This is a genomic window from Bacteroides sp., from assembly GCF_052357945.1.
In the GTDB taxonomy this organism is placed as follows: domain Bacteria; phylum Bacteroidota; class Bacteroidia; order Bacteroidales; family Bacteroidaceae; genus Bacteroides.
The window spans coordinates 1-50,995 of record NZ_DAWCXD010000019.1 but is presented as its reverse complement, the minus strand read 5'-3'; the positions used below and the strand labels follow the sequence as shown (position 1 = coordinate 50,995).

The window sequence follows — 50,995 nt, the reverse complement described above, 5'->3', positions numbered from 1 at the left end:
GATAGGAGACTGCCAACTGATAGACTTTCAAATTAAATCAAAACAGTTTCTTAGCGTATTTAAAATAAATATCCCAATGTTTGTTTCAACTATCAGGAAGAAAAATAAATGCTATGAACATACTGCATTTAGCTATAAGCATATTCCGATTTGCTATAATGAAATAGGGGAGTGAACTCTTGGTGAAGGGCTGTCCTTCACCCGCAAACACCGATGAACAGGGAAAGGTGAAGGGGTGAAGGGATAAATGGCTTTTGCTTCATATCTCTATTTATTCTTTATGCACTTTTGGTTTGTTAACTGAAAATATAAACAACAATTCCGGTAATCGTCACATACACTAACGCATAAGGAATGGCCGCTTTCAGTATTTCACCTTCTTTTCCCTGTTGGTTTCCCGCAGAAGTAGCAATGGCAATACTTTGTGGAGAGATAATCTTACCACCTGTGGCGCCTACCGTATTTGCAGCGGACAACCAATCCGGACTAACATGAATTTGCCCTGCAACGCTTGCTTGCAACTTTCCGAAAAGGATATTGGAAGAGGTGTCGCTTCCGGTGATAAACGTTCCCAGACAACCGATGACCGGAGCAAACAGTGGATACAAACTTCCCGTAGCCGTAGCCAGTGCGGTGGCAATCACAGCAATCATTCCGGCACTATCCATGATTGTGGATAATCCCACAAGGCAGATCACTGTGATGAATGTTTTCTTTAATTGCTTCACTGTATTCCAAAGAACGATGAACAGGTCTTTGACTTTAGCCCCTTGAATCAATCCACCGATAAAAGTTCCGATGAAAAGCAATACTCCGGCATGAGTCAGCCAGGAAATGGTATAATTGACGGTGGAAGCACTGATGGGCAAACTGATTCGGGTTATCCAGTTATTCTCTAATGTATGACGCAATCCCGGGAAGAGGGGACTGGTCAGGATGATTAAAAATAGAATCAGTAAATAGATACTCCATGCATTCAGTATATCTTTCGTTTTCAGATGACTTTTTCGTGCTTTCTCTTCTTTGGATGCAGTAAGTTTTCCATAAACAACGATTACGATAATCGAAAGAATACTGCCGATAATGGCCGGAGATTCAGCACCCATATACTTGGCAGCCAGATATTGGCTGACTAAAGAGACTCCGCCTGCTAATAAGGCAAGAAATATATTTTTGGGAAGCGATTTAAGTTTGGAGTCAGTAAGGAAAAGCAAAACCAGCGGAATCAAGAACATCAAAACAGATAACTGCAATACGACATTCGTGCTAAGATGCAATACATCCAAATTCGTTTCTTTGGCTAGTACCAATACCGGAGTTCCGATCGCTCCGAAAGCGGTGGCTACACTATTGGCAATCAAACTTACGGTTGCCGAAAAGATAGGCTTAAATCCCAGACTGATAAGAATGGCTGCCGGAATGGCAACTGCTGTCCCGAAGCCGGCCATTGCTTCCAGTAGTCCCCCGAATCCCCAAGTCAGTAATAACACCTGAATACTTTTATCGGTAGAAATAGAAGCGAATTGCTGTTTAATAATCTCCATCTTTTCAGTTTTCAGCAATACATTATAACTGAAAATAGCCATCAAAATAATGATTAAGATAGGAGAAACAGCTTTTAATGCTCCATATAAAAAGGAGTAAAACAGATTGTCTACCGAGAAAGCGAAGCCGAAAAGAGCAATCAGCATCGTCACAATCAGAGAAATGATACTACTTTTATCACCTGACATTTTAAAAAATGCCATTAGTATAATCAACAGTAACACCGGAATAACAGCAAGGATCAAGGTCATAATTATCAGATTTAAAAAGTGGAACGTTGTTTATTATTGATATAACAAACAAACGTCCCACTTTGGTTGGTTGCACAAAGAGATTTTTCTGTTTATTTCATCTTTACGCTAAGAATTTGTTGTAATTGTTTTAAGTTGGCCAGCGCAGCTTCGTTACCTAGCCTTGCTGCTTGCTCAAATGCAGCCATGGCACGGTTAATGTCCCCGTTAAGGAAATTGTAGACTCCGGTATTGTTGATGAACTCGGCAGTATTGTGGTCGGCTTTTTCCATAAACTTCACTGCTGCATTCAAATCTTTTTGTGATAAGACGACAGCTCCTGCGTTCAGATTGGCTACGGCATCAGTCGGATACATACGTACGGCAATATCGAATACATTAACGAAATCCTTACTTCCTTTCGGATAGCTGTTGGCTACCTGATACATTTCGTTCAGACTAAGGTATTTCGGATTTTCCCGGATAATGATGCGGCCTTGTTCAACATCGAGATTGACAACCGTATAGTCAATTTTGCAGTTCACTTTACGCAGTCCCGGATAAATCTCCTTCAGCATGGTACGGTAAGGAACTCCACCACCTACACGCATAATTTCCTGTTTACGTTTGGCGTCGTCAGTCGTATTCTTGATAATGTCCAGGAACGTTTCTTTATCCTTCATTGAAGAAGACTGAAGCGCTTTCACCAATCCATCCCAGTTCTCACCACCGAAAGTCACTTTATATAGTTTGGAAGATACTTTTTCATTCTTGACCAAATAATCTTTCAAAGCCTCCGCACGTTTTTTAGAAAGTTGCTCATTGAAAGCAAGAGGTCCTTCCGGTGAGGCGAAACCTTCGATACTGATACCTTTCACGGTCAGGTTCCGGTCATTCTGTATTTTGTCAAACATGGCATGGATATTCACCAATTCAGCATGATTGTTTATGAAATCGGTAAGAATCACCGATTTGTTGACCGGGAAATCCAGATGAGCTTCATATTGTTCGCTACGGTTCTTAACCACTTCTACGGTTGGCTGGATATAAGCAATGATAGGAGACATGGCGCTTAAACGCTTGGCTTCGGTAGATACATCATTGGTAATCAGTTCCTGTGCGTTCATTTCCTGATAATTGCCGCATCCGCATAGATTTTCTACCAGTTGCAAACTGGCATTAGCCATCCAGGGTTTGTAAGGAATCACCTGGGTATAATTGAAAGTTTCCCTTTTATTATAAGGAACGATGATAGCAGTTGGTTCTTGTTTGGTGATTGCTAACCCGCGGATATATGCTTTTTCGCGTCTTTTGCCATTGACGATGATTTCCTGAAGAGGAATGTTATGTTGCCCATCTGTCAGTAGTGGGATCAGGCTTAAGCTTCGTGCGGAACCTATCGTCAGGTTCTTCATATCGAAAGTCATACCCACATAGAGAGAGTTACCTTGTTGCCATAAAGATACGTTCGAGAGAGTGAGCGCATCGTTCAGGAATTTTTGTGCATGAGCCGGTAAGATGGCGGCTGCGAAGGCTATAAATAGATAAATAAGTTTTCTTTTCATCATTGTAAGTTTTAGAGAGTTCGATTATTTGATGACATAAATGAAGCTAAGACCGATTTTAGTCGGACCAAAATAATTGCGGGTGTTATGTCCCAGCTTTTCACATTTACAATCACGAGCATATTTATCGTATTCCAAGCGGGCATATCCCACTCCGATGGTAGCTTCCATACTCCAGCGTCTGCTTATGAGCCATTGGTAACCGTAGGAAATACCTGCTCCGTACAGATTACCATCGTAACGGTCGTGTCCCATTCCGAATATATTCAGATTGCTGACATTCATTTCTCCGTAATGTCCGTGCAAACCGAAGAAACTTCCGTTGAAACGCTCGCAGAGCCAATAGCGCAATTCCGGCTGGATGAGTCAGTGTTTGATTTGACGGTCATCACCGAACTTCCATGGATTGTAGTTACCGGATATGTCGAGCGTCAGTTTCTTTGCCAGTCCAACTTCTATTCCTAAGTTAGGAGTGGAAGTTGCCCAATAGAGAGCATTGGTCTTGATGGTAAATTTGGGTAGATAGGTTTCATTCCGTTGTACCTGTGCATGGATGCTTGTACCGAACACGAGCAGGAAACCGGCTGCTAATAAGATTTTAATTGTTCTCATTTTGTTAGGGTATAGGTTTTATTAAAAATGATAAGCGATAAACAGAAAAGCATGGAAGTTTGTTGTCGCAACCTGCAAAAAAAGCTCCCTAAATAAATGGATAAAGATGTTTTAAGGCATAAATGCTAACAGTTTCCACGCATGATGCGTTCATTATATAAAAGTACCTTTGTGTAATCAATATGACAATGATTTCATTTCGTGGGATATTACTAATCTTCAGAATATTGAGCAGGAACTAATCAAGGCAAGGATTAAAGCGGAGCAATCCGGCAGATTGAAAAGTGCTTTTCTTGCTAACATGAGCCATGAGATCCGGACTCCGTTGAATGCTATTGTAGGATTCTCCCAATTATTGCCTTCTGCCGAAACTGCTGAAGAGAAAAAGCTCTATTCGGGTATTATCAATCAGAATTCGGATATCTTGTTGCAATTGATTAATGATATTCTGGATTTATCGAAGATAGAGGCCGGAACACTCGAATATATCAAACGTCCAATGAATCTGGGAGAGGTTTGCCGGACAATTTATACTGTTCATAAAGAACGTGTGAAAGAAGGGGTAACTCTTGTTTTGGACAATGAAGAGGAGGATTTGCTCATTGAGGGAGATCAGAACCGCATCATGCAGGTGATAACGAATTTCCTGACTAATGCGAGTAAGTTTACCTATGAGGGGGAAATTCGATTTGGCTTTGAACGGATGGATAAAGCTATTCGTGTGTATGTGAAAGATACAGGAATAGAACCGGAAAAGGTGGATCGTATCTTCGAACGTTTTGTCAAACTGAACTCTTTTGCGCAAGGGACAGGATTAGGGCTCTCTATCTGTCAAATGATTATCGAAAAGATTGGTGGAGAAATCGGGGTGACTTCCGAACTGGGTAAAGGCTCTACCTTCTACTTCACAATTCCTTATGAAGAAACCGGAGAACTCGGTAAATTCTTCAAAGAGACAAAGGTGGAATCTAAAGAAAATACTGTCAATCGTGTACAACAGATTAAGAAGATTCTGGTAGCAGAAGATGTAGAGAGCAATTTTATCCTGCTGAAGAATCTGATTGGCAGGGAATATACCTTGCTTTGGGCTAAAGACGGAGTGGAAGCTATCGAAATGTATAAGCAGTACCAACCGGACTTAATCCTGATGGATGTAAAAATGCCGCGTATGGATGGACTGGAAGCAACCCATATTATCCGTTCTTATTCTAAAGAAATTCCGATCATTGCTTTGACGGCTTATGCTTTTGAGGCGGATAAAGAATTGGCTTTGGAGATGGGTTGTAATGACTTTGTGACCAAACCGATTTCGGAAAGAACATTGAGAAAGGCTTTAGATAAATATTCGACTACTGTTTAAAAAAAGGATTATGGCTATATGTATCCGGTGAAAGTTACTTATGATAGCCATAATCCACACAAGAGTACGATTGTTGTTGAGTGAAAGTAGTCGGTGATTACTTTTCTATAGATTCTTTTTTATTTCCGGAACCAGTATAAACTTCGTTTCCGGAAAATACTTTTTCAGCCAGGTTCGGATAAATTCCATTGTATCATTCTGAATCGTCTTGTCTTCTACGGTAGGATATAAATTATATAATACGGTATCTAGTACAATGCCGCGTTTTTGTATTGCTTCGAGACTAAGCAGGGTATGATTGATACTCCCCAGTTTGCCCGAAGTAACAAAGATAAGCGGATATTTTTCTTGGACGATGTAGTCAATGGTTAACAGTTCAGTTGTCAGAGGAACCATAAGGCCGCCTGCTCCTTCGAGTAAAACAGAGTCATACCGTTCACTCAATTCTTCGGTTGCACGTTTTATTTTATTAAAGTCGATGGGACGGTTATCCAGCTGGGAAGCAAGATGCGGAGAGGCGGGATAAGAAAAAATCTCCGGCATGGTTAGCCCCTCTTGGTCTTCTTTGGTGAAAGGGATTCCCATGATTTGCCGGTGTAGGTCAATATCTTCGGAATGACCTACATTTCCCGTTTGAATAAATTTCTGGGTGATGGTGCGATGACCGTTCTTGTTCCATTCACGGGCTAGAAAGCCGGTGGCATAGCTCTTTCCGGCATCCGTATCGATGCCGCTTACGAAATATACATTCTGTTTCATACTTTTTTCTTTTTTGCGATGATATAAATAGGGTGATATGTTAAGGACACAGAAGTGCCCAGAGTAAATTCCTGCGTGTAACGTTCACAGAAGAGTTGCAAGTCACGACGAGTCCACTGCTGTTGGGGAAGATTGTTCTTAGAATTATTTTTTGAATTGTCGTCTGATGAACACAAATCGTTCTCTTGTTTTCCGGCAGGAGAGGATTGTGTTGATAAACCATTGACTCCGGTTTGCTTCAAATGATATAGCACTTTTATCGGGTCCTCGAACGAAAGCGGGATAAGCTCTTCTTCTGAATATAGTATGTCAAAATGGGGTGACAAAGCTACTTCAAGCTCTTCCCGTGAACGATAAGGAAGTCCGTTGCCGGTAAGTTCACGTATTTCTTTCATGTTTTCTTTTCCAAAAGTGCTAAAAGCGAAATAACCCTGATTATCGAGCAGGGTATTACACCTTTCGAAGAAGTTTTCCGGTGACTCGAACCATTGCAGGGCGGAGCAGGAAGTAATCAGTGTGCTTTCGGCGGGGAAAGAGACTGTCTCGGCATCTCCCGGAAGAAAAGAAACTTGCTTCTTCTTTAATAAGTCTTCGCAGCAATATTTCATATCGGGGCAAAGGTCATTGAGTAATAACTCTTCCGGACGGAGGGTTTGGAGCAGCATACGGGAGTAAATACCGGTTCCGCAACCAAATTCAATCACTTTCGAGCAGGGAGAAGATATATGTTTCGCAAGCAGATGAATCATTTTATCTGCTATTTGCCGTTGCACGTTTGCTTCCCTCGGATAGGTAGTGATAGCTTTTGAAAAACGTTCTGCGATTAGTCGTTTATTCATAATCAATCTTTATTTAATATGCTGATATACTGATGGTATGATAATTACTTTATTCTAAAATAATGGATGCATCAGTATCCGGCTACATGAGTATTGTATTAAAAAGCTCCTGTTGGTAATGTGCCGCTTCCACTTGTTCAAGAGAGTCCACTTGGTTTTCCCATGCCAAATATTGGTTATCCGGGAGGAAAATGCGGTCGCCTTTTCCTATGATAGCTTTTTGCCATTTAAAATCAGAGGGAGGCAATGATAAATATTGTTGTTGTATGGCGGCAAGTTCTTCTTTAAGTTCTTCAACCGGACGTTGGGGGGATACGGTTTGAAAAGCTTTATAGTCAGCTATTGAACCACACATTCTTCTTTGAAATTTCTGCAAGGTTTGTTCGTTCAATCCTTGGAGTGTACCATCGAAAATAGAGGGAGCAATACCTTTGGTTTCATGTATGGGATAGAGGGTACCGTTGATGGCGATACTTTGGGAAACAGGCAGATGTGGATACTGCCTTATGAGTTGAGAAGCTGCCCAGACTCCCATCGACCAGGCGATGAGTGTAATCTGGGAATAGGTTTCCAATAAACTGGCATCAAATGTTAATGAACGGTAGTCATAGCAAATCATCCAGTCCTTATTAGCAGGATGAATGGTCAGGAAAGGAGTTGCATCCATTCCCCAACCGGCGAAGAAAAGCAATAGATGCTTCTGATTATTCTTTATGATAAAATGCTGCTTCATTCGTTTATCAGTTTGATGAGTTGGTCAATTTCATGTTCTGTGATGTCCGCTGTCAGTGAGAAGCGGATGCGTGAAGTTCCGTCGGGTACGGTAGGCGGACGGACGGGCAACGCATAGAATCCTTTGCGTTGGAGTTCTTCTGCTTTTAATATGGTATCTTCACTGGCTCCTATAATCATAGGTACAATATGGCTCACCGATGGGCAATTATATCCTTTGTCTGTAAGGGTTACCTTTAGCTTTTCACTGATTTGTAGCAGGTGAGTTCTCTTATGTTGTAAAGCTGAAAGGTGTTCTAACACCCATGAAGTCCACTGGATATTGATAGGAGGAAGGGCAGTGGTGAATATAAACGTACGCATTTTATTGATAAGATATTCCCGAATGAGTTGTCGGCAGACGATATAAGCTCCTGCCGAAGCAATGGCTTTTCCAAATGTTCCTACCAGAAAGTCTATATCATTGATACAGTCCTGTTCTTCAGCACATCCTAATCCCTTTTCTCCCCGTACACCAAAAGCATGAGCCTCATCTACATAAAGAAGAACATGGGAATAACTCTTTTTGAGTTGAATGAGAGCGGGAAGATCAGCTTCATCGCCATCCATGCTGAAGATACTTTCGGTAACAATAATAAGCTGCTCATAAGCGTTATGATTTTCAGCAATCAGTCGTTGCAACTGGGAAATATCATTGTGACGATACCGAATACATTTAGCTGATGATAATTTAATTCCGTCTATCAGGCTTGCATGCACTAGCTTGTCGGCAAGAATCAGTGTGTGAGTATTGCAAATGGCAGGAAGTATTCCTGTATTGGCATGATAACCACTATTGAATATAAGTGCACTTTCCGTTCCGAACATCGTGGCTAGCTGTTGCTCCAACTTCTGATAGTCACTAAAATTGCCGGTCAGTAACCGGGAAGAGGAGGAAGTAGGCAGGAATGTTTCAGGGGTGAGTGTTTTTAAGAATTCCTTCCTCAATGAAATGTCATTGGACAGCCCGAGATAATCATTAGAAGATAGGTTCAACATTCGTTGTCCGTTCAGCAGAACATCTCGTCCTTCGTGAATAAGCGGTGGGAGAGAACGGTAGTTCTTTTTCTCTTTCAAGGTCTGGAGTTCCTGGTTTATATGTTCTAATGTCATGAATTATTGTTTTAAGTAATAAGTATTCGATATATGGATGGTTGAAAGCGTAATCAGTTGTCTATAAGATGTTTATTGTCTAAAGAAGTATCCCGAAAGTTTCTCACCGACCAAGGCATCCTTCCTCGGTGAGGAAAGGCCCGTTCCTCACCGAGGAACACCCTTTTGCTCACCGAGGAACAGATTCTTGGGTGAAAATCTGGTAATATTCTTCTTATCTGTCATCTTTTTTGAATAACTTTAAGTAAGCCGGAAGTCAGTTCGCTTAATTGTTCCGAAGTGATGATGAAAGGCGGCATCAGATATACCAGCTTGCCAAAGGGACGTACCCAGATTCTTTCTTCCACAAATCTTCGTTGCATATAGGCCATATTTACCGGACGTTTCATCTCAATGACTCCGATGGCTCCGAGTATTCGTACATCAGCCACTTCCGGAAATTCCTGTGCAGGAGCCAGTTCTTCTTTCAGTTGAGTTTCGATTCGCTTCACATTCTCTTGCCAACCGGATTCGAGCAGCAGGCGAACGGAAGCGCAAGCCACTGCACACGCAAGTGGATTCCCCATAAATGTAGGTCCGTGCATAAAAGCTCCCGGTGCGTGGTTAGAGATTGTATCTGCTATCCGGTTGCTGGTCAATACAGCAGAAAGTGTCATATATCCTCCGGTCAGTGCTTTACCGATACACATTATATCCGGTTCTACTCCGGCATGTTCCCAAGCAAAAAGTTTACCGGTTCGTCCGAATCCTGTTGCTATTTCGTCGAAGATAAGAAGAACATCGTGCTTCCGGCAAAGCTTTTCAGCTTCACGCAGGTACTGCGGATGATAGAACCACATTCCGCCTGCTCCCTGTACCACCGGTTCCAGGATAAGCGCCGCCAACTCTTTTGAATGTTTTTCAATCATCTCTTGTAGAGGTAGTATATCTTCCGGATTCCATTCTCCGTCGAACCGGGAAGTGGGGGACGGGACAAAATAACGTACAGGCAATGCCGAACCGAAAAGACTGTGCATACCCGTCACCGGATCACATACAGACATGGCATTCCACGTATCACCGTGATAGCCGGAACGGATAGTCACAAAATTGTTCTTTTCCGGTTTTCCTGCTGCATACCAATATTGTACAGCCATTTTCAGTGCCACTTCTACGGCTACCGAACCGGAATCTGCATAGAATATTTTCTGCATGGAGGAAGGAACCAAAGGCAATAACAATTTCCCCAATTCAATGGCCGGATCATGCGTCAGTCCCCCGAACATGACATGAGACATTTTATCTAATTGTTCTTTTGCCGCCTGATTCAATACCGGATGATTATATCCATGCACTGCACACCACCAGGAAGACATTCCGTCAATGAGCGTTTGTCCGTCTTCGAGGGTAATGGTAGCGCCGTCTGCCCGTTTCACTTTATATACAGGAAGCGGATCGGTAGTCGAAGTGTACGGATGCCAGATGTGCTCGCGATCAAATTGGGAATCGGCGAAATGATAGCCTTCTTCCTGAATCATCTTTTTGTCTTCCGATACTTTGGAGCCGAGTGTTGTCAATAGGTCGCCTACGATAGCCGAGTTAATTCCGATATATAATGCCTTGTGCATCGCTTCGGAAGAAAGTTGTGAACGTCCTCCGGCAAAACGCAGAAAAGCGGTCGGATTGATAAAACGAAAGAGTGCGATGGTTTTAAGTATTTCTTCTTCGCTTAGAGGCTGCTCGTTTTCCAGTGGAGTTCCCGGAATCGGACTAAGCAGGTTGATAGGTATGGATTGAACATTCAGTTCTGCCAATGTGAAAGCAAATTCAATCCGTTGTTCCATCGTTTCTCCCATGCCGATGATACCTCCGCAACAGATATCCATGCCTACGCGACGGGCTGCATCGAGAGTAGCCAGTTTCTGTTCTTGCGTATGCGTAGAGCAGAGTTTGGAAAAATAGGACGGGGCAGTTTCCAGATTACAGTGATAACGGGTGATTCCCGCTTCATGCAGGGAACGCAATTCTTCTTCATTGAGCAGTCCCAGAGAAGCACAAAGTTGAATCGACGAATGTCGACGCATATAGTGGACTGTATCGCAAAGTTGAGTAATCTGTTTGGGAGATGGTTTTCGTCCGCTGGTAACGAGGGAGAATCGGTTGACGTCCTGGGCTTCGTTGTATTGGGCCTGTCGAAGACATTCTTCAGCGGGAAGGAGATCGTAAATCTCGGCTTTAGTCTGGTAGTGGGAGGATTGTGCACACCATTTGCAGTTTTCCGGACATCGGCCGGACTTGGCGTTGATGATGGAACACATGTCGAACTCGTGCGAAGCACGCGCGACGGTAATCTCATGCGCGGCGGCATAAAGCGCCTCGCTGTCAGCCATGTTGGCTAGCCAAGCAGCTTGGTCGGGTGATATGTCGATACCCGCCAACACTTGGTCTTTGATTTCCTGAAGTGTCATAAATGTATGATAAGGGATAGTTTGTGCAGCATTCTGCTTACGAAGAGCAACGTCCACAACATTGATATGCAGATGACCGATTTGGAATTCACGTCCCATACTTGCAAAGGCAGCATAGTTCTTTCTTCCCCAGTAGCGAAAGCGGGAAAGAAGAGTGCGTGTGGTCTGTATGTGGCGTTGTTGCTTCATTGATTTTTTTACTTTTGTTCGTTAGAACGTGGCAAATGTACAAAGATTCTTTGGATAAGCAAGCAAGTTGATGATTTCTAGTTTCTGTGGAATTATTTCTTTTTCCTGTATTCTTTGCGGGTGTTGAAGTTGAATCCGGCATATATTTGGAGAGTACCGAATCCATTGTCGACAGAGAAATTGTTGCGATGATAATTGTAGTTTTTTCCAACAAAAGAAGTACCTACGTAATACTTGCCAGTGTTGTAGACAATCCCTGCCCGAACCAGAAAATCCAGATTGAATTTACCGTACCATGCTTTTGCTTCATTCGTTTCTGCGTCCACATCGGAAGCTTTGTAGGCAATGGCAGGGGTGAGAGACAGGCATGCCAGACAGTTGCGGGCAAAGACCCAGTTGTAGGCGTAGCCGAAACTGATGTTGGCATTGGTGTATTTAATATTCTTGACTTTCATGGCAGGATTCATCGCCTCCTGGATAAATCCCGGAAGTGCTGTATAGTCGAAGTCGAGATGATGCTTTGAAATGGAAAAACCTGCAATAAATGTACCTGCATTGCGTCGTTGATTGGTGGACTGACTAAATGCGGCAGGGTAAGAGAATTTACGGTTATTGAAGATATAATATAGATTCAGTCCTTTGATATCTACCTTTATTCCGCTGAAATCTTCGGAATAGTTGGAGGGGATATCGTCTGAAAATCCTCTGATTTTATGTATTTTGTAATCATTACCGGTGCGGCGATAGAAGATATCCACCCCCAGTTTGGAACTGTATAGGCTAAGATCGAATTCTGTTCCTCTGTTCTTTCGGTTGCCTTTTTTGAAAATATCGTTTACATCTACAGACCATCCCAGGAAAATCCATCGCCAGCCGAAATACAATCCTATCTTGTTGTGCGGGTTGGGAGAAAAACTAAGTTTCTGTGGCTGCGGCAATTCACTGGTGATAGAATAATACTCAAAGTTGCTGAAATGAGTAACCATCAGCGCATAGTTATAACGGTTGGGACTGATATAGAGCGTATCGAAATCACTGAAGTTCATAAACTTCTTGATCGCTCTTTTAAAAGCACTTGGCTTGGCGGTTGCTGTGGAATCTACTTCTGTACTATCGTTGCCTAAAGAGACTTTCTCTTCAGTCTGTGCCTGTAAGGACAGTGAAAATAACAGAAAAAGATATAGAATAACCCGTTTCCCCATGTGGTTCTTTGTTGGTATAGATATTTTTTGTTTCACGAATGTACTACCTTTCGTTGATTTATACTAGCAATCTTCTAAAAAATGTTTCGTTTCCTAAACAAAAAAGTTCAATATACTGTTAGTTACAACAAGCAAATAAATCTTAAGCCACAAAATTATGAGAATCTATTTACGTTTATTAGTCGTGTCTCTTCTGCTTTTTGCAGGAAATATAGTATATGCGGAAGCACAGCAGGAGAAACGCGTGACAGGCACAGTGACTTCTGAAGGAGAACCTTTGCCTGGTGTCTCCGTACAATTGAAAGGAGCATCTTCCGGCACCATTACCGATATTGATGGAAAGTATTCGATTGAGATTCCTGCGACCGGCGCTTTAGTGTTCCGTTTTGTAGGAATGAGAACGGTGGAACAACCGGTGAATAACCGGAGTGTGATTAACGTCACGTTGGAATCGGAAAGTAAGGAACTGGAAGAAGTAATGGTGGTAGCTTATGCTACCGCTAAAAAGTATAGTTTTACCGGAGCAGCTTCGACGATGAAAGCTGGTGAGATTGAAAAGTTACAGACTTCCAGCATATCACGTGTATTGGAGGGTACGGTATCCGGAGTACAGGCGAGTGCGGCAAGCGGCCAGCCGGGTACGGATGCGGAAATCCGTATTCGTGGTATCGGGTCTATCAACGCTTCCAGCGCTCCGCTTTATGTAGTGGACGGTGTCCCGTTCGATGGTAGTGTGAACTCTATCAATCCGGATGACATATCTTCGATGACAGTATTGAAAGATGCGGCCTCTGCTGCTTTGTATGGTTCCCGTGGTGCAAACGGCGTGATTATTATCACGACCAAGCAGGGAGACCAGAATACCAAAGCAACAGTAAAGGTGAAAGCTTCGTTAGGAGGTTCCAACCGTGCCGTACGCGATTATGATCGTGTCAGTACCGACCAATACTTCGAATTATATTGGGAAGCACTTCGCAATCAGTATGCCAAGAGTGCGGATTATACTCCGGCAACTGCCGCGACGCAAGCATCCAAAGACTTGGTAACGAAATTAATGGGAGGTGGCCCGAACCCCTATGGTCCTCAATATGCGCAACCGGTCGGTACAGATGGAAAGCTGGTGGCAGGTGCCCGTCCGTTATGGAATTCTGACTGGAGTGACGCCATGGAGCAACAGGCACTTCGCACAGAGTTAAATCTAAGTGTTTCCGGAGGTGGAAAAGCGAATCAGTATTTCTTTTCTGCCGGATACCTGAATGATAAAGGTATTGCACTCGAATCCGGTTACCAGCGTTTCAATCTTCGTTCCAATATCACCAGCGAGATGACTTCCTGGTTGAAGGGAGGCGTCAACTTGAGTTTCGCACATTCCATGCAGAATTATCCGGTTTCTTCCGACTCCAAAACCAGTAATGTGATTACCGCAGGACGTACCATGCCGGGATTTTATCCTATTTATGAAATGAATACGGATGGTAGCTACAAATTGGATGAGAGTGGAGATCGTATTTATGACTTCGGTTCTTATCGTCCTTCCGGTTCGATGGCAAACTGGAACCTTCCGGCTACTTTGCCTTTGGATAAATCGGAACGAATGAAAGATGAAGTCTCCGGTCGTACTTTTCTGGAAGCTACGATTATTGAAGGACTGAAATTCAAGACAAGTTTCAACTTTGACTTGATTAATTATAATACGCTGGATTATACGAATCCGAAGTTAGGTCCGGCTAAAGAGAACGGAGGCGGCGTCAGCCGAATGAATACCCGCACTTTCTCTTGGACGTGGAACAATATCGCTACGTATGACAAGACAATCGGTGAACATCATTTTAATGTCCTTGCCGGTGTGGAAGCCTATTCTTACCGTTACGATGAACTGACAGCATCACGTTCCAAAATGGCGCAGCCTGATATGCCGGAATTGGTAGTCGGCTCACAGCTGACCGGAGGTTCGGGATATCGTATTGACTATGCATTGGTGGGTTATCTGACTCAAGCGTTATATGATTATCAAAATAAATATTTCTTCTCGGCATCTTATCGTCGCGACGGTTCTTCACGCTTTGCGCCCGAAACCCGTTGGGGAAATTTCTGGTCGCTGGGTACTTCCTGGCGTATCGACCGGGAAGAGTTTATGGCAAGCACTTCCGACTGGTTGTCTGCCCTAACTCTGAAAATGAGCTATGGTGCACAGGGAAACGATAACTTGGGTACGTATTATGCGAGTAAAGGGCTTTATACCATTGTTTCCAATCTGGGAGAAAATGCGTTAGTGTCCGACCGTATGGCGACCCCGAACCTGAAATGGGAAACGAACCTCAACTTTAACGTGGGTATCGACTTCTCCCTGTTCAACAACCGTTTTTCCGGTTCGTTTGACTTCTTTACACGTCGTTCGAAAGATTTGCTTTACTCACGTCCGATAGCTCCTTCTCTGGGATATGGTTCTATTGACGAGAATGTAGGAGCCTTGAAGAATACAGGTATAGAAATGGTGTTGAACGGAACAATTATCAATCAGAATGGTTGGGTATGGAAACTGGGGATGAATCTGACACATTATAAGAATAAGGTGACGGATCTTCCTTTGAAAGATATGCCGCAAAGTGGTGTGAACAAGTTGCAGGTAGGCCGTTCTGTTTATGATTTCTATATGATAGAGTGGGCGGGAGTAGATCCGGAGAATGGAGATCCGTTGTGGTATATGGATGAAGAAGATGAAAATCACAATCCGACCGGAAAACGTGTCACAACAAACGATTACGGTTCGGCTGACTATTATTACGTCAATAAATCTTCTCTCCCGAAAGTGTATGGTGGATTCAATACCTCTCTTTCCTGGAAAGGATTTGATCTTTCTGCCATCTTTGCTTATAGTATCGGTGGATATATCTACAATCGTGATATTACAATGATTCTGCATAATGGAAGTCTGGAAGGACGCGACTGGTCGACGGAGATTCTAAAAAGATGGACTCCCGACAATCGTAATACAGATGTTCCCGCTTTGAGTACTACCACTAATAACTGGAACTCGGCTTCTACCCGTTTCTTGCAGAATAATTCGTATATGCGATTGAAAAACCTGACTCTTTCCTATAACTTACCCAAACAATGGATTAGTAAGTTATCATTGAGTAGTGTGCAGGTATATGTACAAGGAGATAATCTGTTTACCATTCACCGGAATCAGGGACTAGACCCTGAACAGGGAATTACCGGTATCACTTATTATCGTTATCCGGCTATGCGAACGATCTCCGGAGGTATCAACGTTTCTTTCTAAATTCAGACTAAATTATGAGAAAAATAAAAATTAAATCCATTCTTGCCGCAGTTGCCGGACTTTTCCTGGCAACGAGTTGTAGCAGCAGTTTTTTGGATACGGACCCAACGGATGCGGTAAGTTCAGAAAAAGTACCTGTGCCTGAAAATGCAGCGGCACTTGTGAATGGTGCATGGTATAATCTGTTTGATTATTCAAGTACTTATGCCAATATCGGTTATCGGGCGCTTCAGTGTCTGGATGACATGATGGCAAGTGATATTGTTTCCCGTCCGAAATACGGTTTCAACTCTTCGTATCAGTTTAACGATATAGCGTTACCTTCAAACAATAGAACAGAATTTGCTTGGTATCTGATATATAAAACGATCGATAACTGTAATACTGCCATTTCCATTCAGGGAGATTCGGAGGAGCTCCGACAGGCGCAGGGACAGGCATTGGCGTTGCGTGCTTTCTGTTATTTACACTTGGTGCAGCATTATCAATTCACTTATCTGAAAGATAAAGATGCTCCATGTGTTCCTATATATACCGAACCGAGTAATAGTTCGACAGTTCCGAAAGGAAAATCAACGGTGGCACAGGTTTATCAGCGTATTTTTGATGATCTGAACCTGGCACAGGATTATTTGAAGAACTATGTAAGGAGTGGTGATAACCAAAAATTCAAACCGAATGTTGCCGTGGTGGATGGCCTCTTGGCTCGTGCTTATCTGTTGACAGGGCAGTGGGAAGAAGCAGCGAAAGTAGCTGAAGCCGCACGTACAGGATATGCGTTGATGACAACGACAGCCGAATACGAAGGCTTCAATAATATTTCCAATAAAGAATGGATATGGGGATTTCCTCAAATACCTTCTCAATCGGATGCCAGCTACAACTTCTATTATCTGGATGCAACATACGTCGGAGCTTATAGTAGCTTTATGGCCGATCCTCATCTAAAAGATACCTTTATTGAGGGTGACATTCGTTTGCCTTTGTTTCAGTGGATGCGTGAAGGGTATCTGGGATATAAGAAATTCCACATGCGTGCAGATGATACAGCTGATCTGGTCTTGATGCGTGCTTCTGAAATGTATTTGATAGAAGCGGAGGCGAAAGTTCGTGATGGAGTAGCTTTGAATCAGGCTGTCATTCCATTGAATACGTTGCGCAATGCCCGTGGAGTGGGAGATTATGACGTGACAGGGAAGTCGCAGGAAGATGTTCTTAATGAGATTCTGATGGAACGTCGCCGCGAACTTTGGGGAGAGGGATTCGGTATTACAGATATACTTCGTACACAGGGTTCCGTAGTACGTACTGCTTTATCTGATGAAATGCAGAAGACAGAAGTCGATTGTTGGCAGGAGGGTGGTAGCTTTGAAAAACGAAATCCTCTGGGACATTGGTTCCTTAACTTCCCGAACGGTAAACCGTTTACAGTAAATAGCACCTATTATTTGTATGCTATTCCCCAGAAAGAAATAAACGCTAACCCTAACATATAAATAGCTCTCTTAATTTTTGACTTTGACCTTAACTTGTGACCGGTATACGTTGTGACGATGCATACCGGTCGTTTTCTTTCTTTTTTATAAAGAGCTTTATTTATATTTTCTGCTTCTTTAAATTAGGCAAAAAGAACGTGACTAATCCCAGCAGCGGCATATAAGCACAGATGTTATATACATATTCAATGCTCGTTTTATCCGCTAAATTGCCAAGTACGGCAGATGCTACGCCGGCCACTCCGAAAGCAAATCCAAAGAACAAACCGGATATCAATCCAAGTTTGGTAGGAAGCAACTCCTGTGCATAAAGCAATATGGCAGGAAAAGCGGAAGAAAGCATCAATCCCACACAGAAGCTAAGGATAATAGTCCACAGCAGATTGGCATGTGGCATTAGTAAGCTAAATGGGGCAGCTCCTAAAATAGAAGCCCAAATCACATACTTCCGACCGATACGGTCACCGACAGGTCCGCCAATTAATGTTCCGATAGCAGTAGCTACCAGGAAAATAAATAAATATAGCTGCGAATCTTGTACACTTACATTGAATTTATGAATCAGGTAGAAAGTATAATAACTGGTGAGACTTGCCATATAAATATATTTGGAGAAAATCAGAATCAGCAATATCGCGATTGAAAGGGCTGTCTTATCCATAGGCAAAGGAAGATGAACAGGTTTTCTGACACTGACAGTCTGTGCTTTCATCCGGTTTAGATATGATTTATACCATTTGCAAATTGGGTACATCACTCCGATAGCAGCTAAAGCCACAAATGCAAATACGATGAGATGTTGCCTGCCATAAGGAGCCACCAACAGAGCAACCAGCAAAGGGCCTAATGAACCTCCGAAGTTACCACCTACCTGAAAGAGTGATTGTGCCAGTCCACGTTTTCCGCCGGAGGCAAGGAACGTGATGCGGGAGGCTTCCGGATGCAGTACGGAAGAGCCAATTCCGATTAAGAATACGGAGGCTAATATCCAGTATAGATTATCAGAGAATGCTAAGTTTATCAAACCAATCAGTGTAAAGCTCATTCCGATAGGCAATGACCATGCGACGGGATGCTTATCAAAGAAAATTCCGGTAATCGGTTGAAAAACTGAAGCGGAAAGTTGATAAACTAGTGTGATAAGTCCGATTTGCGCGAAACTAAGTCCTAAATCATCTTTAAATAAAGGATAAGATGCTGATAGCACCGACTGTAAAAGATCGTTGAGGCAATGCGAAAGACTCAATGCAATCAAAATGGAAAATGTAATTTTTCCTACGGGTTGTTCCTGATTCTGTACCATAATACCTATTTACTATTGAAGTGTTCCTGAAAAATCGGCTGCAAAGGTACGGAAACTTCCCGTTTCTCAATATATATTTGCTGTGATTAATTCAATATGATAGGAATAAAGCTCTAAGACTAAGGATTGTAAATTGTCGTTAATTCAGTTTTGAGTGACTGAACTATTCTTCATACCTACTGTTGTTAAATAAAAAAGGAGGATTATATGGGCTTTATATGGTATATCATTATTGGTATTGTGGCTGGATTCCTCGCAGGTAAAATAATGCGCGGCGGAGGTTTTGGTCTTGTTATAAATTTATTACTTGGTATTCTTGGAGGTGTACTGGGCGGTTGGGTGTTTGCCCTTTTCGGACTGGCAGCTTCAGGACTGATCGGAAGTTTGATAACTTCCACCGTAGGAGCTATCCTTGTATTGTGGATTGCTTCTTTATTCTCGAAATCTAAATAGATATTTATATAATTTATTTTTAATCCTAAAAACAGAACTTGATTATGGAATGTAGACATGGAAATTTCTGGATTGGACTCGGAATTGGGTCAATCCTTGGCGCAGTAGCTTATCGTCTTTCACGTACAGCAAAAGCAAAACAATTAGAAAGTGAAATTTATAATGCTATTCATCGCATAGGTCGTGATGCTGAAATAGCTGCTGCTCATGCTGAAAGAAAAGCAGTGGATCTTGGACTTAAAGCAGTAGAAGCCGGTGCGGAAATTGCTGATAAAGTAGCAGATGAAGCCGATAAAGTGGCTGGAAAAGCAAAAGATAAGTGGGGGAAATAAGAACTCCAAAACGGGTAATCGATTTAAATAGAATCGGTTACCTGTTTTATTTTATATACGTTTAATCTTTTATTTCTAGCCTTATCAGTCACTATCTGAATGATGTGTGCACGAACACATATTGGTGTATCTTCTCCATTATTTTCACTTCCTTCAAGAATCAAAAGCTACTTTTCCTCTGGTTTCTCATCTGATAAGTGCTTTTTTCTCTATACTATCTTTACTTTTTCTTATGTTTAACAACATGTATACTTCCTTGCTGTTGTGGTTAACTTGCTGATTATTAGTAGTATGTTCTTTATTGTGTGTTATGTGTGTGCGCACACACTATTGCTTAATTCAATAATTCATTTTACTTTTGCCGATGAAAAACAAGATACTTATCAATAGATGGATAAAGAGTTTTCAAATATTCGGATTGTAGACATTGCCAAGATGGCAGGAGTCTCTGTTGGCACGGTAGATCGTGTAATACATAATCGTGGCAGGGTATCTGAAGAAAACAGGAAAAAGGTACAGGCGATTCTGGAGATGGTACATTACCAGCCCAATCTGATGGCACGTTCATTGGCGGCCTCCAAAAAGCAATATCATCTTCTTGCGATTACTCCTTCTTTTGTTCAGGGAGAGTATTGGGAAGCTATTTCGGAAGGCATAGATAAAGCAGCGTCGGAAATGGAATCGTATAACATCACCATTACCAAACTCTTTTTCGATCAATATAATAACAAGACTTTTGATGATATCATCCGTAATCTGCTGAATGAGAAAGTGGATGGTGTATTGATTGCGACTTTGTTTACGGATTCTGTTATCCGGCTTTCGCAGGAACTTGACAGGAATGAAATACCTTACGTGTATGTTGACTCCAACATTGGAGGGCAACATCAACTGGCTTATTTCGGAACGGAGTCTTATGATGCCGGAGTGATTGCTGCCAGATTGTTGATGGACCGGCTTTCTTCGTCTTCCGATATATTGATGGCGCGAATTATTCATAGTGGGAAGAATGACTCTAATCAGGGAAAGAACAGGCGGGAAGGTTTCTGCCATTATCTCACGCAAACAGGATTCAATGGAAATCTGCATGAAGTGGAGTTGAAAATAAATGATTCAGTGTATAACTTCATGAAACTGGATGAAATATTTGAAGCTAATCCAAATATAAATGGGGCTGTTATCTTCAATTCAACTTGTTATATTTTAGGGAATTACCTGAAAGCGAGAGGAATGCAGTCTGTTAAATTGGTTGGTTATGACCTTATCGGGAGAAATACACAGTTGCTTTCCGAAGGTGTCATAACCGCATTGATTGCGCAGCGTCCGGAGCGTCAGGGATATGATGGTATTAAATCATTGTGTAATCATCTGTTGTTCAAACAGAGCAGTGAAAAGGTTAATTTGATGCCTATCGATATTCTTCTCAAAGAGAATCTGAAATATTATCTGAACAATAAATTATAAACATATAAATTTGTAAGAACCATGAATGAATTATTTAACGTAAAAGGCAAAGTAGTTGTTATCACCGGTGGAGCTGGTATTTTAGGTAAAGGTATTGCTGTGTATCTCGCAAAGGAAGGTGCAAAAGTAGTTGTGCTCGACAGAGGTGAAGAAGCAGGAAAAGCATTGGTAGACAGTATCAAAGCCGAAGGAAATGAAGCTATGTTCCTTTACACGGATGTAATGGATAAGGAAGTGCTGGAAGGTAACAAAGTAGAAATCATGAAGGCTTATGGCCGTATTGATGTATTGTTGAACGCTGCCGGAGGTAACATGGCAGGTGCAACTATCGCTCCGGATAAGACTTTCTTCGATTTGCAGATTGATGCATTCAAGAAAGTGGTGGATCTGAACCTTTTCGGTACAGTATTGCCTACAATGGTATTTGCTGAAATTATGGTAGAACAGAAGAAAGGTTCTATTGTAAACTTCTGTTCTGAATCGGCTCTTCGTCCATTGACCCGTGTGGTAGGTTATGGTGCGGCAAAAGCAGCTATTGCCAACTTTACTAAATATATGGCTGGCGAACTGGCTTTGAAATTCGGTAACGGTCTGCGTGTAAATGCCATCGCTCCGGGATTCTTCCTGACCGATCAGAATCGTGCATTATTGACTAATCCGGATGGTTCTCTGACCGATCGTTCAAAGACCATTCTCGCTCATACTCCATTCAACCGTTTCGGTGAACCGGAAGACCTTTATGGAACAATCCATTATTTGATTAGCGATGCTTCTAACTTCGTAACAGGTACAGTAGCTGTTATCGACGGTGGATTTGATGCATTCTCTATCTAATATTGGGATGATATCATTCTGTTTTTAATCATAATTAGTAACTTGTAATCAGGAAAGAATAATATGTATTTATGTGAACAAACTTGGCGCTGGTATGGTCCTAATGACCCGGTTAGCTTGTGGGATATTAAGCAGGCAGGCGCTACTGGTATAGTAAATGCTCTTCATCACATTCCAAATGGTGAAGTGTGGACAGTAGAAGAGATCATGAAGCGTAAGCAAATGATTGAAGAAGTGGGTCTGACATGGTCTGTGGTAGAAAGTGTACCTGTACACGAGCATATCAAAACACAGACGGGCGACTTTATGAAATACATCGAAAACTATAAGGAAAGTATCCGTAATCTGGCGAAGTGTGGCGTGATGGTAGTTACTTATAACTTCATGCCTGTATTGGACTGGACCCGCACAGATCTTGCCTATACAATGCCGGACGGCTCTAAAGCACTCCGCTTTGAAAAAGCAGCTTTTGTAGCTTTCGATCTTTTCATCTTGAAACGTCCAAATGCTGAAAAAGACTATACTCCGGAAGAAATAGCTAAAGCGAAAGCTCGTTTTGAGCAGATGAGCGAAGACGACAAGAAATTGTTGGTTCGTAATATGATTGCCGGACTTCCGGGTTCGGAAGAAAGTTTCACGGTAGAACAATTTCAGCAAGCATTAGATCGTTATGACGATATTGATGCAGAGAAACTTCGTTCCAACCTGATTTTTTTCTTAAAAGAAATTGCTCCTGTTGCCGATGAAGTAGGAGTGAAACTGGTGATTCATCCGGACGATCCTCCTTATACCATCTTAGGTTTGCCTCGTATTTTAAGTACGGAAGAGGATTTCAAGAAATTGATTGAAGCCGTACCTAACGAATCTAATGGCCTCTGCTTGTGTACAGGCTCTTTCGGTGTGCGTGCCGACAATGACCTTGCAGGTATGATGGAACGTTTTGGCGACCGTGTGAACTTCGTACACTTGCGCAGTACACAACGTGACGAGGAAGGAAACTTCTACGAAGCTAATCACTTGGAAGGAAATGTAGACATGTACAACGTAATGAAGAGCCTTATTCTTCTACAACAGCGTCGTAAATGCTCTATCGCTATGCGTCCCGACCACGGACATCAAATGATTGATGACTTGAAAAAGAAAACGAATCCGGGATATTCTTGCCTGGGCCGTCTTCGCGGATTGGCAGAACTTCGCGGATTGGAAATGGGTATTGCAAAATCTATTCTGTAAGCAGAATACTTTTTATATTTGAGTAACCCTCATCACAGCAACTTATTATGCTGGATGAGGGTTATTTTTCTATTTATGTAAATTGCACATGTCTCTTTTTTAGTTATATTTGTCCCTTGTACCACACTAACAAAAGAAACAGATGATAAAACACTTAATACTAACTCTATTATTATTCATTTCAGGAAGCATGACTGCTTATGCTATGAAATACCCATCAGAGTTAGAGCTTCTTTATCAATTATCCGGTAAGAATTTTATCTTAAGTAGCATAATTCCGGAAGACAGTATAATCCGTTTATCCACTCGACTTGAGTCAGAAGCTTCCAAAGCAGGAGATTTTGAGAACTATTTCAGAATAGGCCAGATCAAGGTAAATTCTTACTGTCTGAAAGGGGATATAGGAGTTGCCACTAATGAAGCGGAACTTATGTACGAGCATGCGCAGAAAATGAATTCAACTATAGGAATAGCATTATCACTTCAGGCAATAGGCAGCACGTATATGAGTTTGGATCAGATGAAACAGGCTTTTGATGCGTTTGTTGAGGCAGAGAACCGGCTGAAACTTTATGAATCGGACCCGGTCCTTGTGCGGCTATATTTACAGATAATTCATGTCTCTTACCTGTTGGGGGAACCGGCCGTTATGCATATTTACTTAGACAAGCTTTCAAAATTGCAGCATACTTCGATTGTGGCAAATGAGTACTATGATTATTATGCACTATGTTATGAAACCCTCTATCAGATTGAGGTGAAGGATAAGATAAAGGCTTTGGCTCTTTTGGATCGTTTAGATTTGATAAAAGATACCAATCCATTCTATAAACGTTGGTATTATTGGGTGAAGTTTAAATATAATGAGCTGGAGCAGGATTATAAAAGCGCGTTGGCTTTTGTTGATTCTAATTTGGTTGAGATAAGGAAGAGCGGTAATTTAAATGAATATCGGAATGTAATGATTGATAAAGCCGTGTTCCTTGAGAAAATGAACAATATAACCGAGGCTTGTAATATGTATACCGAAGTCAGGAAATTGACAGACTCCTTGGATATGCAACGCTATACACGTCAGATTGAACATCTTCATACCACTTATTTGGTCGATCAGCTAAAAAGTGAAAATGAATCGGTATACAGTTCATTGTATAAATGGACTATCATCTGTTGCACCATTATTCTGTTGGGTGGTATTGCTATCTTTTATATGGTTTGGCGGAAGAATAAGATGTTGGTCGTTTCCCGTAATAAGTTACAAGTGGTGCGTGAAGAAACCACTCGCTCCATTCAATCAAAGAGCATGTTTCTTTCTAATATGAGCCATGAGTTGCGAACTCCTTTGAATGCTATTGTTGGCTTTTCGGGGATTCTGGTGAACTGTGGAGAGATAGATGCAGAAACGAAACAGCAGTGTGGTGAAAGCATTCAGCAGAATGCCGACCTTTTGCTGAAGTTGATTAAGGATGTGATGGATTTATCGGAGATGAATATTGACGAGATCAGATATACGTGCAATACTTATAATGTTGTCAATATCTGCCGTATGGTAGTGGATACGGTGGATAAAGTCAAGCAGACCGCTGCCGTTATCCAGTTTCATTCTTCTGTTATTGATTTATTGTTGTATACAGATAGCGGGCGTTTGCAGCAAGTATTGATTAATCTGTTGATTAATGCCACAAAATTCACGAAAGAGGGGAGCATTACATTAAGATTGAGCGTAGATGAGGTTAAGAGAGAAGCTGTTTTTACGGTAGAAGATACAGGGTGTGGCATACCCTTGGAAAAGCAACCCCATATTTTCGGACGCTTTGAGAAATTGCATGAAGGGGTACAAGGAGCTGGCTTGGGATTATCCATTTGTCAGTTGATTGTCGAACATTTTGGTGGAAAAATCTGGATTGATTCCACATATACTGCAGGAGCGAGATTTGTCTTCACTCATCCGTTACCATCTTCAAATAATCAGATTTTATGAAACATTTATTCTATATACTCACTGCCATCTTTTTGTTTCTTTCTTTAGAAACCAATGCTCAGCAATATACGAAGAAAGAGTTATTGCAGCAACTGGCGAAATCTCCTAATGACACTACTCGTTTGAATTTATTGTTTGAGTTATCGGTAGTAACCAAGCATCAACCATTGGTCCGGCTTTATTATCTTAATAAGATGCTAGAAGAGGCTGATGAACAAAAGAATGATCTTTATAAATGTAAAGTTTATCTTTATCGGGTATATCTGGCATATAATTCTCTGGATGTACCGACATTGCATTATTGGTTTTCTCTTCTTGAACCTTTAGCTCAGAAAAATAAATTCTATGATATGCTATTTTTGGGTAAAAGATGTGTGATAGACCTTTTACAGTTGACTGGTGAATATGAAAAAGAGGAAAGAGAATCTCTGATGTTATTGAAAGATGCAGAAAAAGTCGGTAGTTTGATGGGAATGATTGTTGCTAATCAATCTTTGGGGAATGCGTATGTTATTACTTACCAGTATGAAAAAGCGTTGGCTGCATTTGAGAAAGCCTATACTCTTTTGGATAAGGTTGATGATTCAGGATTAAAACTTGATGTAATTCATGCTTTGAATGGAGCTGCTCAAAAGGTGAAAGATTATCCTAAATGGCTTGAATATATTCAGGAGGAAGAGGAACATATAGCTAAAAGTATACGTGAATCAAATGTGAATTTTGGAATATCGAGTGCTTACTTTATGATGTACATTCATTATCTGGCTTATTATACGACTGTAGAAGATATGGACAGTGCAGCACATTATTATCAACTCGCTGACAGCATTTATCATGTGTCATTGCAAACCGGATTATATGAGGAGTATTATGCACGAATTAGTAGTAATTATTTGCGTGAATCCAAACAATATGAGAAAGCTTTGGAACAAGTCGATACTTTATGGCATTATTTCATTCGGTATCAGATATAGATTATAATGAGGCATTTGCAAAGCATGCGGAGATTATACATTTAATGGGTCGTGACGTGGAAGCGCTTCAATTACTAAAACGAGCAAAAACAGTACGTGATTCTTTACAGATAGAACTTCTGAATACACAAACGGAACAAGTGAAAAGTATACATGATGTTTACTTGTTGCAACAGGAAAAAGAACGGAACTATCGTTATCTTCAGATCATAATAATATCCTTCTTGATTGTATCTATTATTGCGATTACAGTTTTTATAGTCTATACGTATCGTGCCCGTAGAAAACTGGAACGTGATGAAGCCGAAATGCGCAGAATGACTGATGAAGTTGAACTGGCTAATTCGGCTAAAGAACGTTTTCTTTCCAACATCAGTACATCCATCAGTCAGCCTTTGGATGAAGTGGTTGGAAATTCGTTGTTGTTGGCTTCCGAACGCCAGATCGAAGACCAGCAACGTGTTGCGATTTCCGAAGTTGTCAATAAAACTTCGTCGGATCTGATGCAGTTGATTAATAATATCTTGGATCTTTCCCGTCTGGAAGCGGGGATGATGCGTTTCATTTTGAGCGATGTCGAGATTTTCTCTCTTATTCAGGATGCCGCAACAGGGACTTCGATTGGGAATGGAAGAAAAATAAATATCGTTTGTCCGCAGTCAGCTCTGTTCTGGTCGCATATTGATGGCCCGCGATTATTGAATGTCTTCAATAATCTGTTTGCTTTTGTCATTTCCGGAAAAGAGTTGCAAGTAGCTATAGAGGTAAATCAGGAGGGGACGGAGTTAATGATTAAGGTATATGGCACTTTGCTGGCCCATCAGAACTTGTCGCAGGATATGATTATTCGTAATGAAATCAATCGTATGATTATCAGCCACTTTAAAGGAGTGTATGAGAGCAAGACAGAGGCGCAGACTCCTTATATTTATTTAACGCTCAAAGGAAATCTTACTTCGTTTGACCAAAATTAAGCATGGATGCCGATAGGGTATTGTCCGGTTCGGGAATAATATGCATGGCTATCTGTGTACAGGCTTCCGCATCAGCAAGTGCGTGATGATGGTTCGTTAAGTCATATCCACACCGGGCAGCTACCGTATGTAATTGATGATTGGGTAACTCTTTTCCAAATACCTTTCTCGACGCGCGGCATGTGCAGTGAAACTTGTAATTAGGGTAAGTCATTTCCCATAGTTCGTGAACTGCCCGAAGACACCCTTCATCAAAAGGACTGTTGTGCGCTACAAGTGGCAGACCGTCTATCAATGGTTTGATTTCCGCCCATACTTCCGGAAATTCATCGGCTTCCATCGTGTCGTCGTAAGTTAAGCCATGAACAGCTGTGGTCCATTGCGTATAATAATTGGGGCGGGGGCGGATCAGACGATAGATTTTATTCGTTATTTTTCCTTCCCTTACGATGACAACACCAACACTGCATACGCTGGTACGTTTGCCGTTGGCTGTTTCAAAATCGATAGCTGCAAAGTTTATCATCGTTTCTATTATTTTTTCGGATACAAATATAGCATAAAAAATGAGGTTGGAGAAAATATAGTAACAGGATTGGCAAATAGAAAGCTTTTACTAAAAATTGAATTAAAACGGACTTTTGGGAAACATTTCCAATAAAAAACTCTTCTTTTAAAGAATTTACACTATTTTTGTTCGACATAAACCAAAGGCATGGACAAAACATACTTTAAGTCTAAATACGTTTTAATATTCATTCTTTCTTTGTTTGTTTTTATAGGCGGACTAAATTACAAACATTGGCTTGTCACTAACAAACTGACGCCCAAACGTATTTCCCTTATCTATTCCATGACTAAAAATGATATCGGCAATAAAAAACTGGAAAAACTGTTGTATGAAGAATTCCATCGGCAAGGAATAGAAGCCATATTTGATAAATTCTATATCGATTGCACTAAACTGAATGAGAAAGAAGAAATAGAGTATGCGCGGAGGTATCTTGAATTGCTTGAAAGTAAATCCACTGACCTTATTCTGACCATTGGCGACCAGGCAACCTATTCCTTTCTATCTACTCGCCACCGTCTGTTGTCTTCCATTCCCGTGTTAGCTTGCAATGTGCGTTTTCCCAATGAAGAACTGATAGAAGAATACGATTTGCAGAAAGTGTATGTATTGCGTGACAGCCCCGACCTGAAACGTAACATTGACTTTATAAAAACATTGTATCCCCATAATATGGAGATCATTTACAATATAGATCTTACTTACCTCGGACATAAATCGTTCGATAAACTTTCCAAAGTCGTTGACAGGCAAAGTGTAAGAGTGCTGGGCTATCAGAAAGCATTTGTACAAGAGTCCGATTATGAGCACTTAACGGAAATGATTGAATACTTCAATCTGACGCCTGGTTTGGTCAATGATCGTGTGAAAAGGAGTGGTTTAACCATCAGTCTCTGTCCTTTCCGCTATATAAGGGGAGCTTCCCTGCTGGTCATGCTGGAACAATCAAAAAGAGAACAGAAAAATCAAGCATTCTTGTTGGATAAATTAGATATGATGGCTATTCCGATAGTAACTGCCTTGAATATTCCTTCTTTTAGTTGTATCTGTGAGGGATTTGGCGAAAACGCCAAGATTGTAGGCGGCTATATGGCAACAGAAAGTATCTCGGCAAAGGCTATCGCTGATCTTGCTACACGCCTTTTGAAGAAAGAAAAGGTAGGAATGCCTAAAATAAGGGATTTGGAAAAAGAGTATGTACTGGATTGGATCTATTTTTCCGAATTTGCAGGTGACATCAGCAACGTTCCGAAAGATGTCAGTATTATCAACTATCCATTTTATGATCGCTACCGGAAAGAGCTTTATATACTGGGCGGACTCTTTGTTATTTCTTTTATCCTCGTAACCATCAGCTTGTTACGTACCCATCGACGTTCATTGATAGAACGCAGGAATCTTCAAATGCTGCAAGAGGTTCACAAGCGATTGAGCCTTTCTGTGGATGGAGGAAAAATCTCTCTTTGGAATATTCAGGAAGGTGTTCTGGAGTTTGACGACAATTATACCCAGTTGGTCGGACTGGAACAACGGAGGTTCACCAAAGAGGATATGATACAATATACTCATCCTGATGATGTACAGTTACTTAGTTCATTCTACGAAACCTTGCATCAATCTCCCGGCATGCAAATACAGCGGATACGTTTCTGTTTTGGAAAAAAGGGCGCAGATTATGAATGGTACGAACTACGATGTAGCAGTTTGAAAGATGCCAGGGGAGAGATAATGCTGGCCGGTACCATGCAGAATATTCAGAAACTGGTGGAGCATGAACACCAGTTGATCCTTGCGAAACAGATAGCGGAAAAGGCCGAACTGAAACAATCGTTCCTGAATAACATGAGCCATGAAATTCGTACGCCGCTCAATGCTATTGTGGGCTTCACCAATCTGCTGATAGCCGAAGGAGCTGATGAAATAGAGCCGGAAGAAAAGGCAACCATGCTCGAAATCATCAATACCAATAATGAACTGCTTTTAAAACTGGTGAATGATGTGTTGGAAATATCCCGTTTGGATTCGGGCAACTTATCCTTTGATATAAAGGAGTGCGACATCACGAAAATAGTGAAGGAAATTTATATGACCTATCAAACATTGATTCAACCCTCATTGAACTTTCTTCTCGAACTGGACGAGACTATTCCCTTACCGGCCAATATTGACAGTTTGCGTTTTACGCAGGTCATCTCCAATTTCCTGAACAATGCAAACAAGTTTACCAAAGAAGGAACAATTACTTTGGGAGGTAAAATAGACAAGGAACACCGGGAAGTTTGTGTCTACGTGAAAGATACCGGCAAAGGAATTGATGATAAAGAACTCATGATGATTTTTGACCGCTTCTATAAAACGGATGAATTTGAACAGGGGAGTGGTTTGGGACTTTCCATTTCTAAGGTGATTATCGAACGGTTGGCGGGTCGTATAGAAGTAGATTCCGAAGTGGGAAAAGGCAGTTGCTTTTCCGTTGTCTTATCTTTGGCAAGTACAATTTAATACAAAAAACAGAAAGCATCTAAAAAAAGAAGGAATGAAAGAGATACTGAAACCTTGGCAGGGATGGTTACTGTTTGGTTTTGCAATGGCTATTGTCTTTGCATTGGGGGTCGTTATTTCATTCCTGACGGAACGCAGACCGGAAGTCGTAAATGCAGTTTATCGCAAAAAGGCAGAGATAACCGGGATAGAAGCACGCAGTTCTCTGTTCTCCGATAATTATCAGCGTGAATATAAGACATGGGGAGACACCACATCGACCAATTCGCATGGCGATATGAATGGAAGAATATCCATTGATGTGTTGGCGCAACGCCCCGAAATGGTCATTTTATGGGCTGGGTATGCATTTTCTAAAGATTATTCTTCACCACGCGGACATATGTATGCTTTGGATGATTTAAGACATTCACTTCGTACCGGTGCTCCCATGCATGCTGGTGACGGGCCTCAACCTGCCAGTTGCTGGATGTGTAAAAGTCCCGATGTTCCCCGTATGGTAGCAGCTATCGGGGTGGATTCCTTTTATAATAATAAGTGGGCTACATGGGGAACTGAAATTGTAAATCCCGTCGGGTGCGCCGATTGCCATGAACCTAAGAATATGGATTTGCATATTAGTCGCCCGTCGCTTGTCGAAGCTTTCCAACGTCAGGGCAGAGACATCACACAGGCTAGCCCACAAGAGATGCGCTCATTGGTGTGCGCCCAGTGTCATTCGGAATATTACTTCAAAGGCGATATAAAATATCCCACTTTTCCCTGGGATAAAGGTTTCACGGTTGAATACTTGGAAAAGTACTATGATGAAATCGGATTTACTGATTATGTTCATAAATTGAGTCGTGCCCCAATATTGAAAGCACAGCATCCTGATTATGAGCTTTTCCAAATGGGTATTCACGGTCAACGCGGTGTGTCATGTGCTGACTGTCACATGCCTTATAATGATGAAGGAGGAATAAAATACAGCGATCACCATATCCAGAATCCGTTGGCTGTGACTGAGCGTACTTGTCAGACTTGTCATCGTGATAGCAAGGAGACACTTTGTAATAATGTATACGAACGTCAGCGAAAGGCAAATGAACTGCGTGCCCTTTTAGAAAAAGATTTGGCGAAAGCACACATCGAGGCTAAATTTGCCTGGGATAAAGGAGCTACTGAAAACGAGATGAAAGAAGTCTTGCAGTTGATCCGCCAGGCGCAATGGAGATGGGATTTCGGCGTGGCATCGCATGGTGGTTCTTTTCATGCTCCGCAGGAAATAATGCGTATTTTGGGACATGGGTTAAACAAAACATTCCAGGCCCGTATGGCTATCAACAAAATCCTGGTATCGCACGGATATACAGGTGATGTTCCGCTTCCGGATATCACAACGAAAGAAAAGGCACAGCAGTATATTGGTTTGGATATGGCCGCCGAAAAGGCGGGCAAAGATAAATTTCTCGAAGAGATTGTCCCTGAATGGCTTCAAAAGGCAAAGGCAAACGGACGCATCGTTGATTAGAATTTATTTTCGCTATATTTGCGTATAAAATAGATCCATGTATACAGAATATCAGCCTTCTCATTTACTTGTTCCCTACATTGATAACTATTGGGAGTTTAAGGGCAATCCGGATTATGGTATGCGCATCCATATTCTGCCGGATGGTTGTACCGATTTTATATTTACGCTGGGAGAGGTGGCTAATGCTGTTGAAGAAGGAAGTCTGATGATGCAGCCCTATCGTTCCTATTTTGTAGGACCTATGACAAAATATTCGGAACTCGTCACTTATACAGAATCGATTCACATGTTTGGTGTTCGTTTTTTACCTTGTGGGCTGTCTTGCTTTACAAACCTGCCTCTACACGAATTTGTGAATAGCAGAGTCAGTACTAATGAGATGAAGGCTGTTTTTGATGACACTTTTATTGAAAGATTGGGTGAGCAGAAGCATGTTGCAGATCGAATACGGGTAGTGGAGGAGTATTTGCTGGCATATTTGGCGCGCCATTATCAGCCTACCGATTCTCACGTCGCTATGGCAGTGAACATGATTAATCATTCCGAAGGAAAACGTTCAGTTCGCAGTTTGATGGATGACGTCTGTTTATGTCAGCGTCATTTTGAGAGAAAGTTCAAGCATTATACCGGATTTACTCCTAAAGAATACAGCCGTATTGTCAAATTTAAGAATGCTGTAGAATTGTTGAGAACCACGACATCAGCCAATCTGTTGACTACGGCAGTTGATGCAGGATACTATGATTTAGCGCATTTCTCAAAAGAGATTAAGTCAATGTCCGGCAACACTCCTGCGTCTTTTCTTTCCCTTACCGTTCCGGAAGAAACTACACTTACTTATATCGAACCACAAAGATAGATAGGTAAAAGTCGCTTTTTTACAATAGAGTGGGAGGATATGCCGTTACCTTTGCAAGGTTAATAAAAAACAATCAGCTTATGACCACAAAAACAATGAAAGAGAAAGCAACAGAATTGTTGCAGAGATGTGAAGTAGTTACCCTTGCTTCTGTGAATAAAGAAGGTTATCCCCGTCCTGTGCCAATGAGCAAAATCCTGGCAGAAGGAATTTCCACTATCTGGATGTCTACCGGAGCAGATTCACTAAAAACAATTGATTTCTTATCGAATCCGAAAGCAGGATTATGCTTTCAGGATAAAGGAGACAGCGTGGCGTTAACGGGGAAAGTGGAAGTTGTAACTGACGAAAAGATGAAGCAGGAACTTTGGCAGGACTGGTTTATCAATCATTTTCCCGGTGGTCCCACTGATCCCGGCTATGTCTTGTTGAAATTTGAATCGAATCACGCAACTTATTGGATTGAAGGAACATTTATCCATAAGAAGCTCGACTAATTCTACTCGGAAAGATAAGGAATAGCGGATTTAGCGAGGCTGTTCGAGAACAGCCTCGTAATTCATTTAGAATTCAAATTTTTCCAATTTCATTTCAGCCAATTTCTGAATGATACCTACATATTGAGCGAAATGAGGAGATTTTTCGTGTGCTGCCAATACTTCGGCATTCTGCCAAGTTTCGCAAATCATGAAAACGTCAGGACGCGTGCTGCTTTCGAAAGTATCATAAGCAATGCATCCTTCTTCTTTTAAAGAACAGGCAGTCAGTTCTTTTGCCGCTTTTATCGCTTCTTCACGGTTGGATTCGTTTACACGAACAAAAACATTTAATCTGATCATAGTCTTTTTTATTTATATAATTAAAAGAATTACTTTCTCACAGTATCTGTGAAAAGTCGGAGGCAAAGATACTATTTTTCTATACTTCTGGTGAGTTTATTTCAAAAATTCATATAAACTTCATGTCATCCTAAAAAAACAATTATATTTGCATCTGAATTCTAAAAGCAATGATTTTGGGCACAATTCTTAAATTTGTTATAGCTTAATATTAGCCTCATAAACCACAGGCTAATTTCTTTCGTTTGAGTAGTTCTATACTTGAACAGGTTTTTCATTTTATCATTTTTATTATTCACTGCATCGTTTTTCAAAACTGATGTAATTAAGGTATTCAGGCTTTTAGTCCGGTTCATGGTAATCAGATGGGAGTGGTGGGTGCGTTGGGAATGAATGGAAAATTTCGTAAGAAATAGTAAGCTGAACATAGGAGAAGAAATAAAAAGGATTGAGCTGCAGCCGGTTGATCCTTTGGATAGAATCAGGCAGATCATTGGTGTCGTACAGGTTTCGCTGACTTCGCTGAAAACAGCTGTTGCCGGATATCAGTTTCGAAGTGCTGAAGAAGAGATTCTTTTCTTTAAAGTATCGAAACCGCAGATTTCCGGTCTGTTGATGTTTTATGTCCGTTTGTATCAGATTGAAAAGAACCGTATCGACAAATCTCTGTCATCCCAATGCCGATATCTGAAGATTGAATTGGAGAACCTGCAAAAATCATTTTTGAATAATGACTTTTATGAATATTACCGTGCCGGTCGAACAGAGCTTGATAACCACTATTTTATTCGGGAGAATTATGATATTCTTTCTGATATACATTGTCATCTACTGGATAGAGATATTTCTTTTACCACCTTGCATGATTCGAGTGTTGCGGAAATTCTGGCGAATAATCGCTTGATAGAATATGTGTCGGAGGAAATAGAGCAGCTGACAGAGAAACTTCATCTTAAATTCACTTCCATTGTAGACAGTAAACTGTTGCAATGGACGGACAGTAAAGTTGCTTTGGTTGAGTTTATCTACGCCTTGTATGCAGGTAAATGCTTTAATAATGGAAATACGAGTTTGAAAGACATTACTTTTTGTTGCGAAACACTGTTTAATATCGAGATAGGTGATTTTTATCGTATATTCTTGGAAATCAGGAATAGAAAGAAAAGCAGAACCCAATTTCTGGATAAGTTGAAAGAACAGATTATAAAGATGATGGATGAGCTTGACAGATAAATTTCAGGGCGTCTTGTGACATCTTGTGAATTATACAAATGGCTATTATCCAACTTTGCGGAGAAATATAATTGATTCACAAAGAAAGATAATCGCTTTTGTATAGTTATGGAAACAACATTTACATGGGAGATAAGGGTGAAGAATTGTCCCTTATTAATTAAGAAATGCAGCCACTGTGATAGTGACCGCTTTTATTGCAGTGATAAGTTCAGGATGAATGCACAGAAGAAAAACATTGATGTCTGGCTGATTTATAGGTGTGTGAAATGTGATAACACTTGTAATATGACTTTGTTGTCACGAACTAAACCCGACTTGATTGATAAAAAGCTCTTTCACAGCTTTTCTATGAATGACAGGGAAGTTGCCTGGCAATATGCCTTTTCTGCCGGAGTGGCAAGCAGGAATAATCTTCAATTAGATTATGACAGTGTTGAATATGAGGTGATAAATACCGTCTCTTTAGAAGATATCCTGAATATGAGTAATGAGATCATAAGTATCCAAGTCAAGTGTGATTTCGACTTGAGCCTTAAATTATCCTCATTGATAAAAAGATGTCTGCCTCTTTCCAGTACCCGCTTGAAGCTGTTGTTTGAACAAGGGTATATTTCTTTACTTTCCGGCAAAACATCTTCCAAGTGTAAGGTAAAGAATGGCGATACTATTTTGATGGATCGAAAAAGCCTGATTGATTTCTTGGGATAAAATCGGTTTTACAGTTTTTTTTAATAGCTTTGTGAAATGATAATTCGCATTCTGTAAAAGAGGTTGTACTATTAAGATGGAAGATATGAAAAAGGTATGTTTATTAGCTTTTGTTTTGTTTACTTGGAGTATCGTTGTGAATGCACAGGAAAGTGATGGACGATACGTTGAAGTGACCGGTTCTTCTGAAATAGAAGTCGTTCCGGATGAGATTCATTTTCTGGTTCAGATTAAGGAGTATTGGCAAGAAGAATACACCGGTAAATCAAAAAAAGAAGAAGATTTCCGGACGAAAGTGCCATTGGCAATGATAGAGAAAGATTTGCGTAAAAGTTTGCGCAAAATAGGAATAACGGATGATGCTATCCGCACACAGGAAATAGGAGATTATTGGCGTCAGAGAGGAAAAGAGTTTCTGATAGGTAAGCAATTGGATATCCGGCTTACGGATTTTGAGCAGATTAACTCTATTATTCGTTCGGTCAATACGTGGGGAATTGAGTCCATGCGCATCGGAGAACTCAAACATAAGGATTTGCCAATGTATCGGAAACAAGGTAAGATTGAAGCACTGAAGGCTGCCCGTGAGAAAGCATCTTATCTGGTGGAAGCGATGGGGCAGCAGTTGGGTGAAGTGATTCGTATCATCGAACCTGCCGATAATAACATAAGCCGTTATCTTCCTTTCGAGGCGCAGAGCAATGTAAGCATGGGTACGGCAGCTACCGAGCAGTACCGGGTTATCAAGCTACGGTATGAAATGACGGCTCGTTTTGCCATTAAATAAAAATAGTCTATCTTTGTCGCATGACAAGAAATAATAAATCGGATTTGGTTTAGTAAACAATCTGTGTTTCTGATACAGATTGTCCTTTCGTTTGCTCTCGGATGATTCCTTCCGGGAGTACTCTTTATGTCTTTATAATTTCAATTTTTAACTTGCGTACAAGGGTGCTAAAAGCATCGTGGTGCTTTGTAACGTGTACGCTGTATACATTAAGATCATGAATAACGAAAATCAAACAATTCACAAATTCGACTTTAATTTAAACTGGTATGGCTGGAATGATAAACTAAGCCGACTAAAACAAGAATCACTCTACAGCACTCTTCCTCATGGACGTATATCCATAGTACATCGTACCTGCTACGAGGTCGTTTCCGAAAACGGATTGTTTCAGTGTGAACTCACGGGAAACATGATGTATGGGAAATCTGATACTGAATTACCCTGTACGGGTGATTGGGTGCTTTTTCAACCATTTGATGAGAATAAAGGGATTATTGTCGATATGCTACCTCGTGAGCGGACATTGTATCGCAAGAAAAGCGGTACAGTTGCCGATAGGCAGGCCATTGCTTCTTACGTCGATAAAGCATTTATTGTGCAGAGCCTTGACGATAATTTCAATGTCCGCAGAGTAGAACGTTTTATGGTTCAGGTATTGGAAGAAAACATCAAGCCTGTATTGGTACTTAATAAATCCGATTTAGATTTTGACAGGCAGAGTGTTGAAGAACAAATAAAGCATATCTCCAATCAGATACCCGTATTTTTTACGAGTATTCATCACCCCCAAACGATTCTCCGGCTGCGGGAATCCATATCAGAAGGAGAAACTGTTGTGTTTGTCGGTTCTTCGGGTGTCGGGAAAAGTTCTCTGGTAAATGCACTCTGTGAAAAATCTGTGTTGCTTACCTCCGATATAAGCCTGTCCACAGGAAAAGGCCGGCATACATCGACCCGTCGGGAAATGGTATTGATGAATGATTCGGGTGTTTTAATCGATACTCCGGGTGTGCGTGAATTTGGCTTGGTTATCGACAATCCAGACTCACTGGCCGAAGTACTTGAAATCTCTGACTATGCAGAATCGTGCCGTTTCAAAGATTGCAAGCATATCAACGAACCGGGTTGTGCTGTTTTAGAAGCAGTCAATAGCGGTGTGTTAGATTATAAAGTTTATGCAAGCTATCTGAAACTTCGCCGGGAAGCGTGGCACTTTTCTGCTTCCGAACATGAGAAACGTAAAAAGGAGAAGTCGTTTACAAAACTTGTAGAAGAAGTAAAGAATCGTAAGGCAAATCGCTGATTTCTATTTAAACGGTGTAGGTATTGGAATTTATTTTTTTCTTCAAAAGAGCAAAAAAGTTCTAGTTGCGCAAAAAGGCTGCGTACCACTGCATCTATCTTTGTCGAAGAAACAAGAAAACAGGTCAAGTACGGGTTACTTCAACAACTCATTTAAGGTATGGAAATCACTCATACGATTATCTGTTTTCCTGTTTCGTAAAGGGGCAGTAGCTCAGTGGGTAGAGCATCATACATAATCTTGAGATTATCCTGATGAAAAAGGTCAATTAAGATTTACTTCTATCCTGTGACGGTCGTCGGTTCGACTCCGGCCTGCTCCACAAAAATAAATATAGAGGTAGGACAGCAGCTTCGGGATTATCTGAAATGAGGTCAACCGGGGCTTACTTCTTAACGGTGGATAACGCTGGTTCGAATCCGGCCTGTTCTACCTCTTTTTATCAACTAAGGTCAAGGAAGACTTACTTCAAAACCGCAGGAATGCTCCATTGATTCGCAGTCTTCCGATTACCTTACTTAAAAAAACAAAGTTATGAATAAAGATTTGTTGAAAGTGTCTATCAGGCAGAATGCAATCTGTTTGCCTTTGATAGAAGAAGAGAAAAAGCAGGAAGAGTTGACTTCGACTACCATTGCATTGGTAGCCCAACTCCGTAAAGTAGGATATAGCTTGTCCGAAGAACTGCTGCATGCCGTTAATCAGTTATATCCGGCTCAACAGATGATGATTCTTCAGGTGATGAAAGAAGTATTGGGTGTGACGCTAAACTGGGCTCCATTGGTGAAAGGGTGGGATGTACCTACCGGAGAAACGCGCTTGGATCATCTGGTTACATGGATCGCTAACCTGTTTAATAGCCAGAAAGGCTTTAAACTACCTTGCGGACACGTGATCCCTGATAATACATTTCCTATGGAACGATACAACGGTTGCCCGTTCTGCGGAACTCCGTTCCAAACGGCTACTACGGAATACTTCGGACAGGGAAGTAAATTGAAAGTGCTGGAACTTTGGCAGGACAAGGAGCTGAATGCTTTTTTCTGTGACTTGCTTGAATCGCGTACGGCTCTTGATGCCACACAAGTGGATAGCTTGAAAATAATGCTTGGCGAACTTCCGTTACCGGTAGTCGGAATCAAAATGAAGGAGACATTGATGTTGGTGATAGATACATTGGTGGAACAGGATAGAGCGCAGGAAGCGCAAATCTATTTTTCTACTCCGAATGATATATTGCGTTATCTGTGGTATAAGAAAACCGGATTCCTGCAAATCATAGAGCCTAAGACTATTATTCGTAAAACAGGTAGAAACAACACACATATGTGTGGAGTTTTGGATAAAAGTCGTTCGGCAGCTCAAGCGAAGCGTGAGGAGTTGAAGTTGAAATATACGCGTCGTGAATGTAAAATGGTAGCTCTTTGGTTGAACAACCTGACAATGGCTCCGGAGAAGGCTTGCGAAATCATGCATCCGAAAAGAGAGATGTGGGTACGTATGATACGTGCGTTGCGTCTGGCGGAATATGCCCGTAAGCCGGAATTCGGAAATTTGAAGGAATTGATGGATATATTCTACCGCCAGGCATATACTGTGTGGCAAGGAGAAGTGGAGCGCAACCGTTTGAAGGCGGATGCGGAACAGACATTTGCTTTGTTAAAGCAGCGACCGGGTATGTTTGCACGTTCTTTATTTGCGAATATGCTTTGGTTCGGAGCGGAAGAGACGTTGGCTGCATTTAAAGAAGTAGTTCATTTGTTGCCGGCACGTTTGGTAGTTACTTTGGGTATGTATGCGGAGAACTACTTTGAACCGGGACATAAGAGAATGGTGAAACCTTTAGGGGGAAATGCTCTTTTGATAGAACCACATTATTGGGTGGGTCTGTATATGGAGGATCAGCTAAAAGCGATGGTGAAGGATGTACAGGATCTGTGTAAGGAAGTCGTAGCTGCCCGTTTTGCCAATGCTGCTGCCGAAAGTGAAAACAAAAGTATGTATATTGACCCTATGTTGTTCCATATCCCGTTGGCTATCGGCGATCGTAGTGAAACAATTCAGGATACTTCCTGTGCTTTGCAGGGAACGCGTTTCCCGGTAAAGGGGGATAAAGTGCGATTGTTTATGCAGTGGGGAAAAGGGCTTCCGGCACAGCATCTTGATATGGACTTGAGTTGTCATATCACTTTGCCTTCCACAACAGAAGTTTGTTCCTTCTTCAACTTGCAAGCTATTGGCGCTAAACATAGCGGGGATATCCGAAGTATTCCTAATAAGAAAGGTACTGCCGAATATATCGAGCTGGATTTGAATGAACTGAACCGTGTAGGTGCGGAATATGTCGCTTTCACTTGCAATGCATATAGCAATGGGACTATCTCTCCTAATCTGGTGGTAGGTTGGATGAACTCTGCCTATCCAATGAAGATATCGGAAAGAACAGGAGTAGCTTACGACCCTTCTTGCGTACAACATCAAGTACGTATTTCCCAAAGTTTGCAGAAAGGACTTGTTTTCGGAGTTCTGAAAGTGAAAGAACGGGAAATCGTTTGGCTGGAAATACCTTTTGGCGGACAGACTATTCTTTCTTTGGATACACAGACCATCGAAAAGTATCTGGATAAGCTGGAAGCGAAAACAACTGTCGGTGAATTGTTAGCAGTCAAAGCACAGGCACAAGGCTTGAAGTTAGTTGATATTCCGGAAGCGGACGAGATATATACCCGTGAATGGGCATTGAATACTGCCGCTGTGACTAAATTACTGTTAGGTGATTAAATTATTGGGAGGAATTGTCTTTTTCCTCCTAGGATTTAAAGGTCGTATCGCATAAAGTTATACCTTTGTATGCGATCAATTAATCGTCTGACAGCTGTTGAACTTTCGTCTGACAACTGTTATCTTTCCGTCTGACAACTGTCAGACGAAAAAGATACAGCTGTCAGACGATTATTTTTATATGAACTGAAGATTAAAGTTCAATGAACAGACGATTAAATATACGTAGTGAAAGTAATAAATGTATGAACTAATAAAAAGATATACTTATGAGTGCTCAATATGATTTGTATGAAACACCGGATCCTGACAGTACCGGAGAACAAAAGCCTTTGCATGCCCGTATCGTTCCAAATGGAACTTACTCGAAAAAAGAATTCCTGGAACGTGTATCTCGTTCTTCCCAGACTTTTAACTATAACGTGATAGATGCGGTAGTAGGAGTTGTATTGGATGAACTAGCCGAAACGTTAGCAGAGGGGTATATCGTAGAACTTGGCGAACTCGGGCATTTCAGCATCTCTTTGAAATGTACGCATAAAGTAATGACTAAACGGGAGATTCGTGCCGAATCAATCTGTTTTGATAATGTGCATTTGCGCACTTCCAAAGAGTTCAAAAGGAAGATTAAGCGTGAAATAGAGTTGGAACGTGTGGACAAATCCAAACATTCTTCTCAAAAAGTCGAATTTACTTTGGAGCAACGCCAACAGCTTTTACAGGAATTTCTAAGGAAAAATGGTGGTATTACCCGATTGGAATATAGTAGCCTGACCGGACTTTCCCGGCTGAAAGCAATAGATGATTTGAATACTTTCATTGAGAAAGGGATTCTTCGTAAACGTGGAGCTGGAAGAACCGTGTTTTATGTCTGGCAACAGGAAGAATGATAATCAACTAAAAAATCCTCGTGCTGTTACTGACAGCTTTGTGTTTTTTGTCATTCACGGTAACACATATTAAGATGTATAACTTGCTGATTATTTTTCATACTGTTATATTTGTCCCGCTATTCTATTAATCAATAGAGGGAGAATGTATCAAAAGAAAAATATAAGGGTATATATAGCATGGATGTTATTCATGACATTCATTCCCTTCTTTGTAGTGAAGACCTTTCACTATCATGGAAGTGAGGATGAAAAGTCGTGTTCCCATGCAAAGCATTCTCACCAATCATCTGATGATTGTGTGATCTGCCAATACTCCCTTTCTTTCTTTACTGAACCTCAACCGATAGAATTTCATTGCACACTGACGCTCGTGCCCTACGAGCCGATTATTTACCAGGATAAGGTTGTTTGCAAACGAACTTATTCGCATCATTTACGCGGGCCTCCGGTCGCATGATTACATACTCATATTTTCAATGGAGATAGATTGGCTTTTAATCTATCCTTACATTCATTTTACACATTAAATAAAAGATTGTAATTGATGCGTATCGGAATTATTTCGGGCGTAATAGGGTTATTTGTAACCTTATCCGTCCATGCACAGAAATCCGATTCAATCAAGAGCATGCTTTTGCCTGATGTTGTGGTAACCGAAACGTACCAGCAACGTCAAGCGAAAAAGTCTGCCCTTACGGTTGATGTAGCCGATCAGGATTTTTTGCGCAAACATTTTACAGGAAACTTCATGCAGGCGATGGAGAATATTCCCGGAGTACAGGCAATGGATATTGGTTCGGGCTTCTCCAAACCTATGATTCGCGGAATGGGATTCAACCGGATTGCTGTATTGGAAAACGGAATCAAACAGGAAGGACAACAATGGGGAGCCGATCACGGACTAGAACTGGATGCTTTCAATATCGGAGCAGTCAATGTATTGAAAGGCCCCTCCTCACTGCTCTATGGCAGTGATGCAATGGGAGGAGTGATTGATGTTGTTCCGTCGGCTGTTCCTGCTGATAATCGTGTATTCGGAGATGTCACACTGCTGGGTAAATCAGTCAATGGAACCATCGGAGGATCACTGATGCTGGGAATCAGGAAGAATGCCTGGTACTCCCATATCCGTTATTCGGAACAACATTTCGGTGACTATCGTATTCCGACGGATTCTATTGTCTACCTGACACAAAGAATTCCCATATATGGGCGTAAACTCAAGAATACAGCAGGCATTGAACGCAATATCGGACTTTTTACCCAATATCAACGAAGAGCCTATAAAGCGAATTATGCTGTGAGTAATGTATATCAAAAGACGGGATTCTTTCCGGGGGCACATGGCATACCCGATGCGTCACGTGTGGAAGATGATGGAGACAGCCGTAATATTGAATTGCCATTCAGTAAAGTGAATCACCTGAAAGTGACCACCCACCAGCAATATGCATGGGAGAAACTGATTTTGTCAGGCGATTTAGGTTTCCAGAACAATCACCGTGAAGAGTGGAGTGCTTTCCATACTCACTATGGTTCGCAACCCGCACCGGAGAAAGACCCCGACAAGGAACTTGCTTTTAATCTGAACACTTTCAGTGCTTCGGTGAAAGCTCGTTTTATTGGTTCTTCTTCGTGGGAACATACATTGGGGTGGGATGGACAACATCAACGGAACGACGTTTCCGGCTATTCATTTTTACTGCCTGAATATCGCCGTTCCACTACCGGAATGCTTTGGCTTACGACATACAGACCCAACAATGTGTTTTCTGTCAGCGGAGGAATGCGATATGACTACGGATATATGAATATCTCTTCGCATGAAGATACTTACCTTGCCGATTATCTTCGGAAACAGGGCTATGATCCGGAACAGATAGACTTCTACAAGTGGAACAGTCACTCTGTGAATAAGCACTACGGTGATTATTCTCTTTCTCTGGGATTGGTATGGACTCCCTCCGACAAGCATCTGGTAAAGGTGAATATCGGGCGTAGTTTCCGCCTGCCCGGTGCGAATGAGTTGGCTGCCAACGGTGTACATCACGGCACTTTCCGCCATGAACAGGGAGATGCAAACCTAAAGTCCGAACAAGGCTGGCAACTGGACGCTTCTTATCATCTGAAGTACCAGGGAATTTCTTTCTCCGTCTCTCCATTTGTCAGTTGGTTCAGCAATTACATTTTTCTGCGTCCTACCGGAGAGTGGTCTGTATTGCCTCATGCCGGACAAATCTATCGCTATACCGGAGCAGAAGCGCTATTTGCAGGAACTGAAGCTACCGTAGATGTTGATTTTCTGCGTAACTTCAATTATCGGATTTCCGCTGAATACGTTTACACCTATAATTGTGATGAACATATTCCATTGAGTTTCTCGCCACCTCCTGTTATGCGCAATACATTAACCTGGCAAAAGAACCGGTATATGTTGTATGCAGAATGGCAGAGCATTGCCCGGCAAAATAGAGTGGACCGTAACGAAGACCGTACAGCCGGAGCAAATCTCTTTCATCTGGGTGGTTCATTGAATATTCCGATAGGTGGAAACAATGAGATTGAAATAACCCTGACCGCCCGAAATATATTCGATACCCGATATTACAATCATCTTAGTTTTTACAGGAAAGTTGAGATTCCCGAACCGGGACGTAACTTTCAGATATTAATCAAAGTTCCATTTAAAAAATTACTGAAATGAAAAATAAATTTTATCTCCCAATGGTTAGCCTTTTGGCAACAGTTACTTTCATGTTTTCCTCTTGTGATAATGATGACTCCAGCGATACGACCAAACCTCTGATTGAACTTCACGAACCGGAAGAGGGTCAGGCTTTGGAGATCGGAAACGAACATGGGGTTCATTTTGAAATGGATTTGTCGGATGATGTCATGCTGAAATCCTATAAGATTGAAATTCATAGTAATTTCGACCACCATTCACACGGAGGTAATAGCAGGGCTGTACAGGAAACAGTAGATTTTAGTTTCAACAGATCCTACGATGTGTCCGGACAGAAAACCGCCCATATTCATCATCACGATATTGTAATACCAGCCAATGCTACTGCAGGAGATTATCATTTGATGGTTTATTGCACGGATGCCGCAGGTAACGAATCTTATATCGCACGCAATATCAAATTGAGTAATGAGGTGGAAGACGAAGACCATCACCATGATGAATAAGACAACTTGCTGAACACGGAGAAATCCCCTTTATTTTAGCCTGACTTGTAAGTCGGAAAGGCTGAAAGAAAGGGGATTTCTTTATATGGAAACCGTCGTATATCAAAAAGTCTTCCGTACTTCTCTTGGAGACATTCCGAAATGGGCTCTCACATACTTTCCGAAGAAAGAAATATTGGGGAAATTCAGTTCGTCAGAGATCTCTTTGATCGATTTCTCGGAGTGTTTCAACATATACCTGATATTTTCCGTCGTATAGTCATGTATCCATTTCAAAGCCGTTTTCTGACTGGCAACTTTACAGGCATAAGATAAATATTTAGGAGTGACACACAGCTCTTTGGCATAGTATGCCACTGAACGTTCTTTTCCTTTAGTCTGCTCCAGTAATTTCATAAAGTTCTTGAATAGAATATCTCCCTGTCTCATCAGATTATCTTCGTCAGATGATATGAGCTTATCCAAATCCACCAGCAATTCGTAAAGGGCAGCTTGCAGGAGAGAACGCATAATCTCTTTATGATAGATGTGTGGCGGTTGGTTGACTTTCAGTTTAATCAATTCATAGTAATGTTCAAAACTGTTCTGTTTTTCTTCATTCAGATGTATAATGGGATTTTTGCTGATATATAAGGCTTTGTTCCAGATATTCCTACTGTTGAAAAAGAAATGTTGGAGAATGCGTTCGGAGAATCCTACTATTTTTCCTTCAAAATCCGGACTAAGCATGTAATTGTTGCATAAAATATTGGGACGGCAAAACAAAAGATCGTTCGAATGAACCACATACGTATTACTGTTGACATCCAGTTGCAACTTACCTTTGATACACATGATAATAATCAGCATATTCAGTTGTATGGTAGAATTATCATTGTAGGGCAGTTCCCTGATATCATCTGCAATAGCAATGTCTCCGTCCATATAATTCAGTAGACCAACCAAGGCTTCCTCATTTTTGATATTATCCATATTTATCTCATGGATAATATTACTCTCTTTCATTTCCATTGTTCCATTCTTGCTTATTATTTCTGCAAATATGGTCATTATTTCCAAAGATGATGCGTCCGATTTGGCGGAGATAGTGTTCTGTTTTTCTTATTAGGTATATCTTCTTGAAAAATGGAACACTTGCTGGCTTTTAAAGAACACTGCAACTGTTCGAAAAATCTACATCTTCGCAGGCGAAAAAAGAAAATTATGTAATCAGTAAAATGAAAACTAAAATGAAACAGAGCTATTATTGGGTAACATTAGTGTTCGGCATGCTATTGATGGGATGCAAACAAACAGGAGAGACGACAGAGATGGAACCTGTGAAGGTAAAAGTAGTGACGATGGAAGAAATCCCGTTGAATGGCACGCAGGGATTTTCGGGAACTATCGAAGAAATGACAGGTTCTACTTTGAGTTTCCCGGTGGGAGGAACGATCGGGCAGATAGCGGTAACAGTTGGTCAGCGGGTCGCGAAAGGAGCAATCATTGCTACGGTAGACGAGTCTACTTTGCAGAACACTTATAATGCATCTGCCGCGTTGCTTGCTCAAGCCGAAGATGCTTATCAGCGGTTGAAACTGTTGCACGACAATGGCAGTCTGCCTGAAATACAGTGGGTGGAGGCACAGAGTAAATTGAAACAGGCGGCTGCTTCCGAACAGATTGCCAGAAAGAGTCTGGACGATTGCCGGTTGTGTGCACCGTTTAGCGGTATTATTTCAGAAAAGAGTGTGGAAACCGGACAGAATGTGATGCCGGGAATGCCGGTTGTAAAACTGGTCACTATTCATCAGGTGAAAGTCAAAGTGGCTGTACCCGAGAATGAAATAGCACAAGTCAGAATTGGACAGACTGCCCGGATGATGGTTCCTGCGTTGGATAATCGGGTGTTTGAAGGCAGTATCATTGAGAAAGGAGTAGCGGCAAATGCTTTGTCCCGTTCGTATGAAGTAAAAGTTTTGGTAGATAATCCGGAACAGGTATTGATGCCGGGTATGATTTGTCAGATGTATATGAATAAATCGGAGGGAGAAACGAAGGCATTTGTGCTGCCGGTTCAGGTTGTTCAGCTGGATGAAAATAACCGTTCGTTTGTGTGGGTGAATACACACGGGAGAGCGGAAAAGAGAATGGTGCAGACAGGAGAACTGACCGATCGGGGAGTAGTGATTAAAAACGGACTGACTTCCGGAGATGAAGTGATTGTTGAAGGACAGCAGAAAGTAAGTGTGCAGACACGGATTACAACGGAAAAATGAAAAAGGAAATGAAGACAAAGAAGCGTAGCGTCGTTGAGTGGGCGATGCATTACCGGCAGGTTATTATTTTGATTACCTGTTGTTTGATGGCATTTGGAGTCTACGGACTGTCCGAGATGAAAAAGAATGAGTTTCCCGATTTTACGATTCGGCAGGGAGTTGTTGCCGCTGTGTATCCGGGAGCTACTGCTGCGGAAATGGAAGAGCAGGTGGCCAAGCCTTTGGAAAACTATATATTCAGTTATAAAGAGGTGAAGAAAGCAAAAACTCATTCTACCTGTAAGGATGGCATGGTGATTATCCAGGTACAGTTGAATGATGACTTGAATAATAAGGATGAGTTTTGGAGCAAGTTTAAACATGGAGTCGGGCAGTTTAAGAGTGAATTGCCGCAAGGAGTGTTGGCTGTTCAGGTGATGGATGATTTTGGCGATACGTCGGCTTTGCTGGTTACGATGGAGAGCGGGGACAAAACCTATCGTGAACTGAACACCTATATGGACGGACTGAAAGATAGATTGAGAAGGATAGAAAGTGTAGGAAGGCTGAACACGTACGGTATGCAGCAAGAACAGATTTCGATCTATCTCGATAGTGACCGTCTGTCTCATTACGGAATTAATGACCAAACCCTTGCAATAACCCTGTTTACAAAAGGGTTTACGACCACTGCCGGACGGATAAAAACTGATGACTACATCTCTCCCGTTTATATCGCTAAATCTCTGAATACACTGCGGGATGTGCAGGAGATGATTGTTTATTCCGATCCGATGGGAAATACGGTTCGCCTGAAAGATATAGCAAGAGTTGTAAAAGAATACCCTGTACCGGAATCGGTAATTACGAACAATGGTAAAAAATGCCTGCTTCTTAGTGTGGAAATGAAGAAGGATAAGAATATTGTCCGTATGGGTAATGAGGTGAAAGAAGTGCTGGCGGAATATGAGAAAACCTTACCGTCGGACGTGCAACTGTTTAAGATTACCGACCAGAGTAAGGTAGTGAACGACAGTGTAATCACTTTCCTGAAAGAACTGTTGATTGCCGTTATTGCTGTGATTATTGTAGTAATGCTGTTGATGCCGTTCAGGGTGGCGATGGTAGCGGCATCCACCATCCCCGTCACTATATTTATTTCTCTGGGATTATTTTACGCTTTTGGCATTGAATTGAATACAGTAACATTGGCAGCACTGATCGTTACATTGGGAATGATTGTGGATAACTCTATTGTGATAATCGATAGCTATCTGGAAAAAATATCGGAAGGAATGTCCCGTTGGCATGCCTCTATTGAGAGTGCCACTCATTTCTTCAAATCCATATTTTCGGCAACTTTGGCTATCAGTATTACTTTCTTCCCATTCCTGTTTACAATGACGGGCATGACGCATGATTTCCTGGTGAGCTTTCCGTGGGCTACTACCTTGATACTGATGATTTCATTGCTGGTTGCCGAACTGTTGGTTCCTTTTATACAGTTTTACTTTATCCGGAAGCCTGTTAAAAGTGAGTTCCCGGAGGGCGGAAAGAAGAAATTTTCTTTTTTGGATAGCTTGCAGACTGGATACAACTGGCTCCTGGATAAATGTTTCGCTTATCCACGGATAACGATTGGTTTAGGGGTACTTTCTGTTGTTGTAGGCATCGTGCTGGTGGGAAGTTTGCCGCAAAAGCTGATGCCTACCGCAGAACGGGATCAGTTTGCCGTAGAGATTTATATGCCAACCGGCACGGCAGTAGAGAAAACGACACAGGTAGCAGATAGCTTGGAGCATATTCTCCGTCAGGATTCCCGGGTGTTATCGGTCGCTTCTTTTAAAGGTACTTCTTCACCCCGTTTCCAAAACTCGTATGCACCACAAATGGGAGGAAGCAACTTTGCCCAATTTATCGTGAATACGACCGGAGTAGATGCCACACTGGAACTTCTGGATGAATATACTCCCCGATATTCGGGTTATTTCCCGGAAGCCGTAGTGCGTTTCAAACAATTAGGATATAGTGAGGCGGTTAATCCTGTGGAAGTGCGTATCAGTGGCGACAGCCTTTCCGTATTGAAGAATGAGGCCGACAGAATTGTGGAGATCTTGCGTACAATGCCGGAACTGGAACTGGTGCGGACTAACTTCAATGAACCGTTGGCAGCTACCCGGATTGAACTGGATGAAGATGAATCCATCCGGCTGGGAATAACGAACGCTTCATTGGAAACGGCACTTGCTATGCGCTACGGAAGTGGTTTCCCCGTTGCCACTGCCTGGGAAGGCGATTATGATATCAATATTGTGCTGAAAAGCACCAAGGCAGACTCTGCCCGCTATCAGGACCTCGGAGACGAGCGGATTGCCGCATCCGGCGGACTGGCAACTGTACCTTTACGCCAGATTGCAAAGATTGTTCCTGTATGGAACGATGGACAGATTGTACGTCGCAACGGAATCAGGACCATTACTGTAATGGCGGAAGTAGGACGTGAAATAAACGTGATGAATGCAACTGCCAAAGTGCAGGAGAAGTTGTCCGGTTTATCTTTGCCGGAGGGAGTGACATTGACTTATGGCGGTGAGCTGGAAGAAAATGAAGAGCAGATGCCTAATATCATGGCCGGACTCTGCATTGCTGTTGTGATTATCTTCTTCATTCTTCTTTGGCACTTTAAACGTATCAGTACGGCAGTTATGATGTTGATGTGCCTGACGCTTTGCCTATTCGGTACGGCTGTCGGTATTCTGATACAGGGTGTCGACTTTGGTGTGACTTGCGTGTTGGGAATTGTCAGCCTGATGGGAATCCTGGTACGTAACGGCATCATTATGATCGACTATGCCGAAGAACTTCGGAATAATGAAAGAATGACGGCGCATCAGGCTATTTATCATTCGGCACAACGGCGTATGCGCCCTATCTTCCTGACATCGGCAGCTGCTTCTATGGGAGTCATTCCGATGATATTGGGAGGCAGCGGACTGTGGATGCCGATGGGAACCGTTATTTTCTATGGCACACTGATTACAATGGTGTTTATTCTGACTGTGATGCCGGTATGTTACTGGTTGATGATGAGCGGAACAACGCGGAAACGCAGTCGGTCTGCCAAACTGGAATTGGAATAATTAAATGAAGAATAAAAGACAATGAGACAGGATAAATATAAAAAAGTAGTGATTTTCGCTTTGTGCGGATTCATGATGTTTCCTTTGTGTGCGCAAAAGACTTATACGCTTGAGCAATGCCGCTCTATGGCATTGGCACACAATATAAAAATGAAGAAAGCTCACACAGACTTGAAGGCTGCGGAGCAGACAAAGAAAGAAGCATTTACCGGTTATTTCCCTACGGTGGGAGCTACGGGAGCCGGATTTAATGCAAATAAAGGTTTGCTTGAAATGGAATTGGCTCCAGGGATGGGAATGTCTATGTTGAAGAATGGAATTGTGGGCAGCATTACGGCTACGCAACCTTTGTTTACAGGCGGACAGATTGTGAATAGCAACAAACTGGCGAAAGTGAGCGTGGAAGTGAGTAAATGGCAGTTGCGTCAGTCGGAAAATGAAGTGAGTTATACCACGGAACAATATTACTGGCAGATAGTTACTTTGCAGGAGAAGTTGACCACGCTCACTACGGTGCAGAAAATGCTGGACCGTCTGTATCAGGATGTAGAAGTGGCGGTCAAAGCAGGAATGACCACAAGAAACGAACTGCTTCAGGTGGAACTGAAAAGGAATGAAGTAGCCAGCAACCGGATAAAGTTAGAGAATGCGTTGTCTCTTAGCAAAATGGTATTGGCACAATATATCGGTGAAACAGGCGACGGCTTTGAAATAGAGACGGATATTCCGGTGGAAGACATTCCGGTTTTTCCCGAACAACTTCGCAGGGACCATCATGCTTCATTAGTGCTGACTCCTGAATATCATCTGTTAGAGAAAAATGTGGAAGCTAACCGGCTGCAGAAAAATCTGGCAATCGGAAAGAATCTGCCTACGATTGCCATTGGTGCAGGATATATGTATGATGACCTGATGGATAAATCTCATCCTTTCGGCATTGCTTTTGCCACCGTTTCTATTCCCATATCTAACTGGTGGGGTGGTTCTCATGCCATTAAAAAGCAGAAGTTACAATTAAAGTATGCGGAATATGAACGGGATGATACGGGAGAATTGTTGATGATTAAGATGCAGAAAGCATGGAATGATGTCGATGATGCTTACAAACAAATTCTGATTGCCCGGAAGTCCATTGAACAGGCAACGGAGAATCTGAAATTGAATGAAGATTATTACAAGGCAGGCACCACAAGTATGAGTGATTTATTGGATGCACAGTCTATGTTTCAACAAAGTAGGGATACCTATGTGGATGCCTATTCTCAATATCAGATAAAGAAACTGGAATATCTGCTGGCTACAGGACGATAGATATACTGTTTTTTACGTAATGAGTATTTTTTCTTTCGAAAGGTGTAATATCTATTACACCTTTTTTGTTTCTAATCCTTTACTTTTGTGAAAAATACTTTTTCGTATGATGAAGTTTCCAATAATAAATCGACTCTTTCCTTCTTATAAATGGA

38 protein-coding genes, 1 tRNA gene and 2 pseudogenes are annotated in these 50,995 nt (G+C 41.6%); 28 read left to right on the top strand and 13 right to left on the bottom strand.

The window, feature by feature from the left end; genetic code table 11:
- Positions 1–296 precede the first annotated feature (296 nt).
- From ACT8YW_RS06445 to ACT8YW_RS06435, 3 genes and pseudogenes are all read right to left on the bottom strand, one after another.
- Positions 297–1,796 (bottom strand): L-lactate permease, encoded by a 1,500-nt coding sequence (locus tag ACT8YW_RS06445; RefSeq protein WP_444104394.1) that lies wholly within the window; start codon positions 1,794–1,796, stop codon positions 297–299.
- Between the two features lie 92 nt (positions 1,797–1,888).
- The gene (locus ACT8YW_RS06440) at positions 1,889–3,340 is read right to left on the bottom strand and encodes a DUF3868 domain-containing protein (protein WP_444104395.1); all 1,452 of its coding nucleotides are present in this window, start codon (positions 3,338–3,340) and stop codon (positions 1,889–1,891) included.
- A 24-nt stretch (positions 3,341–3,364) separates the two neighbouring features.
- A pseudogene (locus tag ACT8YW_RS06435) lies at positions 3,365–3,952 on the bottom strand (DUF3575 domain-containing protein).
- Between the two features lie 196 nt (positions 3,953–4,148).
- Between ACT8YW_RS06435 and ACT8YW_RS06430 the strand changes: the two are divergent.
- Positions 4,149–5,312: pseudogene (locus ACT8YW_RS06430) on the top strand (response regulator); the annotation flags it as partial.
- Between the two features lie 105 nt (positions 5,313–5,417).
- Here ACT8YW_RS06430 and bioD read toward each other — a convergent pair.
- The 6 genes from bioD to ACT8YW_RS06400 form a co-directional block, all read right to left on the bottom strand.
- A complete protein-coding gene (bioD, locus tag ACT8YW_RS06425) occupies positions 5,418–6,071 on the bottom strand; it encodes a dethiobiotin synthase (protein WP_444104393.1) in 654 nt (217 codons plus the stop codon).
- Positions 6,068–6,910, bottom strand: coding sequence for a malonyl-ACP O-methyltransferase BioC (gene bioC / locus ACT8YW_RS06420; RefSeq protein ID WP_444104392.1), 843 nt, complete (start codon positions 6,908–6,910; stop codon positions 6,068–6,070). The genes bioD and bioC overlap by 4 nt, the downstream gene beginning before the upstream one ends.
- A gap of 82 nt (positions 6,911–6,992) precedes the next feature.
- Entirely contained in the window at positions 6,993–7,643 is a 651-nt protein-coding gene (locus ACT8YW_RS06415; RefSeq protein WP_444104391.1) for a DUF452 family protein, read from the bottom strand.
- Positions 7,640–8,794, bottom strand: coding sequence for an 8-amino-7-oxononanoate synthase (locus ACT8YW_RS06410; protein ID WP_444104390.1), 1,155 nt, complete (start codon positions 8,792–8,794; stop codon positions 7,640–7,642). Before ACT8YW_RS06410 ends, ACT8YW_RS06415 begins: the two co-directional genes overlap by 4 nt.
- Positions 8,795–9,015: 221 nt before the next feature.
- Complete coding sequence (bioA, locus tag ACT8YW_RS06405) at positions 9,016–11,430, bottom strand: adenosylmethionine--8-amino-7-oxononanoate transaminase (RefSeq protein WP_444104389.1); 2,415 nt, start codon at positions 11,428–11,430, stop codon at positions 9,016–9,018.
- Positions 11,431–11,522: 92 nt separating this feature from the next.
- Positions 11,523–12,632 (bottom strand): DUF4421 domain-containing protein, encoded by a 1,110-nt coding sequence (locus ACT8YW_RS06400; protein WP_117937568.1) that lies wholly within the window; start codon positions 12,630–12,632, stop codon positions 11,523–11,525.
- A gap of 157 nt (positions 12,633–12,789) precedes the next feature.
- On the opposite strand from ACT8YW_RS06400, the gene ACT8YW_RS06395 reads away from it, so the two are divergent.
- Both ACT8YW_RS06395 and ACT8YW_RS06390 read left to right on the top strand, forming a co-directional pair.
- Entirely contained in the window at positions 12,790–15,918 is a 3,129-nt protein-coding gene (locus tag ACT8YW_RS06395; protein WP_444104388.1) for a SusC/RagA family TonB-linked outer membrane protein, read from the top strand.
- A gap of 14 nt (positions 15,919–15,932) precedes the next feature.
- Positions 15,933–17,414: a RagB/SusD family nutrient uptake outer membrane protein gene (locus ACT8YW_RS06390; protein WP_444104387.1), complete on the top strand. Its 1,482-nt coding sequence runs from the start codon at positions 15,933–15,935 to the stop codon at positions 17,412–17,414.
- 100 nt (positions 17,415–17,514) lie between these two features.
- On the opposite strand, the gene ACT8YW_RS06385 is transcribed toward ACT8YW_RS06390, so the two are convergent.
- Positions 17,515–18,717 carry an MFS transporter gene (locus tag ACT8YW_RS06385; RefSeq protein WP_008999992.1) on the bottom strand — a complete coding sequence of 401 codons (1,203 nt, stop codon included), beginning with the start codon at positions 18,715–18,717 and terminating at the stop codon, positions 17,515–17,517.
- A gap of 207 nt (positions 18,718–18,924) precedes the next feature.
- Here ACT8YW_RS06385 and ACT8YW_RS06380 point away from each other — a divergent pair, with 207 nt between their 5' ends.
- The 8 genes from ACT8YW_RS06380 (at position 18,925) to ACT8YW_RS06345 (ending at position 26,962) form a co-directional block, all read left to right on the top strand.
- The gene (locus ACT8YW_RS06380) at positions 18,925–19,170 is read left to right on the top strand and encodes a GlsB/YeaQ/YmgE family stress response membrane protein (protein ID WP_004304114.1); all 246 of its coding nucleotides are present in this window, start codon (positions 18,925–18,927) and stop codon (positions 19,168–19,170) included.
- Between the two features lie 44 nt (positions 19,171–19,214).
- Positions 19,215–19,502 (top strand): YtxH domain-containing protein, encoded by a 288-nt coding sequence (locus ACT8YW_RS06375; RefSeq protein WP_004297124.1) that lies wholly within the window; start codon positions 19,215–19,217, stop codon positions 19,500–19,502.
- A gap of 390 nt (positions 19,503–19,892) precedes the next feature.
- Entirely contained in the window at positions 19,893–20,966 is a 1,074-nt protein-coding gene (locus ACT8YW_RS06370) for a LacI family DNA-binding transcriptional regulator (RefSeq protein ID WP_122135903.1), read from the top strand.
- Positions 20,967–20,987: 21 nt separating this feature from the next.
- Positions 20,988–21,800 (top strand): SDR family oxidoreductase, encoded by an 813-nt coding sequence (locus tag ACT8YW_RS06365; RefSeq protein ID WP_444104386.1) that lies wholly within the window; start codon positions 20,988–20,990, stop codon positions 21,798–21,800.
- A 63-nt stretch (positions 21,801–21,863) separates the two neighbouring features.
- The gene (gene uxuA / locus ACT8YW_RS06360) at positions 21,864–23,033 is read left to right on the top strand and encodes a mannonate dehydratase (RefSeq protein WP_004304108.1); all 1,170 of its coding nucleotides are present in this window, start codon (positions 21,864–21,866) and stop codon (positions 23,031–23,033) included.
- A gap of 142 nt (positions 23,034–23,175) precedes the next feature.
- Entirely contained in the window at positions 23,176–25,014 is a 1,839-nt protein-coding gene (locus tag ACT8YW_RS06355) for a sensor histidine kinase (RefSeq protein ID WP_444104385.1), read from the top strand.
- Entirely contained in the window at positions 25,011–25,988 is a 978-nt protein-coding gene (locus ACT8YW_RS06350) for a hypothetical protein (RefSeq protein WP_444104384.1), read from the top strand. The genes ACT8YW_RS06355 and ACT8YW_RS06350 overlap by 4 nt, the downstream gene beginning before the upstream one ends.
- A complete protein-coding gene (locus ACT8YW_RS06345; RefSeq protein WP_444104383.1) occupies positions 25,958–26,962 on the top strand; it encodes a sensor histidine kinase in 1,005 nt (334 codons plus the stop codon). Before ACT8YW_RS06350 ends, ACT8YW_RS06345 begins: the two co-directional genes overlap by 31 nt.
- Here the strand turns inward: ACT8YW_RS06345 and ACT8YW_RS06340 are convergent.
- On the bottom strand, positions 26,940–27,488 hold the full coding sequence (locus ACT8YW_RS06340; RefSeq protein ID WP_444104382.1) for a 3'-5' exonuclease: 549 nt from the start codon (positions 27,486–27,488) through the stop codon (positions 26,940–26,942). The genes ACT8YW_RS06345 and ACT8YW_RS06340 overlap by 23 nt on opposite strands.
- 189 nt (positions 27,489–27,677) lie before the next feature.
- Between ACT8YW_RS06340 and ACT8YW_RS06335 the strand changes: the two genes are divergently transcribed.
- From ACT8YW_RS06335 to ACT8YW_RS06320, 4 genes are all read left to right on the top strand, one after another.
- A complete protein-coding gene (locus tag ACT8YW_RS06335; protein WP_444104381.1) occupies positions 27,678–30,035 on the top strand; it encodes an ATP-binding protein in 2,358 nt (785 codons plus the stop codon).
- Between the two features lie 34 nt (positions 30,036–30,069).
- On the top strand, positions 30,070–31,548 hold the full coding sequence (gene nrfA / locus ACT8YW_RS06330; protein WP_444104380.1) for an ammonia-forming cytochrome c nitrite reductase: 1,479 nt from the start codon (positions 30,070–30,072) through the stop codon (positions 31,546–31,548).
- Between the two features lie 37 nt (positions 31,549–31,585).
- Positions 31,586–32,410, top strand: coding sequence for an AraC family transcriptional regulator (locus ACT8YW_RS06325; RefSeq protein ID WP_444104379.1), 825 nt, complete (start codon positions 31,586–31,588; stop codon positions 32,408–32,410).
- Positions 32,411–32,490: 80 nt separating this feature from the next.
- Positions 32,491–32,907 carry a pyridoxamine 5'-phosphate oxidase family protein gene (locus tag ACT8YW_RS06320; protein WP_195358872.1) on the top strand — a complete coding sequence of 139 codons (417 nt, stop codon included), beginning with the start codon at positions 32,491–32,493 and terminating at the stop codon, positions 32,905–32,907.
- A 66-nt stretch (positions 32,908–32,973) separates the two neighbouring features.
- On the opposite strand, the gene ACT8YW_RS06315 is transcribed toward ACT8YW_RS06320, so the two are convergent.
- Complete coding sequence (locus tag ACT8YW_RS06315; protein WP_004297114.1) at positions 32,974–33,249, bottom strand: putative quinol monooxygenase; 276 nt, start codon at positions 33,247–33,249, stop codon at positions 32,974–32,976.
- A gap of 393 nt (positions 33,250–33,642) precedes the next feature.
- On the opposite strand from ACT8YW_RS06315, the gene ACT8YW_RS06310 reads away from it, so the two are divergent.
- The 10 genes from ACT8YW_RS06310 (at position 33,643) to ACT8YW_RS06265 (ending at position 44,152) form a co-directional block, all read left to right on the top strand.
- Complete coding sequence (locus ACT8YW_RS06310) at positions 33,643–34,482, top strand: RteC domain-containing protein (protein WP_444104378.1); 840 nt, start codon at positions 33,643–33,645, stop codon at positions 34,480–34,482.
- 108 nt (positions 34,483–34,590) lie between these two features.
- Positions 34,591–35,193, top strand: a complete 603-nt coding sequence (locus tag ACT8YW_RS06305; RefSeq protein ID WP_195358874.1) for a DUF1062 domain-containing protein — start codon at positions 34,591–34,593, stop codon at positions 35,191–35,193.
- Between the two features lie 85 nt (positions 35,194–35,278).
- Positions 35,279–35,980 (top strand): SIMPL domain-containing protein, encoded by a 702-nt coding sequence (locus tag ACT8YW_RS06300; protein ID WP_122135980.1) that lies wholly within the window; start codon positions 35,279–35,281, stop codon positions 35,978–35,980.
- A 217-nt stretch (positions 35,981–36,197) separates the two neighbouring features.
- Positions 36,198–37,286: a ribosome small subunit-dependent GTPase A gene (rsgA, locus tag ACT8YW_RS06295; RefSeq protein ID WP_444104377.1), complete on the top strand. Its 1,089-nt coding sequence runs from the start codon at positions 36,198–36,200 to the stop codon at positions 37,284–37,286.
- A gap of 202 nt (positions 37,287–37,488) precedes the next feature.
- Positions 37,489–37,608, top strand: a tRNA-OTHER gene (locus tag ACT8YW_RS06290).
- Between the two features lie 212 nt (positions 37,609–37,820).
- Positions 37,821–40,067: a hypothetical protein gene (locus ACT8YW_RS06285; RefSeq protein ID WP_444104376.1), complete on the top strand. Its 2,247-nt coding sequence runs from the start codon at positions 37,821–37,823 to the stop codon at positions 40,065–40,067.
- A 269-nt stretch (positions 40,068–40,336) separates the two neighbouring features.
- On the top strand, positions 40,337–40,957 hold the full coding sequence (locus tag ACT8YW_RS06280) for an HU family DNA-binding protein (RefSeq protein WP_444104375.1): 621 nt from the start codon (positions 40,337–40,339) through the stop codon (positions 40,955–40,957).
- A 145-nt stretch (positions 40,958–41,102) separates the two neighbouring features.
- The gene (locus tag ACT8YW_RS06275; protein WP_444104374.1) at positions 41,103–41,417 is read left to right on the top strand and encodes a hypothetical protein; all 315 of its coding nucleotides are present in this window, start codon (positions 41,103–41,105) and stop codon (positions 41,415–41,417) included.
- Between the two features lie 87 nt (positions 41,418–41,504).
- Complete coding sequence (locus ACT8YW_RS06270; RefSeq protein WP_444104373.1) at positions 41,505–43,664, top strand: TonB-dependent receptor; 2,160 nt, start codon at positions 41,505–41,507, stop codon at positions 43,662–43,664.
- Positions 43,661–44,152 carry a DUF4625 domain-containing protein gene (locus ACT8YW_RS06265; RefSeq protein ID WP_444104372.1) on the top strand — a complete coding sequence of 164 codons (492 nt, stop codon included), beginning with the start codon at positions 43,661–43,663 and terminating at the stop codon, positions 44,150–44,152. The genes ACT8YW_RS06270 and ACT8YW_RS06265 overlap by 4 nt, the downstream gene beginning before the upstream one ends.
- Before the next feature lie 102 nt (positions 44,153–44,254).
- On the opposite strand, the gene ACT8YW_RS06260 is transcribed toward ACT8YW_RS06265, so the two are convergent.
- The gene (locus tag ACT8YW_RS06260; protein WP_081352702.1) at positions 44,255–45,202 is read right to left on the bottom strand and encodes a helix-turn-helix domain-containing protein; all 948 of its coding nucleotides are present in this window, start codon (positions 45,200–45,202) and stop codon (positions 44,255–44,257) included.
- A gap of 179 nt (positions 45,203–45,381) precedes the next feature.
- On the opposite strand from ACT8YW_RS06260, the gene ACT8YW_RS06255 reads away from it, so the two are divergent.
- From ACT8YW_RS06255 to ACT8YW_RS06245, 3 genes are read left to right on the top strand one after another with little or no spacing between them, the layout of a single operon-like run.
- The gene (locus tag ACT8YW_RS06255) at positions 45,382–46,410 is read left to right on the top strand and encodes an efflux RND transporter periplasmic adaptor subunit (RefSeq protein WP_444104371.1); all 1,029 of its coding nucleotides are present in this window, start codon (positions 45,382–45,384) and stop codon (positions 46,408–46,410) included.
- 8 nt (positions 46,411–46,418) lie between these two features.
- Positions 46,419–49,529 carry an efflux RND transporter permease subunit gene (locus ACT8YW_RS06250; RefSeq protein ID WP_444104370.1) on the top strand — a complete coding sequence of 1,037 codons (3,111 nt, stop codon included), beginning with the start codon at positions 46,419–46,421 and terminating at the stop codon, positions 49,527–49,529.
- Positions 49,530–49,550: 21 nt separating this feature from the next.
- The gene (locus tag ACT8YW_RS06245; protein ID WP_117934995.1) at positions 49,551–50,840 is read left to right on the top strand and encodes a TolC family protein; all 1,290 of its coding nucleotides are present in this window, start codon (positions 49,551–49,553) and stop codon (positions 50,838–50,840) included.
- Positions 50,841–50,995: the final 155 nt, after the last annotated feature.

Bases quoted from the DNA above. Each gene is read 5' to 3' on its own strand.
- ACT8YW_RS06315 (WP_004297114.1), bottom strand. From the start codon at position 33,249: ATGATCAGATTAAATGTTTTTGTTCGTGTAAACGAATCCAACCGTGAA.
- bioD (WP_444104393.1), bottom strand. From the start codon at position 6,071: ATGAAACAGAATGTATATTTCGTAAGCGGCATCGATACGGATGCCGGA.
- ACT8YW_RS06350 (WP_444104384.1), top strand. From the start codon at position 25,011: ATGAAACATTTATTCTATATACTCACTGCCATCTTTTTGTTTCTTTCT.
- ACT8YW_RS06250 (WP_444104370.1), top strand. From the start codon at position 46,419: ATGAAGACAAAGAAGCGTAGCGTCGTTGAGTGGGCGATGCATTACCGG.
- ACT8YW_RS06320 (WP_195358872.1), top strand. From the start codon at position 32,491: ATGACCACAAAAACAATGAAAGAGAAAGCAACAGAATTGTTGCAGAGA.
- ACT8YW_RS06260 (WP_081352702.1), bottom strand. From the start codon at position 45,202: ATGACCATATTTGCAGAAATAATAAGCAAGAATGGAACAATGGAAATG.
- ACT8YW_RS06305 (WP_195358874.1), top strand. From the start codon at position 34,591: ATGGAAACAACATTTACATGGGAGATAAGGGTGAAGAATTGTCCCTTA.
- ACT8YW_RS06440 (WP_444104395.1), bottom strand. From the start codon at position 3,340: ATGAAAAGAAAACTTATTTATCTATTTATAGCCTTCGCAGCCGCCATC.
- ACT8YW_RS06245 (WP_117934995.1), top strand. From the start codon at position 49,551: ATGAGACAGGATAAATATAAAAAAGTAGTGATTTTCGCTTTGTGCGGA.
- ACT8YW_RS06410 (WP_444104390.1), bottom strand. From the start codon at position 8,794: ATGACATTAGAACATATAAACCAGGAACTCCAGACCTTGAAAGAGAAA.
- ACT8YW_RS06385 (WP_008999992.1), bottom strand. From the start codon at position 18,717: ATGGTACAGAATCAGGAACAACCCGTAGGAAAAATTACATTTTCCATT.
- ACT8YW_RS06375 (WP_004297124.1), top strand. From the start codon at position 19,215: ATGGAATGTAGACATGGAAATTTCTGGATTGGACTCGGAATTGGGTCA.
- ACT8YW_RS06370 (WP_122135903.1), top strand. From the start codon at position 19,893: ATGGATAAAGAGTTTTCAAATATTCGGATTGTAGACATTGCCAAGATG.
- ACT8YW_RS06255 (WP_444104371.1), top strand. From the start codon at position 45,382: ATGAAACAGAGCTATTATTGGGTAACATTAGTGTTCGGCATGCTATTG.
- ACT8YW_RS06345 (WP_444104383.1), top strand. From the start codon at position 25,958: ATGGCATTATTTCATTCGGTATCAGATATAGATTATAATGAGGCATTT.
- bioC (WP_444104392.1), bottom strand. From the start codon at position 6,910: ATGAATAAACGACTAATCGCAGAACGTTTTTCAAAAGCTATCACTACC.
- ACT8YW_RS06445 (WP_444104394.1), bottom strand. From the start codon at position 1,796: ATGACCTTGATCCTTGCTGTTATTCCGGTGTTACTGTTGATTATACTA.
- ACT8YW_RS06355 (WP_444104385.1), top strand. From the start codon at position 23,176: ATGATAAAACACTTAATACTAACTCTATTATTATTCATTTCAGGAAGC.
- nrfA (WP_444104380.1), top strand. From the start codon at position 30,070: ATGAAAGAGATACTGAAACCTTGGCAGGGATGGTTACTGTTTGGTTTT.
- ACT8YW_RS06340 (WP_444104382.1), bottom strand. From the start codon at position 27,488: ATGATAAACTTTGCAGCTATCGATTTTGAAACAGCCAACGGCAAACGT.
- ACT8YW_RS06395 (WP_444104388.1), top strand. From the start codon at position 12,790: ATGAGAATCTATTTACGTTTATTAGTCGTGTCTCTTCTGCTTTTTGCA.
- ACT8YW_RS06380 (WP_004304114.1), top strand. From the start codon at position 18,925: ATGGGCTTTATATGGTATATCATTATTGGTATTGTGGCTGGATTCCTC.
- rsgA (WP_444104377.1), top strand. From the start codon at position 36,198: ATGAATAACGAAAATCAAACAATTCACAAATTCGACTTTAATTTAAAC.
- ACT8YW_RS06285 (WP_444104376.1), top strand. From the start codon at position 37,821: ATGAATAAAGATTTGTTGAAAGTGTCTATCAGGCAGAATGCAATCTGT.
- ACT8YW_RS06400 (WP_117937568.1), bottom strand. From the start codon at position 12,632: ATGGGGAAACGGGTTATTCTATATCTTTTTCTGTTATTTTCACTGTCC.
- ACT8YW_RS06300 (WP_122135980.1), top strand. From the start codon at position 35,279: ATGAAAAAGGTATGTTTATTAGCTTTTGTTTTGTTTACTTGGAGTATC.
- ACT8YW_RS06365 (WP_444104386.1), top strand. From the start codon at position 20,988: ATGAATGAATTATTTAACGTAAAAGGCAAAGTAGTTGTTATCACCGGT.
- ACT8YW_RS06275 (WP_444104374.1), top strand. From the start codon at position 41,103: ATGTATCAAAAGAAAAATATAAGGGTATATATAGCATGGATGTTATTC.
- bioA (WP_444104389.1), bottom strand. From the start codon at position 11,430: ATGAAGCAACAACGCCACATACAGACCACACGCACTCTTCTTTCCCGC.
- ACT8YW_RS06325 (WP_444104379.1), top strand. From the start codon at position 31,586: ATGTATACAGAATATCAGCCTTCTCATTTACTTGTTCCCTACATTGAT.
- ACT8YW_RS06390 (WP_444104387.1), top strand. From the start codon at position 15,933: ATGAGAAAAATAAAAATTAAATCCATTCTTGCCGCAGTTGCCGGACTT.
- ACT8YW_RS06310 (WP_444104378.1), top strand. From the start codon at position 33,643: ATGGAAAATTTCGTAAGAAATAGTAAGCTGAACATAGGAGAAGAAATA.
- ACT8YW_RS06270 (WP_444104373.1), top strand. From the start codon at position 41,505: ATGCGTATCGGAATTATTTCGGGCGTAATAGGGTTATTTGTAACCTTA.
- ACT8YW_RS06265 (WP_444104372.1), top strand. From the start codon at position 43,661: ATGAAAAATAAATTTTATCTCCCAATGGTTAGCCTTTTGGCAACAGTT.
- ACT8YW_RS06415 (WP_444104391.1), bottom strand. From the start codon at position 7,643: ATGAAGCAGCATTTTATCATAAAGAATAATCAGAAGCATCTATTGCTT.
- uxuA (WP_004304108.1), top strand. From the start codon at position 21,864: ATGTATTTATGTGAACAAACTTGGCGCTGGTATGGTCCTAATGACCCG.
- ACT8YW_RS06280 (WP_444104375.1), top strand. From the start codon at position 40,337: ATGAGTGCTCAATATGATTTGTATGAAACACCGGATCCTGACAGTACC.
- ACT8YW_RS06335 (WP_444104381.1), top strand. From the start codon at position 27,678: ATGGACAAAACATACTTTAAGTCTAAATACGTTTTAATATTCATTCTT.